Raw genomic sequence first — 57,305 nt, forward strand, 5'->3', positions numbered from 1 at the left:
ACCCGGCGAGGAGCAAAGATGACCTCTATCGTGATCAGTGGCTCAGGCCTCTATACACCCCCCTTTGCCGTCAGCAATGAAGAGCTGGTGGCCGCCTTCAACCAGTATGTGGATCTCTACAACGAGGAGAACGCCTCCGCCATCGACGCCGGCCAGCTCCCCGCCAAGCAGCACTCCAGCTGCGAGTTCATCGAGAAGGCCTCCGGCATCAAGAGCCGTTATCTGGTGAGCCGCGAGGGAGTGCTCAACCCCGACATCATGCAGCCGCTGCTGGCAGAGCGGCCCGATGAGATGCCCTCCATCATGGTGGAGATGGCGGTGGCCGCCGCCGAACAGGCGCTGATCACCGCCGGCCGCGAGCCGGGAGAGATCGATTTGGTGATAGTGGCGGCATCCAACATGCCACGCCCCTACCCGGCGCTGGCCATCGAGCTGCAGCACTATCTGGGAGCGAGCGGCATGGCCTTTGACATGAACGTGGCCTGCTCGTCTGCCACCTTCGGTATCAAAACAGCAGCCGACATGCTGGCGGCAGGCAGCGCCAAACTGGCGCTGGTGGTCAATCCGGAGATCTGTTCGGGGCACCTCAATTTTCGCGATCGGGATAGCCACTTTATCTTCGGCGATGCCTGCACCGCGGTGCTGCTGGAGCGGCAGGTCGATTGCAAGGTGGCCAATCCGTGGCAACTGGTAGCAAGCAAGCTGGTGACCCGGTACTCCAACAACATCCGCAACAACTTCGGCTTTTTGAACCGGCTAAGCCCGCGTACCCGCTACGGCGACGACAAGCTGTTTCGCCAGCAGGGTCGCAAGGTGTTCAAGGAGGTGTTGCCGCTGGTGTGCGACCAGATTGCCGGCCAGCTCGATGAACAGGGTTGGGCAGCAGACTCCCTGAGCCGGCTCTGGCTCCATCAGGCCAACCTCACCATGAACCAGTTCATCGGCCGCAAGCTGCTGGGCCACGATGCCAGCCAGCAGGAGGCGCCGGTCATTCTCGACAGCTATGGCAATACCAGCTCGGCGGGTTCCATCATCGCGTTTCATCTGTACAATCGCGACCTTCCTGCGGGGGCACGCGGCGTCCTATGCTCGTTTGGCGCCGGCTACTCTATCGGTAGCCTGCTGCTGCAACGGTGCTGAGGATGGTGCGCCTGTCGCGGCGGCCATAACAACAAAAACGCTGTTCAGGTGAAATCATGATGAGAATCTCGGGGCGCTGCGCCCTGCACTACGGGGTAACCCTGTCATTCTTTTGTCTCTATGGCTGGCAGGTCTGCCCGTTTCTCGAGAGCCTCACCCTACCCCAGCTGCTGGGGCCGACGCTGGTGACGTTCGCCATCATGTTCGCCGTGCGCAACCGCCTGCTCTCAAGGCGGCCCCTGCCGCGTAACGGGCTGGACGGGTTTGGACTGGAGGTAGGTTTCTACCTGCTGGGAGCACTGCTGCTCTCGGGCTACAACGCCCTGGCCCACGACTTTCCGCTGGAGAGTCACCTCAAGGTCTTGCTGGGGATGACCACCCTCGGCTTTCTGGTGGCGGCCGACCTGACTCTGGAGCGGGATTGGCATCGGGCCAGAGCACGGCAAGCCGAGCAGAGCCTGGCACTGAGCCATCCGCTGGCCATGCCGCTGCCACGCAAGTTCACCCTCTTTACCCTGGCAACCCTCACCTTATTGGGGTGCGTATTCTTCTTGCTGTTCAACAAAGATCTGGAGTGGCTGGTGACGGTGGAGCGCAGCCTGCCGAGAGTCGAGGCCCAGCACTACATCCTGTGGGAGATCGCCTTCGTGATGACGGTGACCTTCAGCTATCTCGCCCTCATCATTCACGGCTACGGCCGCAACCTTGGCCTCTCCCTGCGCCACCAGACCAGCACCATGGCCAGAGTGCAATGCGGTGACTTCGATGCCCGGGTGCCGGTCACCCGGGATGACGAGTTTGGCCTTATCGCCGCCAGCACCAATCAGATGATCGGCGAGCTGAAATCCCGCAGCGACGAACTCAATCTGACCCGGGATGTGGCCATTCTCGGCCTCGCCTCGCTGGCAGAGACCCGTGACAACGAGACCGGCGCCCATATCATCCGTACCCAACACTACGTCAAGGCGCTGGCGGAGCATCTGAGCTTCAGCAACTGGGATAGCTATCCACTGGATGATGCCACTATCGATCTTTTGTTCAAATCAGCCCCGCTGCACGATGTGGGCAAGGTGGGCATTCCCGACGCCATCCTGCTCAAGCCGGGCAAGCTGACCGATGAGGAGTTCGCCATCATGAAGCGCCACCCGCAGATCGGTGCTGATGCGCTGGCGAGCGCCGAGGCGCAGCTGGGCTCCAACTCCTTCCTGCGGCTGGCGCGGGAGATCTCCCTCACCCACCACGAAAAGTGGGATGGCAGCGGCTATCCGGCAGGGCTGGCGGGTGAGGCTATTCCTCTCTCAGGGCGGCTGATGGCGGTGGCGGATGTCTACGATGCCCTCATCTCGAAACGGGTCTACAAACCCGCCTTCAGCCATGAGGAAGCGAAGGAGATCATCGTGAAAGGAAGCGGCAGTCATTTCGACCCGAACATAGTCAAGGCGTTTCTCGCCTGCGAGGCGCAGTTCAAGGAGATAGCGGCCAAATTTCAGGATCATCGCTGAGTCGGCAAACCCGATAACGAACCGATAGGTGAAAACTTCGCCTCCCCAAGCTGTTGACAATAAACTTATTTTTGCAAATCACCGCTATTTTTTGACCATTTGAGCGGCACAATCCCGACTCTGGATCACAAGATGAAGGGAAAGTGCCGTCATTTGTCTCTTGTCCACTCGGATAGCTTCCAATGAGTGCGAGGTTTGCTATCATCCGGAGACATTTTTTACCTGTAACTGGTCACAAAAGAATCCCTCATGTACACACAGTTCTTTGGCCTCTCGGAACACCCGTTCTCCATCTCGCCCAATCCCAAATATCTCTACATGAGCGAGCGGCACGGGGAGGCTCTGGCCCATCTCAGCTACGGATTGCAGGATGGCGGCGGCTTTGTGCTACTGACCGGCGAAGTAGGCACCGGCAAGACCACCGTCTCCCGCTGCCTGCTGCAACAGCTGCCCGCCGAGACCGAGATCGCCTATATCCTCAACCCCTCGCTGACCGAGCGGGATCTGCTGGCGGCCATCTGTGACGAGTTTCAGCTTGCCTACCCGACCGAGGCGGGGATCAAGCTGTTGTTCGACCTTATTCGCGACCACCTGCTGGCCAATCTGGCGGCAGGCAAGCGCAGCGTGGTGCTGGTGGATGAGGCCCAGCATCTGCTGCCAGAGGTGCTGGAGCAGTTGCGCCTGCTGACCAACCTCGAAACCGACGAGAAGAAGCTGCTACAGGTGGTGCTGATCGGTCAGCCAGAGCTGCAGCAGATGTTGCGCCAGCCCCTGCTGCGCCAGCTGGCCCAGCGCATTACCGCTCGCTACCACCTGCTGCCCCTGGGTGCCGGCGATGTCGATGCCTATGTTCGCTTCCGGCTGCAGGTCGCCGGCTGCGTACAGCCCATTTTTACCCCCAGGGCAATCCAGACCCTCCACCGCCTAAGCGGTGGCATTCCCCGTCTTATCAACCTCATCTGCGACCGCGCCCTGATCGCCGCCTTTGCCCGTGGCAGCTACAAGATTGTCCATGGCGACATCAGTCAGGCCGCCTTTGAGGTGAGCGGGATCCGCGACGAGGGGAGCTGGCTCTCCGGCCTTGCGGTCGCTCTGGCTGGCTCCCTGCTGGTGGCGGCTGGCTGGTGGGGCTGGCAGTTCTTCGGCGTCTTCCCCACCCGCCCGGTGGTCAAGGTCGAGGTACCGGTTACCGTCGATGAGACCGCCGAGCAGCAGGAGCAGCTTACCGAGGCGATCAATCAGGCACTCGACCCCGAGGGCGCAATGCAGAATCTCTACCGGGTCTGGGGCTACGAGCCCGAGCTGGAGGATGCCACCTGCGACAACGCCCCCCGCGCCGGCCTGCGCTGTCAGGAGGGGGAAGCGAGCCTCGATGAGCTGCGCAATCTGCAATACCCCGCCATGGTCAGCCTTACCGACGAGACGGGCGGTATCTACTATGCCACCCTGGTCACTCTCGGCCCCAAGCAGGCGCGCCTGATGATCGGCAACCAGAGCTGGCAGGTTGAGAGGCAGTGGCTCAGCGACAACTGGGGCGGCAGCTACACCCTGCTCTGGCGCATGCCCAAGGGGGGCGCCAGCCTGATCGGCAACAATGCGGGGCAGGCCCAGATCCAGTGGCTCGACAATGCCCTGAGCCGTGCGCTGCAACAGCCCGAGCGCAAGGTGCGTCGCTTCGATGGCGAGCTCAAGAACAAACTGCAGCAGTTCCAGCGGGATCAGGGGCTCAACCCTGACGGCATCGCCGGCAGCAATACCCTGCTGCGCCTCAACGCCCTCTCCGGTGAACCCATGCCCAGACTGGAGGAGGCCTCCTGATGTCTACCCTGCTCAAGGCGCTGCACCGCGCACAGCAACCGCAGCCACAAACCTGTATCCCCGCCATGGGGCTTGCCATGCCCCGCGAAGAGGCGCGGACATCCCGCCGCCTGGTCTGGCTGCTTGCTCCGCTCGCCCTGCTGCTAGGTGCTGGCGCCAACTATGGCTGGCACCTGATCCACCTGCGCCCCATCGAGGAGAAAGTCGAGGTGAAAGAGGTGGTCACCCCGCCCTTCGTGCGAGTGGAGCCCAAGGCGATGGTAACGCGGCCGCTGCCACCTCCCCTGCCGGAGCCGGTGGTGCAGCAGCCCAGGGTTGCAGCCGCCACCAGTAACCCGGCCGCAAGTCGACCTACTCTGGCTGAACAGCTGATGCGCGCCCTCAACGAAACACCGCTGCAACAGGAGTCGGGTACAGTGCCCCAGAGCGTGCAGCCGGCCCAGCTGATGCCGCTGAATGCCGCGCCGCTTTCGATCCGCCAGCAGGTTCCCGCGTTCAGCTATGGTTCCCATGTGTTCTCATCCAACCCCGCCAAACGGGCTGTGGTGCTCAATGGCCGTGAATACCGGGAGGGGAGCGAGATTGCCCCCGGGGTGCGCCTGGCCTCCATCGCTCAGGAGTACATGGTGCTGGATGTGGGTGGCCAGAGTGTCACCCTCAAGGCGCTGCAGGATTGGCAGGGCTGAGATTCGCCACAACCAGGGTGCTGACTGGCACTTGGTTGCCTCTTTAATAAGCAATGGAACGCTCAAGGTGTGATGAAATATCAAGTTTTGCCGATTGCAACCGTTCGAACGTTGTGTCCAAACGGCTCGCCGTACACAATAGCCAGCTGCACCAAAGCCCGAAACAATGTTGACGAACATGACCCGACCATCCAGGGATGAGATCTTGATCAAGCTGCTGGCCCAGTGCCGGCGGCTTCCCATGGCCCGCATCACTAAGGCGGTCTTTCTGCTATTGCTGATCCTGCTGGCCCAGCAGTGTGCCAACCTCACCTGGCGTCTGCTCGCCCTGGCCACGCCCCAGAGCAGTCAGCCGTGGCAGCCCTCCGTCATTGCAACTGCGGGCCAAAGTGCTCCCCGTCTTGAACTCGGTGAAGTGAGCCGCCTCTCCCTGTTTGGCAAGGCTATCCCCAAGGCGCAACAGATCAAAGCGGTCGCCGCCAACGCACCGCGAACCCAGCTCAATGCCCAGCTCAACGGCGTGCTGGCCAGCTCCGATCCGGCCAAATCGATCGCCATCATCGCTATGTCGGGGATTCAGAACTCCTACAGCGTGGGGGATCTCATCGACGGTACCCAGGCACGGATCCGTCAGGTCTACCCCGACCGGGTCATCATAGAGCGCGATGGCCGCGACGAAACCCTGATGCTCGATGGCGAAGAGTACGGCAAGCCCCTGCCCCAACAAGGCGGTAACGCTCCGCTCTCCTCCGTGCGCAGCGAGCTGATGAGCGATCCCGGCAAGATCACCGATTACCTCAATATTTCACCGGTTCAGGTGGATGGCCGCCTGGCGGGCTATCGCCTCAATCCGGGCAACAATCCGGAACTCTTCAACCAGAGCGGGCTGCAGGCCAATGATCTGGCCATCAGCATCAACGGCCTGGATCTGCGTGACAACATGCAGGCCATGCAGGCGATGCAGCAGCTGGCTGGTGCTAACGAATTGACAGTGACCGTCGAGCGGCAGGGTGAACAGTTCGATGTCTATGTTCGCTTGTCAGAATAATGATTTTGGAGTCGTACCAAGAATGACCAATAAAGGGAAAGGCTGGCGTCTGGCCACCATAGCGGCGGCACTGATGATGGCAGGATCAGCCTGGGCCACCGAGTATTCGGCCAGCTTCAAGAACGCCGATATCGAAGAGTTCATCAACACGGTGGGCAAGAATCTCAACAAGACCATCATCATCGAGCCCTCGGTGCGCGGCAAGATCAACGTCCGCAGCTACGACCTGCTCAACGAGGAGCAGTACTACCAGTTCTTCCTGAGCGTGCTCGACGTCTACGGTTTTGCCGTGGTGCCGATGGATAACGGCGTGCTCAAGGTGTTGCGCTCGCGCGATGCCAAGACCTCCGCCATTCCGGTGGTGGATGGCAGCAATCCGGGCATGGGCGACGAGATGGTGACCCGGGTAGTACCGGTGCGCAACGTCTCGGTGCGCGAACTGGCCCCCCTGCTGCGCCAGCTCAACGATAACGCCGGTGGCGGCAACGTAGTGCACTACGAGCCCTCCAACGTGCTGCTCATCACCGGCCGTGCCGCCGTGGTAAACCGGCTGGTGGAGGTGGTCAACCGGGTCGACCGTGCTGGCGATCAGGATGTGGACATCATCAAGCTCAAGTTCGCCTCGGCTGGCGAAATCGTGCGGCTGGTGACCAATCTCAACAAGGATAACAACCCGCAAGGGGGCACCACCAGCCTGCTGCTGGCCCCCAAGGTGGTCGCCGACGAGCGCACCAACTCGGTGGTGGTGAGTGGCGAGCCAAAGGCACGCGCCCGCATCATCCAGATGGTACGCCAGCTCGACCGCGACCTGCAGAGCCAAGGCAACACCCGGGTCTTCTACCTCAAATATGGCAAGGCCAAGGATCTGGTGGATGTCCTCAAAGGGGTCAGCTCCAGCATCGAAGCGGACAAGAAGGGGGGCGGCAACGCGGCCTCCATGGGCGGTGGCGGCAGTATCGGCGGTGGCAAACTGGCCATCTCCGCCGACGAGACTACCAACGCGTTGGTCATCACCGCCCAGCCCGATGTGATGGCAGAACTGGAGCAGGTCATCGCCAAGCTCGATATTCGCCGCGCCCAGGTGCTGGTAGAGGCGATCATCGTCGAAATAGCCGATGGCGATGGCCTCAACCTCGGCGTCCAGTGGGGCAATGCCAATGGTGGTGGTACCCAGTTTACCAACACCGGCCTGCCGATCGGTGGCGCCATCGCGGCAGGCAAGGATTACCAGAACGGCAATACTGCCGCCGCCAGTAAACTTCTGGAAAACTTTAACGGTATGGCTGCCGGCTTCTATCACGGCGACTGGGCCATGCTGGCCACGGCGCTCGCCTCCAATACCAAGAACGATATTCTCTCCACGCCGAGCATTGTCACCATGGACAACAAGGAGGCATCGTTCAACGTAGGCCAGGAGGTGCCTGTCCAGACCGGTTCACAGAGCTCGACCTCTGGCGACAACATCTTCAACACCATCGAGCGCAAGACGGTCGGCACCAAGCTGGTGGTCACCCCCCAGATCAACGAAGGGGATTCGGTTCTACTCACAATAGAGCAGGAGGTATCCAGCGTGGCAACCAAGCCTGCAGAAGGCACCTCTACCCTTGGCCCCACCTTCGATACCCGCACCGTGAAAAACGCCGTGCTGGTCAAAAGTGGCGAGACAGTCGTTCTGGGTGGCCTGATGGATGAGAAGACCAGCGAGAACGTGTCAAAAGTGCCGCTGCTCGGTGATATTCCTGTGCTGGGTTACCTGTTCCGCTCCACCTCCAACAGCACCTCGAAACGCAACCTGATGGTCTTTATCCGGCCCACCATCTTGCGCGATGCCGACGTCTACTCCGGCATCTCCAGCAACAAGTACTCCCTGTTCCGTGCCGAACAGCTGGATGCGGCCGCCCAGGAGGGTTATCTCACCTCGCCCAAACGCCAGGTACTGCCGGCTTATGGTCAGGATGTAATGATGTCGCCCGAGCTGCAAAAGGAAGTACAAAAGCAGGTTGAACAGATGAAGGTTCGCCAGCAGAGCGCTGTAGAAAGCACCACCCCCTTTGTGCAGAGCCGCCCCTGATGAGTGCCTATCATCTCGACGGGAGCAGCCTGCCTCCCCCGCTGCCCGAGCTCCCCTTTGCGTTTGCCCGCAACTTCGGGGTGATCCTCAGCGAGCGTGACGGCGCACCAGTGCTGCAGTGCCGTACCGGCGTGACGCCGCAGACCCTGCTGGAAGTTCGCCGGGTGGCAGGCTGTGCCTTTGCGGTGGAGCAACTTGACAACGACGCCTTTGAAGAGCTGCTGATGGCCCACTATCAGCGCGACTCCTCCGAGGCGCGCCAGCTGATGGAAGATCTCGGCAACGAGATGGACTTCTTCGCCCTGGCCGAAGAGCTGCCCCAGAGCGAAGATCTGCTGGACGCCGATGACGATGCCCCCATCATTCGCCTCATCAACGCCATGTTGAGCGAAGCGATCAAGGAGGAGGCCTCCGATATCCATATCGAGACTTTCGAGCGGGCGCTGGTGATCCGGTTTCGCATCGATGGGGTGCTGCGGGAGATCCTGCGCCCCCATCGCAAGCTGGCCTCACTCCTGGTCTCGCGGATCAAGGTCATGTCGCGGATGGACATCGCCGAGAAGCGGGTACCGCAGGATGGCCGCATCTCGTTGCGCATCGGCGGCCGCGCCGTCGATGTGCGGGTCTCCACCATGCCGTCCAGCTACGGCGAGCGGGTGGTACTGCGTCTGCTCGACAAGAACACCATTCGCCTCGAGCTCAAGCAGCTCGGCATGACGGCGCGCAACCGCAGCATCATCAGCGAGCTTATCCGCAAGCCCCACGGCATCATTCTGGTCACCGGCCCGACCGGTTCCGGTAAATCCACCACCCTCTATGCGGCGCTCTCCGAGATCAACTCGCGGGATCGCAACATTTTGACGGTGGAAGATCCCATCGAATATGACCTCGAAGGAGTGGGCCAGACCCAGGTAAACAGCAAGGTAGACATGACCTTCGCCCGCGGCCTGCGCGCCATTTTGCGTCAAGACCCGGATGTGGTGATGGTGGGGGAAATTCGAGATCTGGAGACCGCCCAGATCGCGGTGCAGGCATCGCTCACCGGTCATCTGGTGATGTCGACCCTGCACACCAACACCGCCATCGGCGCCATCACCCGGATGCGGGACATGGGGATCGAGCCCTTCCTGCTCTCCTCATCGCTCTTGGCGGTACTGGCCCAGCGGCTGGTGCGCACCCTCTGCCCCGATTGCCGCACATCGCGTCCGGCCACCGAGCAGGAGCGCCTCTCCATGGGGATCAAACTGGAGCCGGATCAGCATATCTGGCATGCGGTGGGCTGCGAGCAGTGCAACCACACCGGTTATCGCGGTCGAACCGGTATCCACGAACTGGTGGTGGTCGATGAGGCGGTGCGCGAGGCGATCCACGGCGCCAGCGGCGAGATGGCCATCGAGCGGCTGATCCGCGGCCACACCCCCAGTATTCGCCGCGACGGCATCGACAAGGTACTCAAGGGGCAAACCAGCCTCGAAGAGGTGCTACGCGTGACCCGGGAAGATTGAGATGGCGGCATTCGAATACAAGGCCCTCGACGGCAAGGGTCGCAGCAAGAGTGGTGTGATGGAGGGGGATTCCGCCCGTCAGGTACGCCAGCTGCTGCGCGAGCAGGGGCTCACCCCGCTCGAGGTAAACGAGACCACCGAGAAGGCGAAACGGGAGGCGACCCGCTTCGCCCTGTTTCGTCGTGGCGCCTCCACTGCCGAGCTGGCCCTGATCACCCGCCAGCTGGCGACTCTGGTGGGGGCCGGTCTCACCATTGAAGAGGCGCTCAAGGCGGTGGCCGAGCAGTGCGAAAAGGCGCACTTGCGCTCTCTGGTGGCGACCGTGCGCAGCAAGGTGGTGGAAGGGTATTCGCTGGCAGACTCGCTGGGGGCTTTTCCCCACGTGTTCGATCAGCTGTTTCGCTCCATGGTGGCGGCCGGTGAAAAATCGGGCCATCTGGAGAAGGTGCTCAACCGCCTCGCCGACTACACCGAGCAGCGCCAGCATATGCGGACCAAGCTGCTGCAGGCGATGATCTACCCCATCGTGCTTACCTGCGTCGCCATCGGGGTTATCTCGATCCTGCTTACCGCGGTGGTGCCCAAGGTGGTGGCCCAGTTTGAACACATGGGCCAGCAGCTGCCGGGCACCACCCGTTTTCTCATCGGTACCAGCGAGCTGATGCAAGCCTACGGCCTCTGGTTCCTGCTGCTGCTCTTTATCGCCAGCTTTGTCTGGCGCTGGTGGCTCACCGACGAGAAGCGCCGCCGGCGCTGGCATCAGGTGCTGCTCGGCCTGCCGGTGATTGGCCGGGTCAGCCGGGGTCTCAACACCGCCCGCTTCGCCCGCACCTTGAGCATCCTCAACGCCAGCGCGGTGCCGCTGCTGGAAGGGATGAAGATCGCCGGTGAAGTACTCTCCAACGACTTTGCCAGAATGCGCATTCTCGAGGCCGCCGAACGGGTGCGCGAGGGGACCAGTCTGCGCAAGTCGCTGACCGAGACCAAGATTTTCCCGCCCATGATGCTGCACATGATCGCCTCTGGCGAACAGAGCGGCGAGCTCGACAGCATGCTGGAGCGGGCGGCAGACAACCAGGATCGGGAGTTTGAATCCCAGGTCAATATCGCCCTCGGGGTGTTCGAACCCATGCTGGTGGTCTCCATGGCCGGGGTGGTGCTGTTTATTGTGATGTCGATCCTGCAGCCGATCCTCGAGCTCAACAACATGGTGAATATGTAAGTTTCCGGCGTTCGGCGACCCGTTGGCGGCCCGTCGAACCCACCCAGTAATCACTCTCTGATGGGCTATCCCATCTCATTCGTTACGGAGCAACTCATGAACAAACGTCGTCAATCCGGTTTTACCCTGCTGGAAGTTATGGTGGTCATCGTGATCTTGGGCATTCTGGCCAGTCTGGTGGTGCCCAACCTGATGGGCAACAAGGAGAAAGCCGACCAGCAGAAAGCGGTCTCCGATATCGTGGCGCTGGAAAATGCCCTCGACATGTACAAGCTGGACAACAACCGCTACCCGACCACCGAGCAGGGTCTGGAAGCACTGGTGACCAAACCCTCCATCGACCCGGCGCCGCGCAGCTACCGCGATGGCGGCTACATCAAGCGCCTGCCGCAAGATCCCTGGGGCAACCAGTATCAGCTGCTGAGCCCGGGCCAGTACGGCAAGATCGACATCTTCTCCATGGGTCAGGATGGCGAAGCCGGTACCGATGACGACATCGGCAACTGGAACCTGAAGGATTTCCAATAAGTGATGCTTCCTCACCGCACTCATTGTGAGCTGACTGCATGAAGTCCGCTTTCTCCTCTCACCGCCAATCCGGCTTTACCCTGCTGGAAGTGTTGTTGCGTGGTGCCGCCATGCTGATGGCGTTGCACGATGTCGCAGAAGCTCCCTCAAGGGCTGAGCAATGAAACATACTCGCCAAGCTGGCTTTACCCTGCTGGAAGTGTTGCTGGTCGCCATGCTGATGGGGCTGGTGGCTACCGCCGTCACCCTCAGCATGGGTGGCGCAAAAGGTGACAGGGAGATCGACAAGCAGGCGCGCCGCCTGATGGCAACCCTGCAGCTGGCGCAGGAGTACGCGGTGATGGATGGCCGGCTGGTGGGCATTCGCGTCGAGGAGAATGGCTGGCAGTTTATGCAGCGTCAGGCCAAGGATCGCAAGTGGCTAGCCCTGACCGGTGACAAGCAGCTGGGTCAGGTGCAACTACCGGAGAACATGGTGCTGACCCTTGAGCTGGAGGGATTTGGCTGGCAGCCCGATCCCGATGAAGAGCGCGAGAAGAAGCGGGATGACAAGGAGCGCACCCCGCAGCTCCTTATCTTCCCCGGTGGCGAGCTGACTCCCTTTACCCTCACCTTTAGCCAGCAGGATGACGAGGTGCGCTACACCCGCATCGTCAAGGGGGATGAGTTCGGCCGCCTCACCCTGCTCACCGGCGATGAGGATGAAGAGGTGACAGAGTGAACGCCCGCGGTATGACACTACTCGAAGTCATGGTCGCACTGGCCGTCTTTGCCATCGCGGGTCTCGCGGTGATGAAGACCGCCAGCGAGCACCTCTCGGCCCTCAACTATCTGGAAGAGAAGACCCTCGCCACCTGGGTGGTGGAGAACCAGCTGGTGCAGCAGAAGCTCGAGAACAAGTGGCCCGGCGACAGCTGGATGGAAGGGGATGAGCAGATGGCCGGGCAGACCTGGTACTGGCGCTATCGCGGGGTCGCGACCAGCGACAGCAACTTCAAGGCGCTCGATATGGAAGTACGCACCGAGGCCAAGGCCGAAAACCCGATCGCCATGATGCGGACCTATATCAACCGATGATCCCGAGCAACACCCACCCTTCCCGTCACCGTGGTTTTACCCTGCTGGAGATGCTGGTGGCCATCGCCATCTTCGCCACCCTCAGCATGGGCGCCTATCAGGTGCTGCAGGGGGTGCTCACCAGCGACGAGGTAGCCAAGCGCAAGGAGGCCCGCCTCTCCGAGTTGCAGCTCGCCTTCACCCTGCTGGAGCGGGATGTCACCCAGATGGTGCCGCGCAGCGGCCGCATCGAGGGAGAGAACAACAAGGTGCTGCTGGCCGCCTCCCGTTTTGGCCAGCAGAGCGATGACTGGGGCATGGCCTTTATGCGCAGCGGCTGGCTCAACCCGGACGGCATGCTGCCCCGCTCCCATCTGCAGCGGGTCGGCTGGCGGCTCAAGGATCAGAAGCTGGAACGCCTCAGCTACCTCTATCCGGATCCGGTGATCGGCACCGAGCCGCGCACCCAGCCGCTTCTGACCGGCGTCACCGCCTTTCGCCTCTACTTCTACGACAAGGGAAGCTGGAAGGAGGAGTGGACCCAGCGCAGCGTGCTCCCCTACGGGCTCGCGGTCGAGCTGGATCTGGAGGATTACGGCACCATTCGCCGGCAATTTCTGATTGGCGCCGGCGGCCAGCGCGCCGAAGAGAACAGCCAGAGCAATAACCCCGATTCGGGCAGCGGCAGCAATAACGGTAACAACAGCAATAACAGCGGTGGCAACAGTAATGGCGGCAACCAGAACGGGGGGGGCACCAATGCGAACTAACCCTGTACGCCCCGGCCGCCAGAGCGGTATGGCCCTGCTGGTGGTGCTGCTGATCCTCTCGGTGATGGTGATCATCGCCAGCAACATGAGCGGCCGTCTGCAGCTGGAGCTGCGCCGCACCAGCAATGTCACCGCCGGCAAGCAAGCCTGGTGGTATGCCCTCTCGGCGGAGGCGCTGGTAAGCAAGGTGCTGGCGCAGGATTTCAAGGATGATCCCGAGGTGGTGAGCCTCGGCCAGAACTGGGCCCGCAAGAACACGGTGTTTCCGGTCGATGATGGCCAGCTCAAGGGCGAGGTGACCGACCTGCAATCCTGCTTCAACCTCAACAGCCTGAGCGTACCCAATCAGGCGGGCAACAACGGGGAAGAACTGGAGCAGCAACCTTATCCGGTGCAGGTGTTTCGCGCCCTGCTCAAGGAGCTGGCGATGGATGATTACGAGGCGGCCCAGCTCACCGATGCCATTCGCGACTGGACAGACAAGGATACGGTGCTGGTCTCCAGTCTCGGCGCCGAGGATGCCTACTACGAGGGACTCAAGCCTCCCTACCTCACCGCCAACCAGTGGATGCTGGGCAAGGATGAATTGCGGGCGGTGCGCGGCGTAACGACCAGGGTCTATGCCAAACTGGCCCCCTATGTCTGCGCGCTGCCCAATGACAAACTGAAGATCAATATCAACACCCTGCTGCCGGAACGCCCCGAGCTGCTGGCAGCCCTCTATCTGGGCAAGATTGGCAGCGATGACGCCAAGCGGGTACTGACCGAACGGCCAAAGAAGGGGTGGAAAGATAGCAAGCAGATGACGGATCAGCTGCCCGCGCCTCTTGAGAGCGTCAAGGGGCTTAAAGAGGCGCTGGTGGTCAAGAGCGACTTTTTCGAGGCCCGCGTGGTTGCCGAGGTCGGCGACAACCGCGCCTGGCTGGAGAGCATCTTCCAGCGGGGCAAGGATAACAAGCTGGTCATGCTGCGCCGCCTCAATAGTGGCGCCGAATAAACAAGTGCTGACGGGAGCGACTCCCGACAGGGCAAACATTGGATGCAGCCTGCGGGCTGCGCACCGGTTGCGTTGGCGTGGCCCGCGCGAACCGGTATCGCAGGAGAGAGATGCGTGAGCGAGAGTCTGGTCATCCGTCTGGGGACCACCAAACAACAACCGGTCGCCTGGCTGGTCTGGTCGAGTCAGGAGCAGGAGATCATCGCCTCCGGCGAGCTCCCCTCAGCTGACGCGCTGGGCGAGCTGCAGGAGCGCGCTGGCGGCCGCCCCGTGGTCACCCTGGTGCCGGGCAGCGATCTGATCTTCCGCCGCGTCACCCTGCCGGGGCGCTACAACCGCCAGTCGGCGGCGGCCCTACCCTATCTGCTTGAAGAACAGATCGCCTCCGACGTGGATGAGCTGCATCTGGTGGTGCTGGCCCACGACGGCCCGCAGGTCGATCTGATGGCGGTGGATCGCCAGAAGATGGCCGAGTGGCTCGGCTGGCTCGAGGCTGCCGGCCTTAGAAGTCAGCAACTGCTGCCCGATGTGCTGGCACTGCCGCAGGCGGCTGATGGCTGGTCTGCCCTGCAGCTCGGCGCCGAGTGGCTGATCCGCCAGAACGCCTGTCAGGGGATCGTGTCCGACGAGTCGCTGCTGGCCATCTTGCTGGCCGCCGAAGCCGACCCCGTTACCATTCACAGCCATACCCCGGCGCCCGCCATTGCCGCCGCCAACTGGCTGCCGGCCGAGCCCGAGCTCCCCATGCTGCTGCTGGCCAAGGGGGCCCTCACCTGCCGCGCCAACCTGCTTACCGGCCCCTATCGGCCACAGACCGAATATGCCCGCTACTGGTTGCAGTGGCGCAAGGTGGCCATTACCGCCGCGCTCTTGCTGCTGGTGGCACTCGTCCAGCGCGGTGTCCAGCTGCATCAGCTGGCGGAGCAGGACAAGGCGCTCAAGGCGGAGATCCGTCAGGTCTACAGCCGCATCTTCCCTAACGAAAGCCGCATCGTGAACGTGCGCAGCCAGATGACCCAGCACCTGCGGCTGATGGGTCAGGCGCCGCAGAACGGCATGCTGCTGATGCTCACCGAACTGGCCCCCACCTTTGCCGAAGTACCCGGTCTCAAGCCGCAGGTAATGCGCTTTGATGCCAGCCGCCGCGAGCTGCGGCTGCAGGTGACCGCCCCCGGCTTTGCCGAGATAGAGCGGTTCCGCGAGCTGGCGGGCAAGCGCTTCGAGGTGCAGCAGGGCGAGGTGCGCAGCACCGAGGGCAAGGTTGAAGGGGCACTGGTGCTCAAGGGTAAATCATCATGATGGAAAAATTGCAGAGCTGGTGGCAAGGCATCACTGCACGGGAACAACGACTGGTGGTGGCAGGCAGCATCCTGCTGCTGGTCGGCCTCTTCTACTGGAGCGTCTGGCATCCTCTCGACAACCGCATCGCCGAGCGCGAACGTCAGGTGCAAAACCAGCAACAGACCCTCGCCTGGCTCAAGGAGAAGGGGGAAGAGGTGCTGGCCATGCAGGGCGGTCAGGGTCGCCAGATAGACACCAGCGGCACCCTTGAGGGGGTCGTCAACCGTACTGCCTTTAACCACAAGATCAAGATTGCCCGCCTGCAACCACAGGGGCAGGAGCTGCAAGTGTGGATCGATACGGTTCCATTCGATGATCTGCTGCTCTGGCTCGCCACTCTGGTGGAGCAGCACGGCATTCAGGTTCAAATCATCGAGCTGGCCCGCGAGGAGCTGGCGCCGGGTCTGGTCAAGGTCAGACGTTTGCAGTTGAGTCGTCCCCAATGAAAAAACGCATCCTGATTGCCAGCCTGTTTCTGGCAGCCTACTTCGTCTTCCTGTTGGCGACCCTGCCTGCGGCGCTGGTGGTGCGCTATCTGCCGCTGCCCGCCAACGTTGCCAGCCTGCTGAAGATGGAAGGAGTGAGCGGCACCCTGTGGAGCGGCCAGATCGCCCGGCTGCAATATGCCAGCGAATCCATCAGCCAGCTGCGCTGGGATCTCAATGGCTGGTCACTGCTACGCTTCGCCCCCGAAGTGGCCATTCGCTTTGGCGAGCGCAACGGCCTCAACGGTCAGGGCGTTGTCGGCTGGAATGGTGCCGCCTTCGGCCGCGACCTGACCCTCAATGCCCCGGCCCCCTGGGTAATGGCGCGCATCCCGCTGCCACTCCCCTTCCCGGTCACCCTCACCGGTCAGCTGCAACTCAAGGTGGATCAGTTTGCCCAGGGCAATCCCTGGTGTGACAACCTCTACGGCAACCTCGACTGGTACAACGCCAGCGCCGATACCCCGGCGGGCAAGCTGGATCTGGCTGATCCCGAGGTGAAACTCACCTGCCTCGACTCCAGACTGGTTGCCGAGCTCAAGCAGGGCTCCGATGCGGTACAGACCAGCGGTCGCCTCGAGCTGCAACCCAATGGCCAATACCTGTTTCAGGGCAGCCTGAAACCGGGCCCGGCCCTGCCAGAGCAGATGCAGCAGGGGCTCCCCTTCCTCGGCCAGCCCGACAGTCAGGGCCGCTTCCCCCTGCGCTATCAGGGGCGGATCTAACCCCTTCAACAACAAGGCCCCGGGGTATTTCCGGGGCCTTTATTCGCTAATAACCTGCTCCTGTTACCAATATTTGTTTATCTCGCGGCGTAACGCTTCGGCGGTTGCCTGACCGCTTTCCGATGCCAATGCCCGCCCAGCGATAAAGGTCTTGGCCCGGATCCCTTCAAACAGATGGATATCTTCCGGTACGATACCGCCGGTGATCGACAGCTCCAGCCCCAGCTCGGAGAGCGCGCGCATCTTGCTCAAATCGGCCTGGGTCCAGCTGACCCCGGCCAGCTCGGCATCCCGCGAGCGGTGATAGATAGCCTGGGTGATCCCCATATCGGCCCACTGTTTGGCATCATCCAGCGTCCAGTTGCCATAGATCTCGATCTGGATCTCCCCACCAAACTCGTCCGCGACTTTCTTGCAGGCAGCAATGGTTGCAACGTGTGCGGCAGCCGATACCGTGATCCAGTCAGCTCCGGCCGAGAAGGCCATGCGAGCCAAAATGGCACCACCGTCTGTGGTCTTCATATCACACACGATAATGTGATCAGGATGACGCTCGCGCATGGTGCGTACCGCAGACATCCCTTCTGCAAAAGCGAGAATAGTGCCGACCTCGATCACCTCGACATAACTGGCGACGCGATCGGCAATATCCACGGCGGTAGCAAGATCGGTAGAATCCAGAGCAATCTGTAACATGGGTTTGGTCATACTATATTTCCTCAATTTAAAACCTTGGCAGAATGGATTGGCCCATTGATTTAAGGTCGATAAAGGGCCGTAACCTGACGTCACTAACATAAATAGATGGGCAATTTAAATAACGGGTCAACTAATTAGCGCTGGCCGTAATAGGCATTCTCACCATGTTTTCTGAAATAGTGTTTGTCAGACAACTCCTGCGCAATATGGATGGCCGGATTCAATGCTCTGGTTGCCAGCGCCATGGTGGCAACCTCTTCCAGCACCAGCGCATTGTGCACCGCATCCACCGCACTCTTGCCCCAGCAAAACGGGGCATGACCGGTAATGACCACGCCTGGCAAGGCCTGCGGATCCAGCGCCCGTCGCTGAAATTCTTCGACAATGACCTTGCCGGTATTTTTTTCATAGTCAACGCGAATTTCATCTTCGGTCAGCGGACGGGTGCAGGGAATATCGCCATAGAAATAATCGGCATGGGTGGTACCCAAGGCGGGAATATCCATTCCCGCTTGCGCCCAAATAGTGCCATGACGGGAGTGGGTGTGCACAATACCGGAAATACCTTTAAACGCTTTATATAAAACCAGATGGGTTGCGGTATCACTGGACGGGGATAAATGCCCATCGACGATCTGGCCAGCCAAATCAACCACCACGATATCGTCAACGGTCATATTGTCGTAAGAAACCCCCGACGGCTTGATGGCCACCACGCCCAAGCTGCGATCTATCTGGGATACGTTGCCCCATGTCAGGGTAACCAGACCGTATCGGGGCAACAGCAGGTTGGCCTCCAGTACCGCCTCTTTCAATGAGTTGTACATTTCGTTCTCCTGGGCCCCTTGCGGGGCCGCGTTGGGTGCCTCAGACCACTTGCGCCAGCGCCTGATCAATGACGTTGAATACATCTGCCGTGCTCTGGCACGCTCGCAGCTTGTCGAGGTTGATCCCGCTCTCGCTGTTTTCATCCTCCAGCACCTGAGTCACCTCCATCAGCCCCTCCATGTGTTCATCCGAGGTGCTGCCCGCCAGCGTCACCAACACGTCCACCGGCTCCTCTTCCCCCTCAAACTTCACCGGCGTGGTCAGGGTGACCAGTGCAAACGCCGTGCGATTGACTCCATCCTCCGGCCTCGCATGGGGCATCGCGAATTGGGGGGCAATCACGATATAGGGCCCCATCTTTTCAATGCTGCCGATGATTGCGTCATGGTAACGCGGCTCCACGGCACCGGAGCGGATCAGCATGTCGGTGCCCAGCTTGATGGCGCTGCGCCAGTCGCTGGCGGCCGCATTGAGCAATACAGAGTTGTTTTCCATCAGAGATTGTTTGAATTTCATCTTGTTCTCCTTGCCCGCGGCCACATGCCGCGAGGCTCATCGGCTTAATTTGCAAAGTTGTTCTTGATGATGCCCAGCAGTTCATCACCAAACGAATTGGGGTTGAGCATGTTCTGCACGCCCAGCACGAATTTGCCCTCACCGGGGCTCATCTCGCCGGCCAGATGCTTGGAAGAGACGATGATGTCGGTGGTCTGCAGCTTGGTTTTGTAATCGGCCACGGCGCAGGAGTCCATGATATGGGGCACGCCACGCTGTTCGAGAAACTTGCCGATCTTCATCTTCATCATCATGGATGAGCCCTGACCATTGCCGCATACCGCCAGGATCCGCACTGCATGTCCCCCTTTGGCACTCTCGACTGGCGAGGCTGGCTGATCGGCCGCTTCTTCTGCCACGGCGGCACTCGGGACAGCCATATCCTCTTCCATCCGCAGGGTGCGGGAAGCGAAGTACATATAGAGCCCGGCGCCAGCCAGTAACACCACGAAGAACAGGGAAGATAACGAGAGGCCCTGCATGATCACCGGGAATACCAGCGCCCAGTCAGCCATCCCCATCCAGCCGTTGAAGCTGGTGCCATTGACCGCGAACAGGTGGATAGCCCAGGCAGAGCCAAGCACCTCGATGATCCCCATGACGAAGCAGATCTTCATCACTGCGCGCCAGCCGCCAAAGTGGTTGGCGAACACCCCTATGGTGGCGTTGGAGAAGAACATGGGAATGAAGCCCGGGATAATCATGATGGGCGCCTGGAATGCAAGCAGGGCAAGCACAGCAAGAAACTGACCGATAGCCCCCCACATGAAGCCAAAGACCATGGCATTCGGCGAGTAGGCGTAGATGGCGGCACAATCGATTGCCAGGACGGCGTTGGGAATGACCCGTTCGGAGATCCCCTTGAAGGCCTCGGAGAGTTCGGCAACGAACATCCGCACTCCCACCACGATGACCTGAATGGCGACCGCAAACTTGAGACCAGTTTCGAGAATGTAGATGGACCAGTGAGTCTGACCCGCCATCTGTTGCAGATTATCGAGGCCAAACGAGAGCAGGATGATACCGAAGAAGATGGTCATCACGATGGCGGTCGCCGTGATGCTGTCGTGGAAAATGTGCAGCCACTTTGGCAGCTTCAGGTGATCGACGCTCTCTTCCTTGTTGCCCAGTTTCGGCGCCACCTTGGTGGCAATCCAGGAGGCGACCTGTTGCTGGTGACCGATGGAGAACCCCGCTCCGCCGGTTACTTCCTGAGTCGGCTTGAACATGATGTTGGAGGAGATCCCCCAATAGAGCGCCATGATAACGGCGGAATAGAGGATGGTTTCCCACATCGAGGCCCCCATCACCATATAGAAGACCGCGATCAGACCCACCTGCTGAAACATGATGTGGCCGGTCAGCATGATGGTGCGGATCCCGGTATAGCGCCGCAGCAACACCAGCAGAATATTGAGGGCAAGGGCCAGCAATACCGCATAGCCGACCCAGGAGTAGTTCTCTCCCATGGTTTCCATGGTCGCCATCATGGTGGTGTAGGGATCAATCACTGAACCGGTGAGGTGATGATATTCCGCAATTTTGTCCACCACCGGCTTGAAGCCTGCCACCAGCGTACTGGCGCCCACCTGCACCAGCATGAAACCAACGATGGTCTTCACGGTGCCCTTGACGACCGTCGTGCCATCCTGCTTGAGCAACAGGTAGCCAATACAGGTCACCAGCCCCAACAGCAGGGGTGCCTTGGTCATCACCTGACTGTAAAAGATGTAAAAAGCGTTGTAGAGGGTTTCCATATTTATGCTCCGTCCAGATGAGGACAACTCATGGCTATTGGATTGGTGCGGACATCTCACCATTCATATGGGCATTGCTTTACCTGACGCCCCGCGAGCAGATTCAACTGCCACCACTCACTATCAAACCCAAAATAATCATACATAATCACATTGTGATTTATTGTGATGAAGATCGAGGTCGGGAGAATCTCTTTTTTCCACCATCTGGATGTGAAATTTCGGTTAAAAGGGTACTCAAAGCTGCATGAAAGGATTCAAAGAATCCCTGAAAATAGGCAACAAATAAGTAAACCCAATAAATACAACCACTTAAAAACATGCTCACCTCTTGATTGTGATATGCCGCAATTAATCTCACAAAACAATCACCACAATCATTGATAATCACAAAAGTGAATAATATAGTCACAACCAATCAAAGCAAATCACTGGCTCGCAACCATGCAAGTCATGTCATCACCCGATGAATCACCACTGTGTGAACCATCCAAATCAGAAAGGTATGTGAGATGAGCAAGATTGAAGAAATCACCCGTGAATCGTGGATCCTCAGCACCTTCCCCGAGTGGGGCACCTGGCTGAATGAAGAGATTGAGCAGGAAGAGGTCAAACCGAATACCTTCGCCATGTGGTGGCTGGGTTGCACCGGTATCTGGCTGAAGTCTGCCGGCAATACCAACATCTCCATCGACTTCTGGTGCGGCACGGGCAAGCGAACCCATGGCAATCCCTACATGAACAAGCAGCACCAGATGATGCGGATGGGGGGCGTGCGCAAGCTGCAACCCAACCTGAGAACCTCACCTTTCGTGCTCGATCCTTTCGGGATTAAAGATATCGATGCAGTGCTCGCTACCCACGATCATGCCGACCATATCGACGTCAATGTGGCGGCTGCCGTGCTGCAAAACTGTGGGGAGCATGTGAAGTTCATCGGCCCGAAAGCCTGTGTCGACCTCTGGTTGCGCTGGGGGGTGCCTGCCGAGCGTTGCGTGGTAGCCCGCGTAGGTGACGAGATCCCGGTGGGCGATATCGTGATCCAGGTACTCGATGCCTTTGACCGTACCGCGCTGGTCACCCTGCCGGCGGGGGTCTCCTCCACCGACAAGAGCATTCTGGATGGCATGGATGATCGGGCAGTGAACTATCTGGTCAAGACATCCGGGGGCAACCTCTACCACTCGGGTGATTCTCACTACTCCAACTACTACGCCAAGCATGGCAATGACTACCAGATCGATGTGGCGCTGCTCTCTTATGGCGAGAACCCCCGCGGCGTGACCGACAAGATGACCTCATCAGACATCTTGCGGGCCGGGGAGTCCCTCAACACCAAGGTGGTGATCCCGTTCCACCACGATATCTGGGCCAACTTCCAAAGCGATCCCCGCGAGATCGAAGTGCTCTGGAACATGAAAAAGGATCGCCTCGGCTATCGCTTCAGCCCCTTCTTCTGGCAAGTCGGTGGCAAATACACCTTCCCGACCGACCAGAGCAAGCTGCACTACCAGCACCCGCGCGGGTTCGATGACATCTTCATCGACGAGCCGGAGCTGCCTTACAAATCTTTCCTGTAAGCACGCCCTGTCAGACGTCGGGTAATACGAGGGAGGGTGATGGAGATGGGCCAGCAAGGCGTCATCTCAATCCCCCCCTCTATTACCCCTACCTCACCGGATAACAAGAAGATCAGACGATGCGCTATCACGCCCTGGCCCTCGATCTCGATGGCACCACCCTGACCAGTGCTCACACCATCATGCCGGCCGTCAAAGAGGCCATCATGAGGATCAAGGAGCAGGCCACCGTCATGCTGGTCACCGGCAGACACCACACGGCAGCCCACCCCTATCACCACGAACTGGGGCTGACCACTCCCATCATCTGCTGCAACGGCACCTACGTTTACGACTACGACCGGCGCGCCGTGCTGGCAGAGAACGCCATTCCCCATGCGCTGGCACAGCGCTTTATCGCGCTGGCAAGGGAGCACCGGCTCAACCTCGTCATGTATGTCACTGACCGCATGGTCTACTCCGCTCATCAGCCGGTGCGCTACGTGGCGGCCCTGCAGCAGTGGGCCAGCGGCTTTGCGCCGCCGATCCAGCCGCAGGTAGCCAGCGTTGACTCGTTTGAAGAGGTGCTGGCCAACAGCAGCCATGTCTGGAAATTCGTGGCCGAGGGAGAGATCGCCGCCATTCAGGCCTTCTCACATCACCCCTGGGTACGCGAACACTTCAGTGGCGAGCAGTCATGGACCAATCGGGTCGATTTTGCCCGCCGCGGCAACAGCAAGGGAGCGCGACTGCAGGATTATCTGGACCAGCAAGGGATCAGCCCGGCGCGACTGGTCGCCATCGGCGACAACCACAACGACACCTCCATGCTCTGCCTCGCAGGGATGGGCATCGCCATGGCCAATGCCGAGCAGGAGGTCAAACAGATGGCCAACCGGGTCACCTGCGAGAGCAACGACGAGGGCGGGATCCTCGAGGTATTGAACCGCTATTTCCCTATCTGAATGCAGGAGCTTGTATGCACCACTTTGACCATGCCTTACGCCTCGGCCTTTATGAAAAAGCGATGCCCTCTGCACTGGAGTGGCAAGAGAAAATTCTGTCGACCAAGGAGCTTGGCTTTGATTTCATCGAGATATCCATTGATGAATCAGATGAAAAACTGCAACGGCTCGACTGGTCAGATAGCGAAATCTATCGGCTCAGACGCCTGTGCGAGCAGCACAGCTTGCCGTTGCACTCCATGTGCCTGAGCGCCCATCGCCGCTTTCCGTTTGGTTCGCAGGATCCGACCATCCGCGCGCAGGCGGCCATCATCATGGAAAAAGCGATCAATCTGGCATACAAGCTCGGCATTCGCTGCATCCAGCTGGCGGGCTACGACGTCTATTACGAACCGCAAAGCGACGAGACCCACCGCCACTTCATCGACGGGATGAAGGCGGCAGCCAAAATGGCGGAACGGGCAGGCATCATGCTGGGTGTGGAGATCATGGATACCCCCTATCTCAACTCCCTCAGCAAATTCGAGGTGCTGAAAAAGCAGATCCCCTCCCCCTACTTCATGGCCTATCCGGATGTCGGCAATATCACCGGCTGGAACTATGACACCTGCACCGAGCTGCAATTGAGTGCAGACCATATCGTGCAGATCCACCTCAAAGACACCCGCAAGGTAACGGCCAGTTGCAGCGGGCAGTTCCGTGATCTGGTCATTGGCGAAGGAGAGGTCGACTTTGCCGCCATTTTCCATACTCTGGCAAAAATCGGTTACAACGGCCCCCTGGTGTTGGAGATGTGGGCCAAAGATGAAGCGTGGGCCAGCAACCTGAAAACGGCCAAGGGGCGACTGGTCGAACACGCTCGGCAAGCCGGTCTGGCGATCGCATGAACGCCCATTATCAGAAGAGTAAACAAGGTTGCTGTCATCGACACCCATGCGCGATATAATCACCACCCAATCAGATTCAATCATCATCAGGCATGATATGACAGAAGCACATCGCCATAACGCCATTTTGGAACTGCTCAATCAGAAACGTCATCTGTCGGTCAACAGCATAATGCAAGCCTTTGATATTTCTCCGGCCACTGCGCGCCGCGATATCAACAAGCTCAATGACTCCGGCAAGCTGCGCAAGGTGCGCAACGGGGCCGAAGCCCTGATGCAGGCCAGAAAGGCCCACTGGTCTCCTCTCGACAGCAATGAAAGCCTCAATCACAGCGAAAAGGTGCGCATCGCCCAGGCGGCAGCTGCGCTGATCAAACCGGGGGAAAGCGCGGTCATCAACTGTGGCTCCACCGCCTTCGTGCTGGGTCAGGAGATCTGCGGGCAGGATGTTCAGGTCATCACCAACTACTTCCCGCTCGCCAACTACCTGATCGAGAATGACCATGACGGCGTCGTGATCATCGGCGGTCAATACAACAAGTCACAATCCATCACCCTGGCACCGCAGGACGAGATCTCCTCCCTCTATGCCGGGCACTGGATGTTTACCAGCGGCAAAGGTGTCACCGCAGATGGTCTCTACAAGATGGATATGCTGACCGCGATGGCGGAGCAGAAGATGCTCAACCACGTCGGCCGACTGGTGGTACTGGCCGACAGCAGCAAGGTGGGACAACGGGCAGGCATGCTGTTTTGCGCCGCCAGCAAGATCGACATTCTGATCACCGGCAAGGATGCGGATAAAGAGGTTATCGAGCAGATCAAAGCCAAAAATGTGCAGGTCATTCTGGTGTGACCGGATGAGGAGCGGGAGAGGCATGATGCACCACCCTCTCCCGTCAAAAACCAGATACAAAAAAGCCCAAGCGGGTGACCGCTTGGGCTTTCTCTTTGAATATGGCGGAGGAGGTGGGATTTGAACCCACGGATGGTCGCCCATCGCCGGTTTTCAAGACCGGTGCATTCAGCCGCTCTGCCACCCCTCCGAACGGCGAGCATACTACGTCAAGCGCTTGTTCATATGCAATACATATTTCCTGTGGGATAGTGTGCGGGAGCAAAATGGCAGGTGGCTTGAAATTGTTCCTCGTCATCCCTATTTGTTCTTCATAGAATGCTTAGGCTTTAAGTGATGACGAGACGGCCGCTCGCCGCCTCAACAGGACACCAAGAGGACACCCAAGATGGATACCCGTTCTATCTACACCGGCACCCAGAGTGCCGCACGCGATACCAACAAGGTGCTGCGTAACACCTATATGCTGCTCTCCCTCACCCTCGGCTTCTCTGCCGTGGTGGCGGGCATCGCGACCGTGATGAACATGCCGCCGCTGCACTGGGCCATCTTCCTCATCGGCGTATACGGTCTGATGTTCCTGACCGAGAAGAACCGCAACAACAGCATGGGCCTGGTATTCACCTTCGCCCTGACCGGTCTGCTGGGCTATAGCCTGGGCCCCATCATCAACATGTACATGAACAATGGTGGTGGCGAGATCGTGATGACCGCCCTTGGCGGCACCGCGCTCACCTTCTTCGGTCTGTCGGCCTACGCCCTGACTACCAAGCGTGACCTCTCTTTCATCGGCGGTATGCTGTTCGTCGGTTTCTGGGTACTGCTGGTGGCCATGATTGCCAACATCTTCCTGCAGATGAGCGCCCTGAGCCTGGCGCTGTCCGCCATGTTCATGCTCTTCTCCTCCGGGGCAATCCTGCTGACTACCCAGCAGATCGTGCGCGGCGGCGAGACCAACTACATCTCCGCCACCGTCACCCTGTATGTCTCCATCTACAACATTTTCCTGAGCCTGCTGAGCCTGCTTGGCGGCAACCGCAACTAATCAAAAACCCCGCTTCGGCGGGGTTTTTATTGGCTCCTGTTTCTGTCAGGATAAGTTGCAAATCAAGGATATGATGCGAAGCGGCCCTGATCCAAATCAGGGCCGCTTCTCGCTTGGCGGGGTAACATCCTGCCCTCGTTTCGTTCAAGGGTTGTTCCTGTTTCATGCCGATGGATCTCTCTGGCCTGCTGCGCCGACTGCTGACCGATAGTCACATCTACTTCGCACTCAAGGTGCTGCTGGCCATTCTCGGTCTGCTTGCCTTCACCCTGGCCACAGGCAATATCCAGCTCACCGTGCTGCTCTCCCTCGGGGTAGTGGCGGGCGCCATCGCCGAAACCGACGACAGCCTGTGGGGACGGCTCAAAAACCTCGCCATGACGCTCATCTGCTTCATATTCGCGTCCCTGTGCGTGCAGTATCTCTACCCCACCCCCTGGCTGTTTGCCATCGGGCTGGCCAGCTCCACCTTTATCTTCGTGATGGTGGGGGCGCTCGGCGCCCGCTACGCCACCATCAGCTTCGGCTCGCTGCTCATCGCCATCTACACCATGCTGGGGGCCGCCAAGGCGCCGGATCTCTTCTACCAGCCGCTGGCCCTAGGCGCCGGCGCCCTCTGGTACGGGCTGGTCTCGTTTATCTGGCTCTGGCTGCTGCCCTACAAAACCCTGCACGAGCAGCTGGCCCAGAGCTACTTCGCCCTTGGCCGCTACCTGCTGGAAAAATCCCGCTTCTTCCCGGCAGACGAGCACGGCGCTCAGGCCATTCGCCACAATCTGGCCCAGCTCAACATCAATCTGGTGAGCGCGCTGACCCTCACCAAATCGGCCCTCAACGCCCGCCTGAGCCGCCGCCATCCGGCCAGCCCCGAGCTTGCCAGCCTGCTGCGTCTCTACCTGCTGGCGCTGGAAATTCACGAACGTGCCACCTCCAGCCACTACCCCTACAGCCGGCTGGAAGCAGAGCTCAAGCAGGGCATCGTACTGGAAGGATTTCAGGAGGTGTTCCTGCAGCTCTCCGAAGCGTGCCAGCGGCTCGGTTACGCCATTCTGGTCCACAAGCCCTACGCCCATAACAAGCGCATTCACTGGACACTGGAGGCCCTCGGCGATCAGCTGGAGTTCACCAATCTCAAGCAGCACTACCCGAAAACCCTGCTGACGCCGATGAAGTTCCTGCGCCGCAATCTGGCCAGCATCAACCAGCTGCTCGGCAGCGCCGAAGTGCTGCAAAACCCCGAGCAGCCGGAGCAGGAGCTGCCCGCGCTGGCGCGCCCGCCACGCCTGCCACTGCTGACCCAGCTCAAGCAGCACCTCACCTTGCACTCCATGGTGTTTCGCCATGCGCTGCGCCTCTCCTTGGGGCTGGTGATCGGCTACGGCATACTGCAAGCCTTTGATCTGGAAAAGGGCTACTGGATTTTGCTGACCGTGCTGTTTGTCTGCCAGCCCAGCTACAGCGCCACCCGCCGCCGACTGGTGCAGCGGATGCTCGGCACCTTCGCCGGCATTCTGGTGGGCATTCCGGTGCTCTGGCTCTTCCCCGAGCTGCACGTTCAGCTGGTGGTGATGGGGCTGGCCGCCTTCCTGTTTTTCACCCAGGTGCGCAACAACTACAGCGCCGCGGTCTGCTTTATCACCCTCTACGTGCTGATGGCGTTCAACCTGCTCGATGGCATCGGCTTTGCGATCCTCGGGCCGCGGCTGCTCGATACCCTGCTCGGCTGCCTGATCTCTTACGGACTGGTGGCCTGGCTCTGGCCGGACTGGCAGTACAAGCGGCTGCCGACCCTGATCGCCAACTCGCTCTCGGCCAATGCCTGCTACCTCTCGGCGGTGCTGGCGAGCCTCAAGCAGCAGCGGGACGAGTCCATCGACTATCGGGTGGCGCGCAAGAGCGCCCATCTGGCGGACAGCGAGCTGGCCACCGCCTGGCAGAGCATGCTGGTGGAGCCGCAAAAGCGCCGCCGCTTCCTCGATCTCTGCTTTACCCTCACCTGGCGCAACCACGCCCTGCTCTCCTACATCTCGGCGCTGGGGGCCCATCGCGACAAACTGGAGGCCATCAGCGGGCTGGATGAGGTGCGCCACCACATCTGCCACACCCTGGAGCAGGCCGCCGGTCATCTGGCGGGCAACCCCTCCAGCTCCATCGGAGGTCAGTGCCCCATCATTAGCGCAGACAGCAGCGAGGAGCAGCTGATGCTGACCCAGCAGCTCAACCTGATCAGCGAGCTGGCGGATCAGCTGCTGCATCTGGCCAACGAGAGCCGGTTGCTCACCGGGGATCAAGGCGCTACCATGCCCGCCCAATCCTGATAGCCCCATTAGCGAGGAGCCCTCATGTCTGCGTCCGAAAAACATCAGCTGGAATTCAACGGCCAACTCATCGAGACCGATGCCAAGGGCTACCTGCTCAACAGCAGCGACTGGAGCGAGGAGCTGGCGCTGGTGCTGGCCGCGCAGGAGGGGATCGAGCTGGAGGAGCCGCACTGGGAAGTGGTGCGCTTTGTGCGCGCCTTCTATCTGGAGTTCAACACCTCCCCCGCCATCCGCGCGCTGGTCAAGGCGATGGAGAAGCAGTACGGCCCCGAGAAGGGCAACAGCCGCTACCTCTACAAGCTGTTCCCGGAAGGACCCGCCAAGCAGGCGACCAAGATTGGTGGCCTGCCCAAACCGGTGAAGTGCATCTGATCCCATGCATCTCATCCCATAACAACGGGGGGCCGCAACTGCGGCCCCCCGTTGTGTTTGGTGCGCTACCTTCGCGCACCTCGTATTCACATCCCTCAGGCTTCCAGCCAGCCTTATCCCCGCTTGTCAGCCAGCACCACCAACTGCTCTGCCAGCCGGTGACCGTGCAGGTAGGTGGCGATCAGCTCGCTATCCGCCTTGCCCGATTCAATCTGCTGATACCAGTGCTCCAGCATGGCGGCAAAGCCGCGCTGGGCCAGCACCGGCTGCCAGTCGTTGGGGCCAAGCATCTGTGCCTGCTTGTCGCGGGCGATGCTGCCGCGGGTACAGTTCTCAAGGTGCAGGGAGAGGTTGTCGCCATAGGCATCGATACGCTCCTCGGTGATCCCGGCGCTGCGGTTCATACTGCCGCTGATGGCGCGATCGCCGCTCTGCCAGCTGACGCTTACCCCGGCCAACAGGCTGTTGTCCTTCGCACAGGGGCGCAATACCGCATGAAAGTCGCCGCCCGGCACGCCGCCATAGAAACAGAGGCTGTCGAGCACATGGATAAAGTCGTCGAACATAAAATCCCGCGCCTTGCCCGGCAGGGCGAAGCGGTGTTTCTGCCAGTTCAGCTCGGTGAGCGGCCGGGCGCGGGCCTCGGCCATGGCGGGCAGATAGCGGCGGTTAAAGCCGGTAAAGAGGGCGCAATCTTGCGCGATGGCGAGGTTGGCCAGCGCCTCGGCCTCGGCCAGATTGTCGCACAGGGGCTTGTCGACAAAGGTGGGGATCCCTGCGCGCAGGCACTGCTCGGCCAGCTCGCGGTGCACGGCGGTGGCGGCGTGGATCATCACGGCATCGGGGCGGCTGGCCAGCAGGGCCGCCACATCGGTAAAGCACTCGGCGACCCGATACTGGCGGGCCAGCTTTTCCAGCACCGCTGGATTGCGGGTGCAGAGCAGCGGGGTGACCCGCTCATCGCTGGCAAGCAGCGGCAGATAGGCTTTTTGGGCGATATCCCCCAGACCAATCATGGCAATGCGCATGACAACTCCTTGTTTTATCTGGCAAGCGTGTGAAGGGTTGCGGCAACGACTCTTGCGGCAACCCGGCAATGCAAACTGGCGGACAGGGTAACACTCCCCTCTCGCCGCCTCCATTAGCGGTACCAAAAACAGCAGGGGCGACCCGCTGGTCGCCCCTGTCGATTCATCCCTTGCCTCTCCGGCCAGCCAATGGCGGCCTGCGGGCATCAGCCCCGTGACAGCCCCTTGAGGGACTGGCAGTCGTAGTAGGTGATGCGCGGCTTGTCGTTGTAGTTAAGATCGATCACCCCGAACAGCATCTTCTGCGCCGGCAGATAGATGTGAACGTAGTTGGCCTGCTTGGCGTCGGCGACCTTGAGACTCTCCTGACTGTTGTTCATGTAGGAGTTGAGCATGCCGGCGGTGCTGTAGCGCTCCAGCAGGTTCATTGGCATCTCTTCGTTGTGCTTGAGGGTGCAGTTGTTCTCCGGCTTGGGCGGGAACTGACCAATAACCACTTTGCGCCCTTCCGGGCTGGTCTTGTCAACAGAGGTCATGCTGCCGGCACAGGCCGTCAGCAGCAGAGCGGGCAATAACAGAAACAGTTTTTTCATGGAACCTGAACTCACAAAATGAGGCCATCCCGGCCCGGGTTTTCGCCGCAGTGGTGGCCGGAGCGTCTGCCGCCAGCCTCACCGCCGTCGCTTGTTATATAGGTCTCGCCGAGGCGAGTGGCGCGCATCTTCACACCCCGCCCGTCGATATTCAATCACTATTCAATCAATAGGACGGGAAGAGTGTAACCAGATATTTCATGGGGTTATCCAGCCTGCGCCGGACGCGCTTTGCCGCCCTTTTCAGCCAACCAGCCGATCGGCGCAAGCCCCCATCCTTGCTGGCCTTGGGCCGACGCCCCTTGCCTCTTTTGTCCGCTGTTATCCGGTGATCGGGGGGATGGTTTGCTGCGCCCCTCCCCCTTGGGTTTACCCATGCCAAGAACCAATCGTTTCACCTATGTAACGCTTTAATGGATTTATGTTTCACCTGCGCAAAAATCAGGGTTGGGCTACCAGCAGGGGTCAAAAGGTCGGAGTGGGCAGCACTCGCCCGATCCACTCGCAAGTAATGGGTAGAAACAAGAAAGGTTGCGAGGTGATGCCCGGCTTCCAGCCAATAGTCGGCAAACCTTTGAGCATTCCGTCGATGTTTTTCCTCTTCCCCGAAAGCGCCAGCCCTCGGGGCTTTTTGTATGGCGGGGCAAACCCGCACAGAAGATAGAAAAAAGGAAGGAAGTCGAGACTTCCCTCCTTTTGGCTTGCGCTGCGGCCTGTGACTCAGTTGATCTTGCCCATTTCAACGGCAAAGCTGGTCGCCAGCTGGGCAAACTTGAGAGCGTGGCCAGCAGAGGGATCCGAGTTTTGCAATGTATCCTGCGCCGTGTGGATCCTGGGGTTGTATTCGCTAAAGCGTGACTCGAACGGCATGGCGGCGGGGTAGCCCTGATTGTGCCAGGAGGCGTGATCCGAGCAACCATAGCCACAGCTGTCATAGCCATAGCTGACTTGCGGCAGGTAGGCATCGATCAGCTGGGTGAGGTAGCCGGTCAGCCCCTTGTCGGTGTAGTCGGTCATAAAGACGATGTCGTTCGCCGAGCCCTTGTAGTTGGTCATGTCCAGCTGGAGCGCGGCCAATACCCTGGTGTTGGCCGCCTTGTAGCGGCTGGCGATATCCTTGGAGCCCCGCAAGCCCACCTCCTCTGCCGCATAGCCGATAAATTGCAGGGTGCGTTCCGGCTGGCTGCCCTGTTCGGCGATGACCCGCAGCACCTCGGTCAGGGTAGAGATGCCGGAAGCGTCATCATCGGCGCCGGGGGCCAGCGTCTTGCTGTTGGGGGCCGAGCCAGCGGTGGAATCGAGATGGCCACCGAGTACCACCACCTCGTCCGGATAGCGGCTTCCCTTGAGGGTCAGCACCACCGATTGTTGCGGGTAGCCGCTATGTTTGACTCGGCTGACGCTGGCCCATGGCAGGGTGCTGCCGAGGCTCTGCCACTGGCTGGCCACCCAGTCGGCGGATTGCGTGCCGGTGGGGGTGGTGTAGTAGCGGTTGCGCCAACCGGACAGCTTGCTGATGGTGCTGGCGATATTGCCTTGATCCAGATGGGGCAGCAGCCGGTTGACACTGGCCCCCTGGGTCAACGGCGGTGCACTGAACAGGTTTTGGCTGAGGGGCTGGGCCATGCTCTGCAGCGCATCGGCCAGAGTCGTGTGCACCACATAGCCACCGCAGCGCTGGTGCCCTTCGTGCATCAGGTGCGAGAGGGAGCCAAGCTCGCTTGCCTCAATCTGGGCCAGCTGGACGGGCGCCCCGCTGGCACTGAACAGGGGAGAGAGCTTGGCATTGACCTGCTTGAGTTCAACCCCGCTATCGGCCCCAATGGTGATCCACACGGGCGCCCCCGCCTGAACGGCAAGGGGAAACAGTGGGAGCAAAAGGGCTGCAGTCATCGCTTTCATGTCGGATCCTTCCGGTTATGGTTAACAGTAAACAGGCTTAATGGGTCTCATAAGAAGACCAACCTAGTCTAGTCACCCATTGCCGTTAAATCGACCACTCCCTGCACCAAATGGCACCACATGATGTAAAGCGCGCCAGCCGGGGGTTTTAACTCTACCGGGCCTCCTGCTTTTCTCTCCCCCCTCCTGTTGCCCTGCCCGCACCGCCCCTTGATTGTTCCACCCGCGCAACAGCTAATCGGTTATACGTTGCACCAGTAAAACAATTTGAGGGGTTCCTGTGCCCGGCCATAGCAGCAGGATGGCCAGCAGCCAGCGCCCGATCACTGTCCGGTTGGCAGCAAGGTCGCAGAGCAAGAAGAGTTTGATAGAGGTCAAAAAATGAGACGTTTCTGATAGTTACATCACTTTAAGGCTCGCCTAAGCAGTTTCGTTTGGCTTACCATGGCCATTCAGAACCTGTTGAACGCGATGGGTTGCTGCCAGCGCGGGTCAAGAGAGCATATTGGAAGCTGTAATTCCTGAGCTGCTGCATATTTTCGCTATTGCAGTATTTCCTAAGCATGAAATTGGAAGCCTAGAAAACAAAGAAAAATAAATTTCGTGAGGAGAATAACGTATGGATACCGCTTTATGTACTCTGGATAACTCACATTGGAAAGCATCAGAATTCTTTGCACTAAGCGATGCCGAGCTACAAACACGCAGACGCAATCTTGTGTGTTCTACATGTGGTGGTGATGCTTGGTTTAGGAAATCCAGCTATGGGAATAAATCACCTCACTTTTGTGCCCACCATATTGACCAATGTATAGAGGCAACAAATTATGAAGTTGTAGGTGAGGGCGATGGCGGAGATGGGCAACCTGCGGCTGAACCAGATAGTGGAATTATTATCGACTTAGGTTTGGATAATAATTACTCAATAGATGTAAAACAAAAAGATGTTGACCTTCATATTGCCACAGGCCAGCAAAGAACCCCAATAAAAATCACAAATGCGGGGGGAATAGATTATCCAGCACATTTAACGTTAAAAAACATACTTTATAAATTAGTTCGTTCTGACAAGCTATATTTATCTGATACAAAGGTCGTTCTCCCTGATAATAGATTTCCCGGATTACCAGATAGAGCCAATAAACTATTTGTTAACTTTAAAGATGTAAGTGAAGCACTGGATCGCCAAAAACGCATCTACTGGGGGTTTATTAGTGATGCAGGATATACTCCTGATGGTAAATTATGGTTAAATGCAGGCCGGCGAACAGATGGACTCAGCGTTGCGATAAATCCCGACATCACTGAAACTTTTAGAGATTACTTTAAAGTTAAGGAATCATTAGATCAACTTGAAGGATGTCATGCATTAATAATTGGTGATTGTTATTATACCAGCACAGGAAAACCTGTAATCTGGTGTGCTAATTTAGATTTCATTGTGCTACGTCGATATAACTTTGACTCTGAAATATAAATAAAAATAGAGCCATCATCAAACATATTAAATGAGAAAAAAATGCCATATTCAGCAACAGTTTTTAATGTACTAATTGCATCACCATCTGATGTACCAAATGAACGTCAGGCGATCGCAGAAAGTTTACATGAATGGAATGCTCTTCATTCAGAAAGCACAGGAAAGGTACTCTTACCCGTAATGTGGGAGTCACATAGTGCCCCTAGTATGGGGGATCGCCCTCAAGGTATAATTAATGAGTTAGTGGTTAAATCCTGCGACATGTTAATTGGCGCATTTTGGACTCGCATAGGCTCACCAACTGGAATAGAAAACAGTGGAACTGTTGAAGAAATAAAATGGTTTCTGAAACAGAAAAAGCCTGTAATGCTTTACTACTCTGACGCCCCAGTTCAACCAAGTAAAATAGATAATTATCAACTCGAAAAACTTGAAGAGTTTAAAACGAGCATTCGTAATCAAGGTATTCAAGAAAGCTATTCAACCGTTGAAGAACTTAAAACAAAACTATCTCGTCACCTAACCATTGTAACACGAGGAATATCTGTTGGAACTGTGGTTACTGCATCAGTTGTTAAAGAGGCTAAAGAATCCACAAAATCTGTTTTGAAAGCCTCTCCACCATCTGTGACAAACACAACTAGCGTTCAAGATTCAATAATTTATCTTGAGGATTATACAGAAAAATCATTTGTAGTTCGTGGTGATACAAAGTCCAAAAAAGAAGAGTTAAAAGCTCTCGGTGGAAAATGGATAAACACCCGAGACGGAAGTTTTGCCTGGAATTTCTCAAAGAAAAAAATAGAAGACGTTGGTAGACTTCTCGGAATATCACCTACCTTAAAAGATATATAGCGCCAATATTTTTGGCACCTTAAGCATATCTCGATTAAGACCAAATGAAATATTTTGACAGTTTGAACTTACTCCATGGATATAGGAACTATTCAATATATATGAATAAAAAAGGCGACCATCTGGTCGCCTTTTTATTTCTATCGCTTTGCTAATCAGCAAATATCACCGAGCCGGTCGCTTGGCACCATTTCCTTTGGCCGCAGGCTTGCCGCCCTGAGTAGCGGGTTTGGCAGAACCGGCACGGGTCGGCGCCTTGCCCTTATGGGCGGGTTTGCCGGTCGGTTTGCTCTTGCCTGCACTCTTACCAGCACTATGGCCTGCGCCTTGTCCGGCGGGCTTGCCGTTCCCCAGCTTGAGCTCGGAGCCCAGCGGCTTGCCATTGCCCTTGCTGCTCTTGTTGGCGCTGCTGTTGGCGTGCTGGCCGTTGCTCTGGCCCGCAGCCTTGTTGCCTGCGCCGTTGCCGCGCTGATGTTCGCCTCTTTGTTGAGACATTGGACTGTGGCGAGTCAGGGCCGGTTTCATCCCCTTGCCGCTGGCGGCGCGTTCGTTGCGCCCTTCCGCAGGCACCAGACAGCCGGGGCCGTTGCCAATCAGGTGGCCCTTGCCCATGGCGAGCAGGGCTTCGCGGATCATCGGCCAGCCTGCGGGGTCGTGATAGCGCAGCAGCGCCTTGTGCAGGCGCCGACGGCGCTCGCCCTTGGCGACGAACACATCGCCCCCTTCGCGGCTCACCTTGTTTAACGGGTTTTTCTCCGTGTAATACATGGTGGTGGCGTTGGCGAGCGGCGACGGGTAGAAGTTCTGCACCTGATCGAGCTTGAAGCGGTTCTCTTTGACCCAGAGCGCCAGATTGACCATGTCTTCATCTGTGGTGCCCGGGTGGGCGGAGATGAAGTAGGGGATCAGGTACTGCTGCTTGCCCGCCTCTTTCGAATATTTGTCGAACAGCTCCTTGAACTGGTAGTAGCTGCCCATGCCCGGCTTCATCATCTTGGAGAGCGGCCCCTCCTCGGTGTGTTCCGGCGCGATCTTGAGGTAGCCGCCGACGTGGTACTTGGCCAGCTCCTTGATATAGCGGGGATCTTCCACCGCGATGTCGTAACGCACGCCGGAGGCGATCAGGATCTTCTTGATCCCCTTGAGGTCGCGCGCCTTGCGATAGAGGTTGATGGTCGGGCTGTGGTCGGTGTCCATGTGCGGGCAGATGGTGGGCCAGACACAGGAGGCGCGACGGCAGGTCTGCTCGGCTTTGGGGCTCTTGCAGCGCAGCTTGTACATGTTGGCGGTGGGGCCGCCGAGATCCGAGATGACGCCGGTAAAGCCCGGCACCTTGTCGCGGATATCTTCGATTTCTTTGAGGATCGACTCTTCCGAGCGGCTCTGGATGATGCGCCCTTCGTGCTCGGTGATGGAGCAGAAGGAGCAGCCGCCAAAACAGCCGCGCATGATGTTGACCGAGGTCTTGATCATGTCGAAGGCGGGGATCTTCTCCTTGCCATAGGCGGGATGCGGCACCCGCTGGTAGGGCAGGCCGAAGACGCCATCCATCTCCTCGGTTTCGAGCGGGAAGGCGGGCGGGTTGACCCAGACGATGCGATCGCCGTGGGCTTGCGCCAGCGCGCGGGCACAGCCGGGGTTGGTCTCGTGGTGCAGAATGCGCGAGGCGTGGGCGTAGAGCACCTTGTCCTCTTTGACCCGCTCATAGGCGGGCAGCTTCACGTAGGTCAGCTCCCACGGCTTGGGCTTGGCCGGCTGCACCAGCACGGGTTTGGCCTCCTGCGCGGCCGGTGCCGCTTCGCTGGCGTCATCCGCACAGGGCGCCCCTTCCATATAGGGGTTGGGGATGGGATCGATGCGGCCAATCTGGTCTAGCTTGCTCGAATCCACCCCTTTCCAGCCCGGCAGCGGCTCCTTGCGGATAACGGCGGTGCCGCGAATATCCTGCATGGTGTCGATGGTCTCCCCCGCCGCGATACGGTGAGCCACTTCCACCAGCGGCCGCTCGGCGTTGCCGTAGATGAGGATATCGGCCTTGGCATCGAGCAGGATGGAACGGCGGATGGTCTCGGACCAGTAGTCGTAGTGGGCGATGCGGCGTAAGGAAGCCTCGATGCCGCCGATAACGACGGGGACCTCCTTGAAGGCCTCCTTGCAGCGCTGGGTATAGACCAGAGTGGCGCGATCCGGCCGCTTGCCGCCCACATCTCCCGGAGTGTAGGCGTCATCGTGGCGCAACTTTTTGTCGGAGGTGTAGCGGTTGATCATGGAGTCCATGTTGCCCGCAGTCACCCCGAAGAAGAGGTTCGGTTTGCCCAGACGCATAAAGTCATCCTTCGATGACCAGTCCGGCTGGGCGATGATGCCGACCCGAAAGCCCTGCGCCTCCAGCATGCGGCCGATGACCGCCATGCCGAAGCTCGGGTGATCCACGTAGGCATCCCCCGTCACCAGAATGACGTCGCAGCTGTCCCAACCCAGCTTGTCCATCTCTTTGCGGGACATGGGCAGGAAGGGCGCCGTGCCGTAGCACTCGGCCCAATAGCGGGGATAGGAGAAAAGGTTGGTAACCGGCTGCATTTTAACCACCTGGAACAATTCGGGTCGCGCATTATACCGGTTGCGGTCAAGGGGGGCGATGGCTTTTTGCCCCCAGAGTTCGCACGGGATAAGGGCTGGCCATCTATTCCGGCAACCACTTGCCAGCAAACGGGCCAAAAGCAAGGGCGCCCGCAGGCGCCCTTGTTGGCAAAACTCACCCTGACGGCAGCCGTCAGTGGGCCGAGGTCTGTTCGTCCCCCTCCCCTTTGGCTGTCAATTTGGCGGCCAGCGCCTCGTCCACCAGCTGATCACGCTGCCCGGTCATACCGGCATGGCGGGCAATCAGGTGGTAGGTGGCGGGCACCACCAGCAGGGTAACCAGGGTCGCCAGCGACAGACCGAAGAAGACCACGGTACCCACCGCCATCCGGCTCTCGTAGCCCGCCCCCATGGAGAGCATCAGCGGCACCGCACCGATAATGGCGGTGAGCGAGGTCATCAGGATTGGGCGCAGACGGCGCACCGAGCCTGCGATGATCGCCTCCTCGAACCCTTCCCCGCGCTGGCGCAGCTGGTTGATGAACTCGACGATCAGGATGCCGTTCTTGGTCACCATGCCGATCAGCATGATCATCCCGATCTGGCTGTAGATGCTCATCTCCTGCCCCGTCAGCCAGAGGCCAAGCAGACCGCCGAAGATGCCGAGCGGCACCGTCATCATCACCACGGTCGGGGTGAGGGTGCTCTCGAACTGGGCCACCAGCACCAGATAGACCACCAGCAGGGCGAGACCAAACACCATCGCCATCTCCCCCTGATTGTCGCGGTAATCCTTGGAGTCACCGGCGTAATCGACCGTCATGCCGCTCGGCAGATGCTCGTTGGCCCAGCCATCGAGGAAGTCGAGCGCCTCGCCCAGGGTGTGATCCGGTGCCACATCGGCGGTCAAGGTCACCGCCTTCTGGCGCTGGTAGTGGTTGAGGCGGTTGGCGGTCGCCACCTGCTTCACCGTCGCCAGCGTCGAGAGGCTCACCATCTCGCCATTGGCCGCCTTCAGGTAGATGCGGCCGAGATCGGAGATGCCGTTGAACTCCTTCTGGTTGGCGCGCAGGTAGACGTCATACTCCTCGCCCCTGTCCACATAGGTGGTCTTGCTCACCCCGCCCAGCATCGCCTGCAGAGTGCTGGCGACGGTGGAGACCGGAATGCCGAGCTGGCTGGCGCTGTCGCGCGAGACGGTCACCTGCAGCTCCGGGGTCTTCTCGGCGTAGTCGAGATCCGGGCTTATCATCAGGCCGCTCGCCTGCGCCGCTTTTTGCAGCTCCAGCCCCTGCTGGTAGAGCTCGGCATAGTCGTTGCCCTGCAGCACGAACTGCACCGCGGCGGTGGAGCCGCCCCGGAAGCCCAGCTGGAAGGTGCGGATCATCACGTCGGGAATACCGGCGAGCTTGGCACCCAGCGAGCGGGAGAACTGGGTGGCGGTGATGTCGCGCTCGGCCCAGTCGGTGAGCTGGATGATCACCATGCCGGTCTGATCACCGCCACGGCCAAAGGCGGGGGTACTGAAGCTCATCGCCTTGACCACCCCCTTGCCCAGCATCGGCATGATGGCGGACTCCACCTGCTGCATGTTGCGCTTCATCCGCTCGATGCTGGTCCCCTCCGCCCCCTTGACGAAGACGAAGACCACGCCGCGATCCTCGGTCGGGGTGAGGCTGCTCGGCAGCTGGGTAAAGAGGGCGCCGATACCGGCGAGACAAAGCAGCAGCGCCAGCGGCATCCAGCGCGAGCGGCGCAGCAGCCCCTGCAACAGGCGGCGATAGTGCCCCTCCACCCAGCCAAGGCCGCGATCGAGGGCCGCCGTCAGCCGGTTCGGCTTGTCGAGCGGGCGCATCAGCCAGGAGCCCATGGCCGGCGTGAGGGTCAGCGCCACCAGCGAGGAGCAGAGCACCGCCAGCGAAAGCAATATCGCAAACTCGGTAAAGAGCCGGCCCACCATACCATCCATAAAGGCGATGGGGATAAAGACCATCACCAGCACCGCAGTGGTGGCGATGACTGCAAAGCCCACCTCGCGGGTGCCGTGCCAGGCCGCCAGCAGGGGGGGCTCACCCCGCTGCAGATGGTGGTGAATGTTCTCCACCACCACGATGGCGTCATCCACCACCAGACCGATGGCGAGAATAAGGGCCAGCAGGGTGATGAGGTTGATGGAAAAACCGAGATACCAGGCGCCGATAAAGGCAGAGATAAGCGACACGGGCACCGTGATGGCCGGAATAAGGGTGGTGCGCCCCTGACCGAGGAACAGATAGAGCACCGCCACGACCAGCACGGCGCAGATGGCCAGGGTTTCATATACCTCGTCGATGGCCTGCTTGATAAAGATGGTGGAGTCGTAATCAACCTCCAGCTTGGCCCCCTCCGGCAGGAAGCGCTGCATCTCCACCAGCTTCTTCTCCACCCCCTGCGCCACCGCCAGCGGGTTGGCGGTGGACTGGGCGACGATACCGATCCCCAGACTCTCGCGGCCGTTGCGCTGGTAGGCGCTGTCTTCGTTCTTGGCGCCCACCTCCACATCGGCGATGTCGGAGAGATAGACGCTCTGGCCGTTGGCGGCGGTGCGCACCTGCAACTGCTGGAAATCTTCAGCCGTGTGGTAGAGCCGGGCAATCTGCACCGACATGGTCATGGAGTTGTTGCGGATCTCGCCGCCCGGCAGCTCGATGTTCTCGCGCTTGAGGGCATCCTGCACATCCGCCACCGTCACACCGCGCGCCGCCATATCAGCCGGGCGCAACCGCACATACATCACCTGGGTGAGATCGCCGGAGAGCTCCACTTCGCTCACCCCGTCCACCAGACTCAGGGGGTCGACCAGCACCCGGTTGGCGTAATCGGTCATGGCGGTGCGATCCATCTGGCTGCTGCTGAAGTTGAGCCAGACCGCCACATCGCCACTGCCGCTATCCTTGGTCACCAGCGGATCGTCGGCATCCTCCGGCAGCTTGCTCTTGGCACGGGTCAGGGCATCGCGCACATCGGAGACCCCCTCCACCATGTTCCAGCCGAGCTTGAACTCCACCGTGATCATCGAGCGCCCCTTGCGGGTCACCGAGTTGATGTTTTTGATGCCGCTGATGCCGGAGAGCTGATCCTCGATGGGTTTGGTGACCTGGCTCTCCATCACCGCCGGCGCTGCCCCCTCATAGGTGGTGGTGATGGTAACCGACGGGGTCTGCACATCGGGCATCTCCCGCACCGTCAACTTGCTGAAGGCGACCAGACCGAACACGGTGAGCAGAGCGCTGAGCACCACCGCCACCAGCGGGCGGCGCACTGAGATATCGGAGAGCCACATCAGCCGTTTACCTCCGCCAGATCGTGGACCTTGGCGCCATCACGCAGGTTGACCAGCCCCTCGACCACGATGCGATCGCCAACCTTGAGCCCTTCGGTGACCCAGACGGTCTCCCCCTCGGTCTCGCCGAGCACCACCGGCACCCGCTTGACCCGGCCATCGGCCTCGAGGCGATAGACGAAGCGCTGCTCGCCGGCATACTCCACCGACTGGGCAGGAATAAGGGTGAGCTGGCGGGAGGGGAGCGAGAGCTCGACGTTGAGCAGCATGCCCGGGCGCAGCTGGCCGTTGTGGTTGGGCAGCTCGACCCGCGCCTTGATGTTCTGGGTCTCGTTGGAGATGCGGCTGTCGAGGGTGGTGAGGGTGCCGTTGAAGTGCTGATCCGGCCAGGCAGCGCTGGTCGCCGTTACCGCCATACCGGGGCGCAGCAGGGCGAGGTAGCGCTCCGGCACAGCCAGATCGAGGCGCAGGGTGTCGATATCGTCGAGGTGCAGCAGGGTATCGCCGCTATTGACCAGCGCCCCTTCGCTCAGATCAATCAGGCTGACAGTACCGGCAAACGGTGCTTGCAAGTTACGCAGGGAGAGCTCGTAGCGGGCGGCATCGACGCGCGCCTGCACCTGATCGACGGTGGCCTCCTGCCCCTCCAGCACCGACTGGGTGACGGCGCCACGGGCGACCAGCTTGCGCATCTCGTTAAGCTTGCGGTGCTCATCGCGCAGGCTGGCACTCTGCTCGGCCAGCTCGGCGCGCTGCTTGCCATTGTCGAGGGCGATCAGGGTCTCCCCTTTGGCGACACCCTGCCCGGACTTCACGGCGATATTGACGATGCGGCCGGTCACCTCGGGACTGATAACGACGGAGCGGTTGGCCTCCAGCTTGCCCACCAGCTTGAGGGTCGGCTCGGCCAGACTCTGCTTGACGGTCTGGGTGCGAATATTGATCTCGCGGGTCGGGGCCTTGGCTGCCGGTTGAAAGTGACCCACCGCCCACCAGATGGCAGCCACCAGAGAGAGCAGGCCGAGGCCCAGCCAGATACGCATTTTCATCGAGCAATCCATGAAGAGTTGAGAGAGGGAAATCTGATTGGGGGCCATTTTAGCCCCAGACTATGCCGTGACTATGTATAAATGTGACAAAACGTAACAGGAGTGGCGCAAGATCACTGCAATCAAGCCTTTTCGATCCCTTTTTTAGCAGAGTCGCATACACTAGCGACAGTTTTCTTCGCAATATAGCCAAATCGCCTATGCCAAATGTGTCTGACCGACGTTTCCTCTCACGCCTGACCTGGCTGCTGTTTGCCTCCGTCATTCTGCTGGTTGGTCTGACCCTGCGGCAAAGTCTGAAACAGATAGAGGATCTCTATCTTAGCGATACGGCCAACAGCGCCATTCGCCTGCGCGATCAGTTCAAGCAGACCGAGATCTTCCTCGAGGCGATGCGCGGTCAGGCCGAAGAGCGACTGCGCAGCGATCCCCAGTCGGTACTGACCCGCCAGCTCTATCGCCACATCGAGGAGAACTCGGGAGGGCTTGCACTCGATCGCCCGCCAGCCGACCTGCCCGCAGGGCTGGTCGGCAACCTGACCGGACTGGGGCCTCTGCCCCCCCGTGGCAGCGAGCGGGAAGCTCGCATTCATCTGGCCCTGAGTCTCTCGCCACTGCTCTCCACCGCCAGCCAGCGCCTCGGCAAGGAGATCGCCTGGGTCTACTTCACCGGCGCAGACAACTTTGTCTACCTCTACCCCTGGCGCCCCTCCAGCCAGTACCGTTTTACCAATGCCATCTATGAGAAGTCCTACTGGCAGGATGCGCAGGCGACCCCCAATCCCGGCCGCACCACCATTCTCTCGCGCCCCTATGAGGACTTTGCCGGCCTTGGCACCATGATCACCATGTCGCAACCCCTCTACAAAGGCTCGACACTGGTGGGGGTCATCAGCATGGATGTGCTGCTCTCGCGGCTGCACCAGCAGTTGCAGGCGCTCACTCCAAAGCTCGGTGGTTACCTGCTCATCAATCAGTACGATCAGGTGCTGGCCTGCAGCAACTCGGATCCCCATCCCCAGCAGCATCTGGCACCGGACGATCACTACCGCTGGAATCAGGGGGGCTTTCAACTTACCCAGGCGCTGAGCGATACACCGCTGCGGCTGGTGCATCGCATCCCCCTGTTTGAGCTGCTCGTTGCGCTGATCTGCCAATCGGCTCCAACCCTGCTCGCCATCGCCTTCATGTTGCTGGCGGCCCTTTCCAGCCTGAGATCTCGCCGTCTCAACCTGCAGCTCAACTACCTCTCCTGCCACGATGCGCTCACCGGCGCCTTCAATCGGCACTATCTGACCCAGCAAGAGCAGAGTGGCCAGCTGGCAAAACAGATGCCTGTCGGGGTGATCCTGTTCGATGCGGATCACTTCAAACGGGTCAACGACCGCTTCGGCCACGGAGTGGGTGATATCGTGCTGATCCGGCTGGTGCAGATCTGCCAGCAGCAACTCAGCCCATCGGATTGCCTGATCCGCTGGGGTGGCGAGGAGTTTTTGCTGCTGGTCGCCCGCTGTGACGACGCTCGTCTCGCCGCGCTGGCCGAGCAGATCCGCAGCGCGGTCGAGGGTTATGACTGGCACGCCATAGTGCCAGAGCTGGCCGTCACCATCAGTCTCGGTTACCACCCCCATGCAGACTCCATCCCGCTGCACGAGGCGATCCGCCGCGCCGATGTCGCCCTCTATCAGGCCAAAGGCAATGGCCGCAACCGCTCGGAAAGATGGCAGGGTGACGAGGCCCAGCTCACAGAGTAAGCTGAGCCCTCCACACTTTTCAGGAGTCACTTCGTGCCACGAAAACCCCGCGTAGGGCTCGCTCTGGGGAGCGGCGCCGCCAGAGGATGGGCCCATATCGGCGTCATCCGCGCTCTTGAACGACTCGGCATCAAGCCCGATCTCATCGCCGGCTGCTCCATCGGCAGTTTTGTCGGCGCCGCCTATGCCGCTGGCGAGCTGGACAGACTGGAGAGCTGGGTGCGCGGCTTTACCCGCCTGCAGGTGGTGAGCCTGCTCGACCCTGCCCTCTCCGGCGGCCTGTTTCGCGGCGAAAAGGTGTTTGGCATTGCCGCCAACCATCTCGGGGATCCCGAGCTCGAGAGCCTGCCCATCCCCTTCGCCTGCGTGGCGACCGAACTCGATACCGGCCGCGAGATCTGGCTGCAACGGGGGCCGCTGCGCCAGTCGGTGCGCGCCTCCTGCGGCATGCCGGGGATCCTCACCCCGACCCGGGTCAACGACCGCTGGCTGGTGGATGGTGCCGTGGTCAATCCGGTGCCCATCTCGCTGGCGCGCGCCATGGGGGCCGAGGTGGTGATCGCCATCAACCTCAACACCGACATGCACCAACCCTGGACCGACGAGCCGGATCAATCCGGCGGCGGCCTGCTCAGCCAGTGGCTCAATCGCGGCGAAGCGACACCGGCCACGCCCGGCATGTGGAGCGTGATGAGCGGCTCAATCAACATCATGCAGGAGCGGATCACCCGGGCGCGGATGGCAGGGGATCCCCCGGAAATCCAGCTCTGTCCGCGTCTTGGCAGTTTCTCCATCATGGACTTTCATCGCGCCAGCGATGCCATCGAGGAGGGAGAGGCCTGCGTCGAGCGCAACCTCGACCAGCTCAAGGATGAACTGGGCCGGCTCGGGGTGCTGGGCAATTAGTTGTCGACGTGCTGCGGTTTACAAATGAAAAAAAGCGCCATTCGGCGCTTTTTTTTCAACTTCCTTACCCGGTCACTCCTTACGGTAGAAGAGCAACCCGAGCAGAATCACCCCCACAGAGACCAGCAGATAGAGCCCCAGACTGGGATTGGTGATACCGCCATACAGAATGATGAGCGCGCCCAAGGTGGCGCAGGTCGGGATCACAAACCGCTTTATCCAGCCCAACTCGCTAAAGGTGCGCATGTACCAGACATAGAGGAACAGATAGAGGCCATAAATCAGCACGATCGGCATCTCGTCCAGGGCGATGTAACGACCGAATGTCTCGTTGATGCTGCAGTACCACAGCACTGAGTAGATCACCGACAACAACGCTGCCGCGAGGGCCGAGTTGATTGGCATGTGGTGATGCGGTTCGATACGGCTCATCCACTTGGGAGCTGGCCCCTGATTGCGGATCGCCAGCGAGTAGGGAATACGCATGGTCGCCAACACCAGACCATTGAGGGTTCCGAGGCAGGAGATAATCACGAACACGGTCAAAATAGTCGAGGCAGTCCCGCCAAACAGGCTGGTTGTCGCGAGATTTACCGCGTTATCCCCTTGCGCCACTATCTCGTCCGTCGGCAAGACGCTGGCGATCCCCAGGAAATAGGTGACGTAGACCACAAAGACTATCAGGGTGCCAATCACCAGCGCTCTGGGCAGATTCTTCTTGGAATCGCGAATTTCGCTGTTGATGGTCACGGCGGCAATCCACCCCTCATAAGCGAAGGCGGTGGCAACCACGGCCGTAGCCAGAGTGCCTCCGGTGCTTCCTATCCCATCCATTGCCTGCACAAAGTTGGTCACGGTGACACCATTGAGCAAGCCTGAAATGGTGCCCACAATGGCAACCAGGATCAGCGGGATCAACTTGATCAGGGTAGAACCCACTTGCAGCTTGCCCGCCAGGACCGGGGTATAGAAGTTGATCAGATAGGTGACCGTCATATAGACAGCCGCCAGTATCCAGGTCGCACCAGAGTTGGTCGGATTATCACTGCCGAGCAAGATCATGGTGTACAGAGCGGCGACCCAGGCAAGGATGGCGGAAAGAGGGGCGTAATAGAGTACGCCTTTAAACCACCCCACCAGATAACCAAACATTTTGCCGTATGCCGCTTCGGCATAATCGACGATACCGTTGGACTTTTCGATCCTCTGGGCAAACTCGGCAAACACCAGCGCGCCGAAGATCATCGAAAATGCCCCCAGCGCCCATGCCAGCAGCGCAATGGCCAGATTACCGCCAGTCAGACGCAGTACATCATCGGCCTTGAAGAAGACACCGGAGCCGATCACCACGCCGACCACCATCGCAATGGCAGTCATCAGGCCATAGCGTTTATCCAACTCGTTACTGCTCATACCCATACTCCATACCGATTGCTCATATCATCCTGAATGTAATAGTGTTCGGGTGGCCAGATACCACCAAGGGGCCCACTTTTCGGGGCCGCTTATTCTCGTTGGCCTGCATGGATAATTCAAAGCGTGTTAAATCAAAATATCGATCAGCGACCCAAAAAAATACCGCCCGAAGGCGGCATTTCCTATCTGTCACAGTGACGATTACGCCTTGGCGAGATCGTCCGGACCAATCTGGCCGATTTCGGCGACTTTTTTGTCAGCCAGCAGCCAGAGAGTGAACTTGTGCAGTTCCGGGTGATGAGCCAGGGCAACCAGGAAGGCACCACCGACTTCACGATAACCCAGTTCGTAGTTCTTCAGGGTTGTGGGGGGAACACCCAGCAAATCAGCAAACTTCGGACGGCTCAAACCAACCGCTTCACGGATCTGACGGATCTTCTTGCCAACAGTGACGATATTTGAATTCATATTGTTCCATACTCCGTTTGGCGGATTTAATCCGCCTTTTATTTTTCGCGACGACTCGTAGTCAAGTGTATCAGTTTTGTACGGACTCGTTATGGTCGAGCCTCTATCTTTATGAGCGCCTTTCGGCGACAACCCTTGCCTTCAAGGGGGGATGGTAATCGCTCAGCCGCCTCAGGTAAACAGTCTCGAAAAGAAACCTTTATTGTTGCCATCCCAATAAACCGTATAATTCGCCGGCTATCCATTAAGAGGAATAAGTATGGCGTTTCCCGGCATTATCTCTCGCCTGCACACGGTTTCCAGCGACATAGAATTGCAACTGCAGCTCCAGCAGGGAGCGCAATATCGCGCCGAAGCATTCTGGCTTCCCGCCTCACTGAGCGATCAGAGCGGCACCATTCTGACAACCCTGTCAGAGAAATGTTCACTCTTTCTGGAGCAGGATGAATCGACTCTTCAACTGCGCACTCATGACGGCGTGTTGCAGCAAAATGGTCTGCTGCTCACCGGTAATGGTCAGGAGATGATGCTGGCCGCCACGCCGGGAGATAAAGGTGTAGTGCCGGAATCAGAATTGGCTGACATGGCCACATGGCTGGAAGCGGGCCACCTGCACTTTGTCTGCCCGGCAGCCATCCAGCCGGTCGCCCGCGCCATCCTCAATATCTGGCCACTGGATCCCTATCTGGCCCGCCATTTTCTGACCAGTCTCACTCCGTTGCTGCAAAACGCGACCGAGCAGGATTATCTCGCCGTCTTTGCTGCCAGAGCGAATCCGGCCAACCCGCAGCCAGACTGGGTTCAGGCCTATATGAAGCTCGAAAAGCGCCTGCACAGGGCCTATCTGGATCACTAATTAATCTGGATAAACAGCCAGTTATCGACACGACACAATTTGCCATCAGGTTCATTTGTGAGCTTGATCATGTTTCAAAATCGGCATAGAGTGCGCCTCGTCATCGGAATGACATCGTTGCCTGGCTGCGGTTTTTCACGTTCAGCGTGCCCTGCCAGCGCATCTGACACACCAGGAGAGTGTGCGACCCGACACCGGGTCACTGCCAGACTCGACGCCAGCAGTACGGCGGAGCCTGCAGCTTACATAAATTCAATAGTGCGAAGCATGTGAACAACGTGCGATCTCAACGAGGATTTTTTTATGATGAAAATGGCTCCTTCCCTGATTGCCATCACCATGGCTGCTCTGGGTGCCACCGCTGCTCACGCCGCTGACGACATCTACTTCGGTGCCGGTGTTGGTGCTGCTCACTTCAACGGTCTGAACAAGATCGAAAGCACCAACGTTGGTGAAGAAGATGCTGCTGCTGCCAACGCCTTCGTAGGTTACAACTTCACCGAAAACTTCGGTACCGAGTTCGGCTACCAGTACGCTGGTCGTGGCAACACTGACGGCAACCGTTACGAGAACCAGGGTGCCACTCTGTCCGGTATCGCTCGTCTGCCGCTGGGCGGCGACTTCTCTGCCTTTGCTGAAGGCGGCGCCTACTGGGCTCACACCGATGGTCTGGGCGTAAGCGACACCAAGGTTTCCCCGCTGGCTGGCCTGGGCGTGACCTACAAGGTTAGCGACGCTCTGGATCTGCAAGCTCGCTACCGCTACATGTGGGACGTGGCTGACCTGCACGCTGACAACGGTGACCGTTACAAGTCCAACCAGAGCGTTGCTACCCTGGAAGCCGTATACCACCCGTTCCGTTCTTCCTACGTAGCTCCGGCTCCGGCTCCGGTTGTTGAAGAAGCTCCGGCTCCGGTTGCTCCGCAGATCGTTGAGAAAAACTTCGCTCTGAACTCCGACGTCCTGTTCGCCTTCGGCAAAGACAGCCTGAAGCCGGAAGGTGTTGCTGCCCTGAACGCTCTGTACCAGCAGATCGTTGAGTTCCAGCCGAAAGATGGCAACGCTGTTGTTGTTGGTTACACCGACCGTATCGGTTCCGACGCTTACAACCAGAAGCTGTCTGAAGCGCGTGCCCGCACCGTTGCCAACTTCTTGGTCAGCAAAGGTATGGCTGCCAGCAAAGTTGCCATCGAAGGTCGTGGCGAAGCCAACCCGGTTACCGGCACCAAGTGCAACGGCGTGAAAGCTAAAGCTCAGCTGATCTCCTGCCTGGCTCCGGACCGTCGCGTAGAAGTTCGCGTATCTGGCGTACAAGAAGTTCAGAAGTAATCTGACTCTTGTGTGCGGAAAGGGGGAGCCAAGGCTCCCCCTTTTGTTTATCCCCTGTCATTTTCCCCCGCTCCATACTTCCCCGTCTGATTCTGACAATCCTGTCACCTTTTCCCGTGAACTTGCCTGCTCAGAGTCAAAGGCATACAGTAGTTGCGCCTGTAAGGGATTGGATAAGCGCGAGATAACGCTTCCCTTCCGGTCTGTTGTCCATGATGCCAATGCCTCATGAGTGTCCCGAAGCCATCCGCTATCCACTTTGCTGGCGAATTTTTCGCAGCTAATAAGAACGACTGTTTCGAATGCCCGCAAGGGCTGATGCAACGAGGATAATTCGATGAAAATCAACATGGCACCAACTCTGATCGCGCTGGCGCTCGCCGCCGCAGCCACCACGGCACAGGCCGCCGATGACTGGTACGGCGGTATGGGCGCAGGCTGGGCCTATGCCCACAATCTCGATGATTTCGGCAAAGATGCCGACAAGGATGCCACCGCGCTGAACCTGTTCGGTGGCTACAACTTCAACCAGAACTTCGCCGCCGAGCTGGGCTATCTCTACGCTGGCAAAGCTGGCGTAGACGGTACCGACTTCAAGACTCAGGGGGGCACTTTATCCGGTATCGCTCGCCTGCCGCTGGGCGATATCTTCTCCGTATTCGCTGAAGGTGGTGCCTACTTCAACCACGTCAACGGTAACGGCAACGACGCCAACGGCACTGCGCCGCTGGCAGGCCTGGGGCTGACAGCCAAGCTCTCCGACCTCATCGATGTGCAGGCTCGCTACCGCTACCTGTGGAATCTGGGTGACGAGCAGAAAACCTGGGAGAGCGACATGAGCGTTGCCACCCTGGAGCTGGTGCTGCACCCCAACCGGACATCCTATGTCGCACCGGTTGCCGCTCCAGCCCCCGAGCCCGTTCCCGAGCCCGTAGTCGTCGACAAGAACTTTGCCCTGAGCTCTGACGTGCTGTTTGCCTTTGGCAAATCCAGCCTCAAGCCAGAAGGTGTCGCAGCGCTCAATACCCTGTATCAACAGATCGTCGACGTGCAGCCGAAAGATGGCAGCGCCGTGGTGGTCGGTTATACCGACCGCATCGGCTCCGATGCCTACAACCTGAAGCTCTCCGAAGCCCGTGCCCGCACCGTGGCCGACTTCCTGGTGGGCAAGGGTCTGCCGGCTGGCAAGGTCTCCATCGAGGGTCGTGGCGAGGCTAACCCGGTTACCGGCACCCAGTGCGACGGCATCAAGGCCAAGGCCAAGTTGATCGCCTGTCTTGCCCCGGATCGCCGCGTCGAAGTACGCGTCACCGGCGTCCAGCAAGTAACCAAGTAACCAAGTTCTGTTTGCGTAGCGAACGCTGTATTACCTGAATCAAGGGGGATGTCTGGGCATCCCCCTTGTCATTTACCCTTCGCTTCCACACCACTCAAACCAGCTTGCCGTCGTTGCCTTGCCAGCATAAAGTCTGCACTCCCCGACCGGTTCAAGTCATAGATAAATACACAATGCATGACGTGCGTTATACCCCCTCCCGCATTCGCATGAGATGCGTCTCGCGCTCGGCAGGCAAATACAACTGGCTGCTGCTTCCAGGTGGTCCGGGGCTCGGCTCGGAAAGCCTGCAAATGCTGGCAGAGCAGCTGACGGTCAACGGCACAGTCTGGCTAATTGATCTGCCCGGCGATGGCAGCAATACCGACATGATCGATCATGCGACTGCGTACGAGCGCTGGCCGGATGTACTCATAGAAGCAGCCGATGCACTTCCCAACCCCGTTTTCATTGGTCATTCAACCGGTGGCATGTATCTGCTCTCGGTATCTGAACTGGCTACGCGGCTGGCTGGGCTGGTGTTGATAAGCTCGGCCCCCTCTGCTCGCTGGCAGGCCGACTTTGCAAGCATGTGTGAACAGCACCCCTTGCCCGAGAGCGAGACTGCCGCGCAAGCTTTTTCCCGCGAACCAAATATCGCGACCCTCAGGGCGCTCGTCATGGCAAGTGCTCCCTGGAACTTTTCGACGCACACATTGGCCATGGGGCGGACCATGCTGGCGAGCCTCCCCTTCAACCTTGCGGCCATGGGCTGGTCGGCAGACCACTTTGATGAAACGTACGAGGCCCGCTGGTGGCCAGCGACTATCCCGGTGCTTATTATTTCCGGTGGTGATGATCGAGTAGTCGCTCAGCAGCAGTGGCAGGATCCCCGCTATCAAGGGGATAACGTTCGACAGGTAACCATCCCCAATGCAGGCCATTTCCCTTGGTATGAAGCACCAGATGAGGTCATGGAAGCAATCATTCAGTTCGATCGCTCACTATCGCAATAACTCACCGGATGCAAAAAGGGATGCCCAGGCATCCCTTTGTTTTTATGGCTTTTAGCGCTGAGCTGTATCAGAAGGAGGTGCGGCGGTAGCGACGATACTCCGGATGCCAGAAGTTCGCTTCGATGGCCTGATCGATCACCTCGTCCGGGGTCTGCACCGCCTTGCCCTGCAGCATGGCGGTCTTGGCCACCATCTTGGCGATGTAGCGGGAGACCTGATGGATATCCGCCAGATCCGGCAGCAGGGAGCCCTCCTCCCCTTTCACCAGCGGCGAGCACTCCGCCAGCGCACGGCTGGCCGACATCAGCATGGCGTCGGTCACCCGGGTGGCGCCGGAGGCGATGACGCCAAGGCCGATCCCCGGGAAGATGAAGGAGTTGTTGCACTGGGCGATGACGTAGCGCTTGCCCTTGTACTCCACCGGAGCAAACGGGCTGCCGGTTGCCACCAGCGCCTGACCGTCGGTCCAGCGGATGAGATCTGCAGGCGTCGCCTCGACCCGGGAGGTGGGGTTGGAGAGCGGGAAGATGATGGGACGGGCACAGTGCTTGTGCATGGTCTTGACCACCTCTTCGGTGAACAGCCCCGGCTGGCCGGAGACCCCGATCAGAATGTCCGGGCGCCCATGTTCCATTACCTCCAGCAGGGAGATGTTGTCACCCACCGGCCAATCGGCAATGCGCTCCACCGGCTGGGAGAGGCGGCGCTGGAAGTCGAGCTGGTTGGGGATCTTGTCGGTGATAAGACCGAATCTGTCCACCATAAAGACCCGGCTGCGTGCCTGGGCATCGGTCAGCCCCTCGGCCTTCATCTGCGCAACGATCTGCTCGGCGATGCCGCAACCGGCGCTGCCCGCGCCGAGGAAGGCAACCCGCTTCTCGGAGAGCTTGGCGCCGGAGGCCTTGCAGGCGGCGATCAGGCTGCCGAGGGTCACCGCAGCAGTACCCTGAATGTCGTCGTTGAAGCAGCAGAGCTCGTTCTTGTAGCGGTTGAGCAGCGGCATGGCGTTGTTCTGGGCGAAGTCCTCGAACTGCAGCAGGATATCCGGCCAGCGGCGCTTGACCGCCTGAATGAAGGCATCGACGAACTCGGCATACTCTTCACCGGAGATGCGCGGATTGCGCCAGCCCATGTAGAAGGGGTCGTTCAGCAACTGCTGGTTGTTGGTGCCCACATCCAGCACCACCGGCAGGCAGTAGGCGGGCGAGATGCCGCCACAGGCGGTGTAGAGCGACAGCTTGCCGATGGGAATGCCCATGCCACCGATGCCCTGGTCACCCAGACCCAGGATCCGCTCGCCATCGGTCACCACGATCACCTTGACGTTCTGCTTGGTGGCGTTTTGCAGCATGTCATCGATCCTCTCCTTGTCCGGATAGGAGATGAAGAGGCCACGGGCGCGGCGATAGATGTTGGAGAACTCCTCGCACGCCTTGCCGACGGTCGGGGTGTAGATGATGGGCAGCATCTCGGTCAGGTGGTTGTGCAGCAGCCGGTAGAACAGCGTCTCGTTGGTGTCCTGGATGTTGCGCAGGTAGATGTGCTTGTCCATGTCGTTGCCAAACGCCATGAACTGGCGATAGGCACGCTCGGCCTGCTCCTCGATGGTCTCGATATTCTGGGGCAACAGCCCCTCGAGGTTGAAGTTGCTGCGCTCTTCGCTGGTGAAGGCGCTCCCCTTGTTGAGCAGCGGGGTCTCCAGCAGGGCGGGACCGGCGTAGGGAATGTAGAGAGGACGTTTCTGGTTATTATCTTCAAACATGGATCTTGATACCTAAACGGTTAGCTAGACGCAGGAACCCGCCGATCCTAGGGGCTTGTGTCATTAATTTCAAAGAGTTTGCATATCCGTTGCAAAAGGTTTGCGACCGAGTCGACGAAATGCCCCCGGGGTCTGACCAGTCAGGCGTCGAAACGAGTTGGCAAAGTTGGCGCCATCGCTATAACCGACCCGGGCGGCCAGCTCGCTGAGCGGCCAGTTGGTATAAAGCAGCAACTGGCGCGCCTTGTTCATTCTGAGCTCGGTCACCCTTGCCATCGGCCCCATACCAAAGTGCTGCTGACAGAGGCGGTGCAGATGAGGCACCGAGCAGGCCATCTGGTCAGCGAGCAGGGCCACACTCCAGGGCTCGTCGAGACGCGCCTCCACCCGGCGAAACAGCGCCTGCAGGCGCAGCTCCGGCGTGCCACGCACTTCCCCTTGCAGGGTGCGCTCCAGCAGAGCCAGCAGCAGAGTGAGCAACTGGGGCTGGAGCGGGGAACGAACCCCTTCGAGCTGGATCAGGCTGAGCAGATGATGAAGCTGATCACCGCCATCCCCCTGCCAGATACGGTGGCCGAGCCGGTGCAGATGCTGCCAGCGCGGCACGTCATCGAGCAAAATCCAGCTCATCTGCCACTGCTCCCCCACCAGCTTGAGGCCACCGGGCACGGCGGCGGGTAAAAAGATGAGCGAACCATTCGGGACAGGCTGCTCGCCCCGGTCGGTAAGCAGCGCCCCCCCCTCACTGTGGCTCGCCATCAGAATGTGAAACTCGGGCCGATTGCGGCGAATGAGGTAGTGCTCCCGAATGGTCGAGAGGCCGGTCAGAAAGATACCGGCCTCGCCGAGCAGCGGCAGCCCTTCGCGCCCCAGCATTCGCTCATCGCAGGAGGGCGCTATCTCCAGACACTCGCTGACAAAGGGCATAACACCTCAACAGGATAGTTTCACACAATAAACCAGAGAGAGACTCACAGTGAAGCCGCTCGCCACTCCCCCTATCATACCCATGACAAACCTTGCTTTTCTCATACCCGGTGAACACTAATGAATTATTGGCAAGCGATTTTAAAACAAACCACCGATCGCGAGTTCATGACCCGATTGTGGCGGCTGGCCCTGCCGGTTTCGCTGCAATCCATGATGTTCTCCCTGCTTGGTCTCATCGACATCATGATGGTGAGCCAGCTTGGCACCACGGCTGTGGCGGCGGTCGGCTTGGGTAACCGGGTCTTCTTCTTCAATCTGCTGGTGACAGCGGGCCTCGCAGGCGGGGTCTCGGTGTTGGCAGCACAATATTACGGCCGCGGCGAGATGGCCGGGGTACGCCGGTCACTGGCACTGGCGCTGGTCGGCGCCCTGCTGGTGGCGCTGCCGTTTGCCCTCATCTATGTGCTCGCTCCGGGCGACGTGCTCGGATTTGCCAGCCAGGATCCCGAACTGCGCCCGCTGGCCGACCAGTTTCTGATGATCACCGGCGCCACCATCCTCTGCACCGCCGTGGTGGTACCGCTGGAGTCGGCGCTGCGTTCGGTCGGCAATGCCGCCGCCCCCACCCGGATCGGCATCATCGCCATCATTGCCAACGTCATCCTCAACTACGCCCTCATCTTCGGCCACTTTGGCTTCGAGGCGATGGGCGTAGCCGGCTCGGCCTGGGGCACCACTATTTCCCGGCTGCTGCAGACGGTGCTGCTGCTTATCTATGTGCAGCGCAATGAGGCTCGCCTCGTGCCGCGCAAGGCTGACTGGCTGGCAGCATTTCGGCGCAAGGAGGTGGTACGCTTTACCCTGATCGCCCTGCCGCTGCTGTTTCATGACGGCCTCTGGGCGTTCGGCATGCTGCTCTACGGCTTTCTCTACGCCCATCTTGGCACCGATTCGCTGGCCATCATGACGACCCTGGGCACGCTGGAGAGCATCCTCATCTCCCTCTTCTTCGGGCTGGCGGTGGCCTGCTCCACCCTGCTCGGTCACCGGCTTGGCGCCGAGGAGTACGAGGTCGCCTGGCAGCACTCCCAGCTCTTCCTGCTGCTCGCCCCCATCGGCGCCCTGCTGGTGGGGATCGCAGTCTGGCTGCTGCAGACCAACCTGCTGCAGTGGGTCGGCAACCTGCCTCCCGAGCTGATGGCCGAGGCGGGTCAGGTGCTCGGCATCATGTGCTTTGGCATGCTGCTCAAGGTGTTCAACATGGTGGGGATCATCGGGGTGCTGCGCTCGGGCGGCGATGTCAACTACACCATCTTCATCGATATCGTCGGCATGTGGTGTATCGGCTTGCCGCTGGCGTGGGTGGCGGTCTCTCTGCTCGGCTGGCCCCTCTCCTGGGTGGTGGCGGTGGTACTGCTGGAGGAGATCAGCAAGATGGTGCTGGTGCAGCGTCGCATTCGCCAGCGCCGCTGGCTGAAGAATCTGGTGATGGGCTAAAACGCGACAAAGCGGGGTCATATCAATGACAGAAAATCCCCGTTTGCAGTATGCTAGCCCCCTCTTCAATCAGAGGCAGGGCGCCGCCACATGCAATGGCTCAATGCCCCTGCCCAGTAGTCGTTTAAGGAGACGAGCATGCAACCACAGAAAGAGCTGATCACCGAGACTGCCCTGCTGGAGATGGCCAACAAGATCATCAAGGAACACGAAGATTTCATCCACGGCATGCGCGCCGACTCGGTGGAGCAGAAGGGGGATATTCTGGTGTTCAAGGGGGAGTTCTTCCTCGCCGAAGATGGCACCCCGACCGGCAAGACCATGGCAGTGTTCAACATGTTCAAGCTGCTGGCCCAGCAACTCTCCGGCAAGTACAAGCTGAGCTGATTTCGCCAGCACCTTGCCAACAAGATGCCGCCCTCAGGCGGCATCTGTCTTTCCACTGTTCTGACCCTCGACCACCACACAGTTGCGCCCCGCCATCTTGGCCTGATAGAGGCACTCGTCGGCACGGTTGATCAGAATATCGATGGTGTCGTCGGCACGAGCCATGGCAATCCCGATACTCACCGTCACCTCCAGCAACTCGTCCGAGGTGGGACTCTTTACCAGCCGCGCCTCGACCGCAATACGCAGCCGCTCGGCCATTCTGGTCGCCTGTACCGGATCGGCGTGGTTGTGCATCAGGATGGCAAACTCCTCGCCGCCGTAGCGCCCCAGCACCATATCAGGTTCCAGCTGCTCGCCGAGCGTGGTGGCCACCTCCTTGAGCACCGCATCCCCTGCCAGATGACCGTAGATATCGTTGATCCGCTTGAAACGATCGAGATCCAGCAGCATTACCGCAAAGGGCTTCTTCTTGGTCTGCAGTCGGACTCTTGCCTGTTCCAGCTGCTTCATCAGCAGGCGGCGGTTCATCATGCCGGTCAGCTCGTCGGTGGTGGACTCCCGATAGAGCCGCAGCAGCATATTGAGCTGACCGCACTGCACCCAGCAGCTGGCCAGGGTAAACATGCCGAGCACCCAGATCTGGTTCAGCGTGGCCTGGCTCCAGAGGCTCTGCCCCACCAGCAGCCAGTACCCCAGCAGCATGGTCACCAGCACCACGCCAGCCAGCTGTAGCCCAAGAGAGAGCGGGATGGGAAAGATGGCAAACAGGGTGATGAGCAGATAGGGGAAGACGGCATAACCGGCCTGCAGCTCCTGCTCGCTGCCAAAACTGTGCAGGCAGAAGAGGGAGAAAATCATCATCACCATCATCAGATAGCCGAGCGCCAGCTTCATCCGCTCGCGACGAAAGTGAATGAGGTAAGAGAGGGGGATCAGCGGAGAGAGTGCCAGAGTGCAGAAGATGCGGGCCTGAAACAGCTGCTCGAAATGGGGGGCAGGCAGAGTAATCCAGTCCACCACGGCCCAGGCCGGCAACCCGGCCATCAGCAGACAGGTGAGCAGGCGCAACCGCACCGTCATAAAACCCATACGGGTACGGGTAAAGTCTTCGGAGTGAACCCTCGCACTCCAGAACTCTGACAACTTAAGCATCCAGAGTCTCCACGATTAATTACCGAGGGCTCATTCTACACCTACAAAGTGGTAAAAATGTCATTAGCGAGGGGAATAAAAAGGAGAAGACGATCACACAAACCGACAGATGATAACGACACCGCGCAAACGTTTCAATACACAGAAAAATAAACCTTTTTTCTCTTCATTAACGCTGGCCATCCCCCTCTCGATCACTACAATAGCGCCCAATTTTTCCCCCTCCCCCCACACAGTCGAGGTACATATGGAACAGGCAGCAGTCACACGCGCCAATCGAGAGGCACATCCACCCAGGCGAGCCCATAGCGAACTGGTCTATGGCATAGAGGATGTCCCGCCTCTGCCCCAGACGCTGTTCGCCGCCCTGCAGCATATGCTCGCCATGTTTGTCGCCATCATCACTCCTCCTCTCATCATCGCCAATGCCCTCGGCCTCCCTGCCGCCGACACTCGCTATATCGTCTCCATGTCGCTGGTCATGTCCGGCATCGCCTCTTTCATCCAGACCCGCCGCTTCGGCCCCATCGGTTCCGGCCTGCTCTCGGTACAGGGCACCAGCTTCAACTTCCTCGGCCCCATCATCGCCTCCGGTCTCGCCCTCAAGCAGGCGGCCATGCCCACCGACGATCTGCTGGGCACCCTGTTCGGCACAATGCTAGCAGCCGCCCTCACCATAGTGGTGATGAGCCGCTTCCTCCATCTGGTGAAACGGATCATCACCCCGCTGGTGACCGGCATCGTCGTGCTGCTGATCGGCCTGACCCTGATCAAGGTGGGGCTCATCAGCATGGGCGGTGGCTATGGCGCGCTGGCAGACGGCAGCTTCGCCAGCCACACCAACCTCTTCCTCTCCCTGCTGGTACTCGGCCTCATCGTATTGCTGCAGCGCAGCCGCAACCCCTGGCTGCGCCTCTCCGCCATCATGATCGCCATGCTGGCGGGCTATGCCGTGGCGCTGCTGCTG

50 protein-coding genes and 1 tRNA gene (1 of these 51 cut by a window edge) are annotated in these 57,305 nt (G+C 59.5%); 35 read left to right on the forward strand and 16 right to left on the reverse strand.

The genetic code is table 11. From position 1 onward, the window contains the following. Nucleotides 1-18 precede the first annotated feature (18 nt). The 17 genes from BS300_RS08100 to exeN all read left to right on the forward strand — a co-directional run bounded on the left by BS300_RS08100 (nucleotide 19) and on the right by exeN (nucleotide 16,894). Nucleotides 19-1,140: a beta-ketoacyl-ACP synthase III gene (locus BS300_RS08100; protein ID WP_071912045.1), complete on the forward strand. Its 1,122-nt coding sequence runs from the start codon at nucleotides 19-21 to the stop codon at nucleotides 1,138-1,140. Nucleotides 1,141-1,196: 56 nt separating this feature from the next. Further along, nucleotides 1,197-2,642 carry an HD domain-containing phosphohydrolase gene (locus BS300_RS08105; RefSeq protein WP_071912047.1) on the forward strand — a complete coding sequence of 482 codons (1,446 nt, stop codon included), beginning with the start codon at nucleotides 1,197-1,199 and terminating at the stop codon, nucleotides 2,640-2,642. A gap of 249 nt (nucleotides 2,643-2,891) precedes the next feature. Continuing rightward, nucleotides 2,892-4,460, forward strand: coding sequence for an ExeA family protein (locus BS300_RS08110; protein ID WP_071912049.1), 1,569 nt, complete (start codon nucleotides 2,892-2,894; stop codon nucleotides 4,458-4,460). After that, complete coding sequence (exeB, locus tag BS300_RS08115) at nucleotides 4,460-5,146, forward strand: GspB family T2SS assembly factor variant ExeB (RefSeq protein WP_071912051.1); 687 nt, start codon at nucleotides 4,460-4,462, stop codon at nucleotides 5,144-5,146. Before BS300_RS08110 ends, exeB begins: the two co-directional genes overlap by 1 nt. A 205-nt stretch (nucleotides 5,147-5,351) precedes the next feature. Next, nucleotides 5,352-6,194, forward strand: a complete 843-nt coding sequence (gene exeC, locus BS300_RS08120) for a GspC family type II secretion system variant ExeC (RefSeq protein ID WP_239693815.1) — start codon at nucleotides 5,352-5,354, stop codon at nucleotides 6,192-6,194. Between the two features lie 22 nt (nucleotides 6,195-6,216). Continuing rightward, complete coding sequence (exeD, locus tag BS300_RS08125; RefSeq protein WP_071912055.1) at nucleotides 6,217-8,265, forward strand: GspD family T2SS secretin variant ExeD; 2,049 nt, start codon at nucleotides 6,217-6,219, stop codon at nucleotides 8,263-8,265. Further along, nucleotides 8,265-9,770: a type II secretion system ATPase GspE gene (gspE, locus tag BS300_RS08130; RefSeq protein ID WP_071912057.1), complete on the forward strand. Its 1,506-nt coding sequence runs from the start codon at nucleotides 8,265-8,267 to the stop codon at nucleotides 9,768-9,770. The genes exeD and gspE overlap by 1 nt, the downstream gene beginning before the upstream one ends. A 1-nt stretch (nucleotide 9,771) precedes the next feature. Next, nucleotides 9,772-10,992, forward strand: a complete 1,221-nt coding sequence (gene exeF / locus BS300_RS08135) for a GspF family T2SS innner membrane protein variant ExeF (protein WP_042033052.1) — start codon at nucleotides 9,772-9,774, stop codon at nucleotides 10,990-10,992. Nucleotides 10,993-11,088: 96 nt separating this feature from the next. Beyond that, nucleotides 11,089-11,520 (forward strand): GspG family T2SS major pseudopilin variant ExeG, encoded by a 432-nt coding sequence (gene exeG / locus BS300_RS08140; protein ID WP_033113031.1) that lies wholly within the window; start codon nucleotides 11,089-11,091, stop codon nucleotides 11,518-11,520. A gap of 38 nt (nucleotides 11,521-11,558) precedes the next feature. Beyond that, nucleotides 11,559-11,684 (forward strand): hypothetical protein, encoded by a 126-nt coding sequence (locus tag BS300_RS21540; RefSeq protein ID WP_275654996.1) that lies wholly within the window; start codon nucleotides 11,559-11,561, stop codon nucleotides 11,682-11,684. Then, nucleotides 11,681-12,241, forward strand: coding sequence for a GspH family T2SS minor pseudopilin variant ExeH (gene exeH, locus BS300_RS08145; RefSeq protein ID WP_071912059.1), 561 nt, complete (start codon nucleotides 11,681-11,683; stop codon nucleotides 12,239-12,241). The genes BS300_RS21540 and exeH overlap by 4 nt, the downstream gene beginning before the upstream one ends. Then, nucleotides 12,238-12,597, forward strand: a complete 360-nt coding sequence (gene exeI / locus BS300_RS08150; RefSeq protein WP_083593441.1) for a GspI family T2SS minor pseudopilin variant ExeI — start codon at nucleotides 12,238-12,240, stop codon at nucleotides 12,595-12,597. The genes exeH and exeI overlap by 4 nt, the downstream gene beginning before the upstream one ends. Further along, nucleotides 12,594-13,346 (forward strand): type II secretion system minor pseudopilin GspJ, encoded by a 753-nt coding sequence (gene gspJ / locus BS300_RS08155; protein WP_071912061.1) that lies wholly within the window; start codon nucleotides 12,594-12,596, stop codon nucleotides 13,344-13,346. Before exeI ends, gspJ begins: the two co-directional genes overlap by 4 nt. After that, entirely contained in the window at nucleotides 13,336-14,343 is a 1,008-nt protein-coding gene (gene exeK, locus BS300_RS08160) for a GspK family T2SS minor pseudopilin variant ExeK (protein ID WP_083593444.1), read from the forward strand. Before gspJ ends, exeK begins: the two co-directional genes overlap by 11 nt. Nucleotides 14,344-14,457: 114 nt before the next feature. Then, nucleotides 14,458-15,642: a GspL family type II secretion system protein ExeL gene (exeL, locus tag BS300_RS08165; protein ID WP_143241745.1), complete on the forward strand. Its 1,185-nt coding sequence runs from the start codon at nucleotides 14,458-14,460 to the stop codon at nucleotides 15,640-15,642. Beyond that, the gene (gene exeM / locus BS300_RS08170; RefSeq protein WP_041208225.1) at nucleotides 15,639-16,130 is read left to right on the forward strand and encodes a GspM family type II secretion system protein ExeM; all 492 of its coding nucleotides are present in this window, start codon (nucleotides 15,639-15,641) and stop codon (nucleotides 16,128-16,130) included. Before exeL ends, exeM begins: the two co-directional genes overlap by 4 nt. Continuing rightward, the gene (gene exeN, locus BS300_RS08175; protein WP_041208224.1) at nucleotides 16,127-16,894 is read left to right on the forward strand and encodes a GspN family type II secretion system protein ExeN; all 768 of its coding nucleotides are present in this window, start codon (nucleotides 16,127-16,129) and stop codon (nucleotides 16,892-16,894) included. Before exeM ends, exeN begins: the two co-directional genes overlap by 4 nt. Nucleotides 16,895-16,957: 63 nt before the next feature. Here the strand turns inward: exeN and BS300_RS08180 are convergent, their stop codons facing one another. From BS300_RS08180 to BS300_RS08195, 4 genes are all read right to left on the reverse strand, one after another. Further along, nucleotides 16,958-17,602, reverse strand: a complete 645-nt coding sequence (locus tag BS300_RS08180; protein WP_071912065.1) for a 3-keto-L-gulonate-6-phosphate decarboxylase UlaD — start codon at nucleotides 17,600-17,602, stop codon at nucleotides 16,958-16,960. 125 nt (nucleotides 17,603-17,727) lie between these two features. Then, complete coding sequence (locus BS300_RS08185; protein ID WP_042033037.1) at nucleotides 17,728-18,420, reverse strand: L-ribulose-5-phosphate 4-epimerase; 693 nt, start codon at nucleotides 18,418-18,420, stop codon at nucleotides 17,728-17,730. 40 nt (nucleotides 18,421-18,460) lie between these two features. After that, on the reverse strand, nucleotides 18,461-18,937 hold the full coding sequence (locus tag BS300_RS08190) for a PTS sugar transporter subunit IIA (RefSeq protein ID WP_071912067.1): 477 nt from the start codon (nucleotides 18,935-18,937) through the stop codon (nucleotides 18,461-18,463). Nucleotides 18,938-18,981: 44 nt separating this feature from the next. Continuing rightward, nucleotides 18,982-20,733, reverse strand: coding sequence for a PTS ascorbate-specific subunit IIBC (locus BS300_RS08195; RefSeq protein ID WP_021229098.1), 1,752 nt, complete (start codon nucleotides 20,731-20,733; stop codon nucleotides 18,982-18,984). A 512-nt stretch (nucleotides 20,734-21,245) separates the two neighbouring features. On the opposite strand from BS300_RS08195, the gene ulaG reads away from it, so the two are divergent. From ulaG to ulaR, 4 genes are all read left to right on the forward strand, one after another. Then, entirely contained in the window at nucleotides 21,246-22,313 is a 1,068-nt protein-coding gene (gene ulaG, locus BS300_RS08200; protein WP_021229099.1) for an L-ascorbate 6-phosphate lactonase, read from the forward strand. Nucleotides 22,314-22,432: 119 nt separating this feature from the next. Beyond that, complete coding sequence (locus BS300_RS08205) at nucleotides 22,433-23,257, forward strand: Cof-type HAD-IIB family hydrolase (RefSeq protein WP_071912069.1); 825 nt, start codon at nucleotides 22,433-22,435, stop codon at nucleotides 23,255-23,257. A gap of 14 nt (nucleotides 23,258-23,271) precedes the next feature. Then, nucleotides 23,272-24,144 (forward strand): L-ribulose-5-phosphate 3-epimerase, encoded by an 873-nt coding sequence (locus BS300_RS08210; protein ID WP_071912071.1) that lies wholly within the window; start codon nucleotides 23,272-23,274, stop codon nucleotides 24,142-24,144. Between the two features lie 97 nt (nucleotides 24,145-24,241). Beyond that, the gene (gene ulaR, locus BS300_RS08215) at nucleotides 24,242-25,000 is read left to right on the forward strand and encodes an HTH-type transcriptional regulator UlaR (RefSeq protein ID WP_021229102.1); all 759 of its coding nucleotides are present in this window, start codon (nucleotides 24,242-24,244) and stop codon (nucleotides 24,998-25,000) included. 102 nt (nucleotides 25,001-25,102) lie between these two features. On the opposite strand, the gene BS300_RS08220 is transcribed toward ulaR, so the two are convergent. Then, nucleotides 25,103-25,190 (reverse strand) — tRNA-Ser (locus BS300_RS08220). Nucleotides 25,191-25,388: 198 nt separating this feature from the next. Between BS300_RS08220 and BS300_RS08225 the strand changes: the two genes are divergently transcribed. The 3 genes from BS300_RS08225 to BS300_RS08235 all read left to right on the forward strand — a co-directional run bounded on the left by BS300_RS08225 (nucleotide 25,389) and on the right by BS300_RS08235 (nucleotide 28,738). Then, the gene (locus BS300_RS08225) at nucleotides 25,389-26,045 is read left to right on the forward strand and encodes a Bax inhibitor-1/YccA family protein (RefSeq protein WP_033113039.1); all 657 of its coding nucleotides are present in this window, start codon (nucleotides 25,389-25,391) and stop codon (nucleotides 26,043-26,045) included. Nucleotides 26,046-26,209: 164 nt separating this feature from the next. Next, nucleotides 26,210-28,363, forward strand: a complete 2,154-nt coding sequence (gene yccS, locus BS300_RS08230) for a YccS family putative transporter (RefSeq protein ID WP_071912074.1) — start codon at nucleotides 26,210-26,212, stop codon at nucleotides 28,361-28,363. Nucleotides 28,364-28,387: 24 nt separating this feature from the next. Next, nucleotides 28,388-28,738: a TusE/DsrC/DsvC family sulfur relay protein gene (locus BS300_RS08235; RefSeq protein ID WP_071912076.1), complete on the forward strand. Its 351-nt coding sequence runs from the start codon at nucleotides 28,388-28,390 to the stop codon at nucleotides 28,736-28,738. Between the two features lie 113 nt (nucleotides 28,739-28,851). Here BS300_RS08235 and BS300_RS08240 read toward each other — a convergent pair whose 3' ends face one another. The 3 genes from BS300_RS08240 to BS300_RS08250 form a co-directional block, all read right to left on the reverse strand. Continuing rightward, nucleotides 28,852-29,766, reverse strand: a complete 915-nt coding sequence (locus BS300_RS08240) for a Gfo/Idh/MocA family oxidoreductase (RefSeq protein ID WP_071912078.1) — start codon at nucleotides 29,764-29,766, stop codon at nucleotides 28,852-28,854. 206 nt (nucleotides 29,767-29,972) lie between these two features. Further along, on the reverse strand, nucleotides 29,973-30,359 hold the full coding sequence (locus tag BS300_RS08245) for a hypothetical protein (protein ID WP_043849411.1): 387 nt from the start codon (nucleotides 30,357-30,359) through the stop codon (nucleotides 29,973-29,975). A gap of 720 nt (nucleotides 30,360-31,079) precedes the next feature. Beyond that, entirely contained in the window at nucleotides 31,080-32,261 is a 1,182-nt protein-coding gene (locus BS300_RS08250; protein WP_071912080.1) for a M28 family metallopeptidase, read from the reverse strand. Between the two features lie 619 nt (nucleotides 32,262-32,880). Here BS300_RS08250 and BS300_RS08255 point away from each other — a divergent pair. After that, nucleotides 32,881-33,738, forward strand: a complete 858-nt coding sequence (locus BS300_RS08255) for a hypothetical protein (RefSeq protein ID WP_071912082.1) — start codon at nucleotides 32,881-32,883, stop codon at nucleotides 33,736-33,738. Between the two features lie 42 nt (nucleotides 33,739-33,780). After that, nucleotides 33,781-34,596, forward strand: a complete 816-nt coding sequence (locus BS300_RS21080) for a hypothetical protein (RefSeq protein WP_071912084.1) — start codon at nucleotides 33,781-33,783, stop codon at nucleotides 34,594-34,596. Between the two features lie 165 nt (nucleotides 34,597-34,761). On the opposite strand, the gene BS300_RS08265 is transcribed toward BS300_RS21080, so the two are convergent. The 3 genes from BS300_RS08265 to BS300_RS08275 all read right to left on the reverse strand — a co-directional run bounded on the left by BS300_RS08265 (nucleotide 34,762) and on the right by BS300_RS08275 (nucleotide 41,547). Then, complete coding sequence (locus BS300_RS08265) at nucleotides 34,762-37,176, reverse strand: YgiQ family radical SAM protein (protein WP_071912086.1); 2,415 nt, start codon at nucleotides 37,174-37,176, stop codon at nucleotides 34,762-34,764. Nucleotides 37,177-37,369: 193 nt separating this feature from the next. Further along, complete coding sequence (locus BS300_RS08270) at nucleotides 37,370-40,498, reverse strand: efflux RND transporter permease subunit (protein WP_071912088.1); 3,129 nt, start codon at nucleotides 40,496-40,498, stop codon at nucleotides 37,370-37,372. After that, nucleotides 40,498-41,547 carry an efflux RND transporter periplasmic adaptor subunit gene (locus BS300_RS08275; RefSeq protein ID WP_071912090.1) on the reverse strand — a complete coding sequence of 350 codons (1,050 nt, stop codon included), beginning with the start codon at nucleotides 41,545-41,547 and terminating at the stop codon, nucleotides 40,498-40,500. The genes BS300_RS08270 and BS300_RS08275 overlap by 1 nt, the downstream gene beginning before the upstream one ends. A gap of 200 nt (nucleotides 41,548-41,747) precedes the next feature. On the opposite strand from BS300_RS08275, the gene BS300_RS08280 reads away from it, so the two are divergent. Both BS300_RS08280 and BS300_RS08285 read left to right on the forward strand, forming a co-directional pair. Further along, complete coding sequence (locus tag BS300_RS08280; RefSeq protein ID WP_071912092.1) at nucleotides 41,748-43,301, forward strand: sensor domain-containing diguanylate cyclase; 1,554 nt, start codon at nucleotides 41,748-41,750, stop codon at nucleotides 43,299-43,301. Between the two features lie 33 nt (nucleotides 43,302-43,334). Continuing rightward, a complete protein-coding gene (locus BS300_RS08285; protein WP_071912094.1) occupies nucleotides 43,335-44,207 on the forward strand; it encodes a patatin-like phospholipase family protein in 873 nt (290 codons plus the stop codon). 72 nt (nucleotides 44,208-44,279) lie between these two features. Here BS300_RS08285 and BS300_RS08290 read toward each other — a convergent pair whose 3' ends face one another. Beyond that, a complete protein-coding gene (locus BS300_RS08290; RefSeq protein WP_071912096.1) occupies nucleotides 44,280-45,620 on the reverse strand; it encodes an amino acid permease in 1,341 nt (446 codons plus the stop codon). 204 nt (nucleotides 45,621-45,824) lie between these two features. Further along, on the reverse strand, nucleotides 45,825-46,091 hold the full coding sequence (locus BS300_RS08295; RefSeq protein ID WP_026456659.1) for a helix-turn-helix transcriptional regulator: 267 nt from the start codon (nucleotides 46,089-46,091) through the stop codon (nucleotides 45,825-45,827). A 259-nt stretch (nucleotides 46,092-46,350) separates the two neighbouring features. On the opposite strand from BS300_RS08295, the gene BS300_RS08300 reads away from it, so the two are divergent. From BS300_RS08300 to BS300_RS08315, 4 genes are all read left to right on the forward strand, one after another. Next, nucleotides 46,351-46,947 carry a hypothetical protein gene (locus BS300_RS08300; protein ID WP_071912098.1) on the forward strand — a complete coding sequence of 199 codons (597 nt, stop codon included), beginning with the start codon at nucleotides 46,351-46,353 and terminating at the stop codon, nucleotides 46,945-46,947. A gap of 303 nt (nucleotides 46,948-47,250) precedes the next feature. Beyond that, on the forward strand, nucleotides 47,251-48,276 hold the full coding sequence (locus BS300_RS08305; RefSeq protein ID WP_071912100.1) for an OmpA family protein: 1,026 nt from the start codon (nucleotides 47,251-47,253) through the stop codon (nucleotides 48,274-48,276). A gap of 337 nt (nucleotides 48,277-48,613) precedes the next feature. After that, a complete protein-coding gene (locus tag BS300_RS08310) occupies nucleotides 48,614-49,612 on the forward strand; it encodes a porin OmpA (RefSeq protein WP_043849401.1) in 999 nt (332 codons plus the stop codon). Nucleotides 49,613-49,785: 173 nt separating this feature from the next. Next, nucleotides 49,786-50,607, forward strand: coding sequence for an alpha/beta hydrolase (locus BS300_RS08315; RefSeq protein WP_071912102.1), 822 nt, complete (start codon nucleotides 49,786-49,788; stop codon nucleotides 50,605-50,607). Nucleotides 50,608-50,674: 67 nt separating this feature from the next. Here the strand turns inward: BS300_RS08315 and BS300_RS08320 are convergent, their stop codons facing one another. After that, entirely contained in the window at nucleotides 50,675-52,369 is a 1,695-nt protein-coding gene (locus BS300_RS08320; RefSeq protein WP_041208193.1) for an NAD-dependent malic enzyme, read from the reverse strand. A gap of 69 nt (nucleotides 52,370-52,438) precedes the next feature. Next, nucleotides 52,439-53,296, reverse strand: a complete 858-nt coding sequence (locus BS300_RS08325; protein WP_071912104.1) for a helix-turn-helix transcriptional regulator — start codon at nucleotides 53,294-53,296, stop codon at nucleotides 52,439-52,441. Between the two features lie 120 nt (nucleotides 53,297-53,416). Here BS300_RS08325 and BS300_RS08330 point away from each other — a divergent pair, with 120 nt between their 5' ends. Then, nucleotides 53,417-54,796: an MATE family efflux transporter gene (locus tag BS300_RS08330; RefSeq protein ID WP_071912105.1), complete on the forward strand. Its 1,380-nt coding sequence runs from the start codon at nucleotides 53,417-53,419 to the stop codon at nucleotides 54,794-54,796. Nucleotides 54,797-54,934: 138 nt separating this feature from the next. After that, on the forward strand, nucleotides 54,935-55,183 hold the full coding sequence (locus tag BS300_RS08335) for a YciN family protein (RefSeq protein ID WP_033115738.1): 249 nt from the start codon (nucleotides 54,935-54,937) through the stop codon (nucleotides 55,181-55,183). Between the two features lie 33 nt (nucleotides 55,184-55,216). Here BS300_RS08335 and BS300_RS08340 read toward each other — a convergent pair whose 3' ends face one another. Then, nucleotides 55,217-56,338, reverse strand: a complete 1,122-nt coding sequence (locus BS300_RS08340) for a GGDEF domain-containing protein (protein ID WP_071912107.1) — start codon at nucleotides 56,336-56,338, stop codon at nucleotides 55,217-55,219. Nucleotides 56,339-56,585: 247 nt separating this feature from the next. Between BS300_RS08340 and BS300_RS08345 the strand changes: the two genes are divergently transcribed. Beyond that, nucleotides 56,586-57,305, forward strand: the 5' portion of a protein-coding gene (locus tag BS300_RS08345; RefSeq protein ID WP_042032987.1) for a nucleobase:cation symporter-2 family protein. The gene runs 678 nt beyond the window's last position; 720 of the gene's 1,398 nt are visible here — the first part of the coding sequence; the start codon lies at nucleotides 56,586-56,588; the stop codon falls past the right edge of the window.

The organism is Aeromonas sp. SCS5 (assembly GCF_001887375.1).
GTDB lineage: Bacteria > Pseudomonadota > Gammaproteobacteria > Enterobacterales > Aeromonadaceae > Aeromonas > Aeromonas jandaei.

What these genes read in the sequence shown, in the direction of transcription:
- BS300_RS08180 (WP_071912065.1), bottom strand. Translation starts at nt 17,602, where the DNA reads ATGACCAAACCCATGTTACAGATTGCTCTGGATTCTACCGATCTTGCT.
- ulaR (WP_021229102.1), top strand. Translation starts at nt 24,242, where the DNA reads ATGACAGAAGCACATCGCCATAACGCCATTTTGGAACTGCTCAATCAG.
- BS300_RS08240 (WP_071912078.1), bottom strand. Translation starts at nt 29,766, where the DNA reads ATGCGCATTGCCATGATTGGTCTGGGGGATATCGCCCAAAAAGCCTAT.
- BS300_RS08270 (WP_071912088.1), bottom strand. Translation starts at nt 40,498, where the DNA reads ATGTGGCTCTCCGATATCTCAGTGCGCCGCCCGCTGGTGGCGGTGGTG.
- BS300_RS08290 (WP_071912096.1), bottom strand. Translation starts at nt 45,620, where the DNA reads ATGAGCAGTAACGAGTTGGATAAACGCTATGGCCTGATGACTGCCATT.
- gspE (WP_071912057.1), top strand. Translation starts at nt 8,265, where the DNA reads ATGAGTGCCTATCATCTCGACGGGAGCAGCCTGCCTCCCCCGCTGCCC.
- BS300_RS08235 (WP_071912076.1), top strand. Translation starts at nt 28,388, where the DNA reads ATGTCTGCGTCCGAAAAACATCAGCTGGAATTCAACGGCCAACTCATC.
- exeD (WP_071912055.1), top strand. Translation starts at nt 6,217, where the DNA reads ATGACCAATAAAGGGAAAGGCTGGCGTCTGGCCACCATAGCGGCGGCA.
- BS300_RS08105 (WP_071912047.1), top strand. Translation starts at nt 1,197, where the DNA reads ATGATGAGAATCTCGGGGCGCTGCGCCCTGCACTACGGGGTAACCCTG.
- BS300_RS08225 (WP_033113039.1), top strand. Translation starts at nt 25,389, where the DNA reads ATGGATACCCGTTCTATCTACACCGGCACCCAGAGTGCCGCACGCGAT.
- BS300_RS08335 (WP_033115738.1), top strand. Translation starts at nt 54,935, where the DNA reads ATGCAACCACAGAAAGAGCTGATCACCGAGACTGCCCTGCTGGAGATG.
- exeB (WP_071912051.1), top strand. Translation starts at nt 4,460, where the DNA reads ATGTCTACCCTGCTCAAGGCGCTGCACCGCGCACAGCAACCGCAGCCA.
- BS300_RS08210 (WP_071912071.1), top strand. Translation starts at nt 23,272, where the DNA reads ATGCACCACTTTGACCATGCCTTACGCCTCGGCCTTTATGAAAAAGCG.
- BS300_RS08250 (WP_071912080.1), bottom strand. Translation starts at nt 32,261, where the DNA reads ATGAAAGCGATGACTGCAGCCCTTTTGCTCCCACTGTTTCCCCTTGCC.
- BS300_RS08195 (WP_021229098.1), bottom strand. Translation starts at nt 20,733, where the DNA reads ATGGAAACCCTCTACAACGCTTTTTACATCTTTTACAGTCAGGTGATG.
- BS300_RS08110 (WP_071912049.1), top strand. Translation starts at nt 2,892, where the DNA reads ATGTACACACAGTTCTTTGGCCTCTCGGAACACCCGTTCTCCATCTCG.
- BS300_RS08275 (WP_071912090.1), bottom strand. Translation starts at nt 41,547, where the DNA reads ATGAAAATGCGTATCTGGCTGGGCCTCGGCCTGCTCTCTCTGGTGGCT.
- BS300_RS08330 (WP_071912105.1), top strand. Translation starts at nt 53,417, where the DNA reads ATGAATTATTGGCAAGCGATTTTAAAACAAACCACCGATCGCGAGTTC.
- ulaG (WP_021229099.1), top strand. Translation starts at nt 21,246, where the DNA reads ATGAGCAAGATTGAAGAAATCACCCGTGAATCGTGGATCCTCAGCACC.
- BS300_RS08245 (WP_043849411.1), bottom strand. Translation starts at nt 30,359, where the DNA reads ATGAAAAAACTGTTTCTGTTATTGCCCGCTCTGCTGCTGACGGCCTGT.
- exeM (WP_041208225.1), top strand. Translation starts at nt 15,639, where the DNA reads ATGATGGAAAAATTGCAGAGCTGGTGGCAAGGCATCACTGCACGGGAA.
- BS300_RS08310 (WP_043849401.1), top strand. Translation starts at nt 48,614, where the DNA reads ATGAAAATCAACATGGCACCAACTCTGATCGCGCTGGCGCTCGCCGCC.
- BS300_RS08265 (WP_071912086.1), bottom strand. Translation starts at nt 37,176, where the DNA reads ATGCAGCCGGTTACCAACCTTTTCTCCTATCCCCGCTATTGGGCCGAG.
- BS300_RS08305 (WP_071912100.1), top strand. Translation starts at nt 47,251, where the DNA reads ATGATGAAAATGGCTCCTTCCCTGATTGCCATCACCATGGCTGCTCTG.
- exeN (WP_041208224.1), top strand. Translation starts at nt 16,127, where the DNA reads ATGAAAAAACGCATCCTGATTGCCAGCCTGTTTCTGGCAGCCTACTTC.
- BS300_RS21540 (WP_275654996.1), top strand. Translation starts at nt 11,559, where the DNA reads ATGAAGTCCGCTTTCTCCTCTCACCGCCAATCCGGCTTTACCCTGCTG.
- exeH (WP_071912059.1), top strand. Translation starts at nt 11,681, where the DNA reads ATGAAACATACTCGCCAAGCTGGCTTTACCCTGCTGGAAGTGTTGCTG.
- BS300_RS08255 (WP_071912082.1), top strand. Translation starts at nt 32,881, where the DNA reads ATGGATACCGCTTTATGTACTCTGGATAACTCACATTGGAAAGCATCA.
- BS300_RS08295 (WP_026456659.1), bottom strand. Translation starts at nt 46,091, where the DNA reads ATGAATTCAAATATCGTCACTGTTGGCAAGAAGATCCGTCAGATCCGT.
- exeG (WP_033113031.1), top strand. Translation starts at nt 11,089, where the DNA reads ATGAACAAACGTCGTCAATCCGGTTTTACCCTGCTGGAAGTTATGGTG.
- yccS (WP_071912074.1), top strand. Translation starts at nt 26,210, where the DNA reads ATGCCGATGGATCTCTCTGGCCTGCTGCGCCGACTGCTGACCGATAGT.
- BS300_RS08340 (WP_071912107.1), bottom strand. Translation starts at nt 56,338, where the DNA reads ATGCTTAAGTTGTCAGAGTTCTGGAGTGCGAGGGTTCACTCCGAAGAC.
- BS300_RS08315 (WP_071912102.1), top strand. Translation starts at nt 49,786, where the DNA reads ATGCATGACGTGCGTTATACCCCCTCCCGCATTCGCATGAGATGCGTC.
- BS300_RS08100 (WP_071912045.1), top strand. Translation starts at nt 19, where the DNA reads ATGACCTCTATCGTGATCAGTGGCTCAGGCCTCTATACACCCCCCTTT.
- BS300_RS21080 (WP_071912084.1), top strand. Translation starts at nt 33,781, where the DNA reads ATGCCATATTCAGCAACAGTTTTTAATGTACTAATTGCATCACCATCT.
- BS300_RS08205 (WP_071912069.1), top strand. Translation starts at nt 22,433, where the DNA reads ATGCGCTATCACGCCCTGGCCCTCGATCTCGATGGCACCACCCTGACC.
- gspJ (WP_071912061.1), top strand. Translation starts at nt 12,594, where the DNA reads ATGATCCCGAGCAACACCCACCCTTCCCGTCACCGTGGTTTTACCCTG.
- exeF (WP_042033052.1), top strand. Translation starts at nt 9,772, where the DNA reads ATGGCGGCATTCGAATACAAGGCCCTCGACGGCAAGGGTCGCAGCAAG.
- BS300_RS08280 (WP_071912092.1), top strand. Translation starts at nt 41,748, where the DNA reads ATGCCAAATGTGTCTGACCGACGTTTCCTCTCACGCCTGACCTGGCTG.
- BS300_RS08325 (WP_071912104.1), bottom strand. Translation starts at nt 53,296, where the DNA reads ATGCCCTTTGTCAGCGAGTGTCTGGAGATAGCGCCCTCCTGCGATGAG.
- BS300_RS08190 (WP_071912067.1), bottom strand. Translation starts at nt 18,937, where the DNA reads ATGAAATTCAAACAATCTCTGATGGAAAACAACTCTGTATTGCTCAAT.
- exeK (WP_083593444.1), top strand. Translation starts at nt 13,336, where the DNA reads ATGCGAACTAACCCTGTACGCCCCGGCCGCCAGAGCGGTATGGCCCTG.
- BS300_RS08185 (WP_042033037.1), bottom strand. Translation starts at nt 18,420, where the DNA reads ATGTACAACTCATTGAAAGAGGCGGTACTGGAGGCCAACCTGCTGTTG.
- BS300_RS08300 (WP_071912098.1), top strand. Translation starts at nt 46,351, where the DNA reads ATGGCGTTTCCCGGCATTATCTCTCGCCTGCACACGGTTTCCAGCGAC.
- BS300_RS08320 (WP_041208193.1), bottom strand. Translation starts at nt 52,369, where the DNA reads ATGTTTGAAGATAATAACCAGAAACGTCCTCTCTACATTCCCTACGCC.